Consider the following 54,259-nt stretch of genomic DNA (forward strand, 5'->3'; position numbering starts at 1 on the left):
CCCCCCCCCCCCCCCCCCCCCCCCCCCCCCCCCCCCCCCCCCCCCCCCCTTTTTTATAGGCAAAACGGGAAAGCCCCGCTTCGTTTATTTCCCGGCGGCGCGCAGGGAGATGAACCGCAGGGTGTCCCGCAGGACCGGCTCGCTCTTCACGTCGATATAGAGCCATTTGCCGCCCATCGAGACCTTCGTGTTCCGAAAGAGCTCCTGCGTGTAGGGGTCGCAGGCGGTGACCAGCAGCTCCGCCTCGGGCAGGACCCGTTCCCCGACCACCACCATACAGGAGAAATACCCCTCGTTCGGATAGAGGGTGCAGAGCGCCCGGCCGCCCTTTTTGTATTTGACGTTCCAGCCCGGCGCCATTGAGCAGCAGCTGTACTCGATCCTGGGGGCGGCGCCGTAGGTTTCCTCAACCGTGCGGCAGAGGGCCCCCCAGAGCGGGCTTCCCACGCAGGCGTCGATCTCCTCCGCCGAGGGGGCGCGGTCCTTGGGATAGGTGTCCTTCCATGCCATAGACGGTTCCTCCATTTTCATTGCGGCGCGGACGCGCCTGTTTCCTTTGTCCTCAAAACCGTGACCGCCGCATAGTGCAGGATTTCAAAGCGCGGCGGCGCGATCCGTTCGAGCAGCGCGAGGTGTTCCCGGTCAAAGCGCGCGATCTCCTCCGCGGGCAGGGAGGCCCCGATCCCCCGGCAGGCCTTCATCCGTCCGTTCCACCCCTCCCGGGTGAAGGGCACCCGCAGGTCGAAGACCTCCTGCCGCTCTATCTCGAAACCGGCTTCGTAGGCGTCCGGCACGGCGATCGGATGCCGGGTCTCGCCGCCGCCGGTCCAGCCGGGGTTGTACCTTTGCACGAGCTCCTCGCTCTTCGCGGCGATCGGGTCCTCGCCGGGCAGCCACGCCATATAGAGCGCCGCGAGCCGCCCCGGGCGCTTCAGGATCCGGCTGAGCCGCGGGGCGAGCAGGGCGTGGTCGAAGTAAAAGAAGCACTGGCAGGCCGTCACCACGTCGAAGCTGCCGTCCGGAAAGTCAGTCTCCTCCGCCGGGAGGCACCGGAAGGCGATCTCCAAGCCCGCCTCCTCCGCCAGCCGCCGGGCCTGCGCGATCTGTTCCTCCGAGATGTCGGTCCCCACGAAGGAGGCGCCGTAGCGGCAGAGGTTCCTGGGCAGCACCCCCGTTCCGGTCCCGAGGTCCAGGACGGCCTGCCCCTTGGTGCAGAGCCCCATGTCGAGCAGCCGCCGGTAAAATTCGGGCGGGTAGATGTCCCGGTATTTCGCATAGTCGGCGGAGGCGCGCCCCCAGTCGAACGCGCGGCCGTGATCGATGTTCCGGTTTGTGTTCATGACTGCTCCTTTCAGAAGGCGCGCCGCGCGCGGGTTTTCTCCCATTATAACCGATTGCCGCCCGCCGGGCAAGCTTGGACGCGGAGCGCGTAAATTAACGGTAAATTTTGGAAACACATACCGGGGAAGGTGGGTAGTTTGCCCAAGTTTGAGAAGAAAGATTTGTCTCAAGTGATGATTCGTAAAAAACGTCTTGACTTCCCAAACGAACGATTTTATAATACGGATTGGGAACGTTCCCTTATAACTTTGGAAATGAAGGGGTGGTTATGGAGTTTTCAATACTGGATATCGCCAAAAAGGCCGGGGTCTCCAAAAGCACCATTTCCAGAGTGATCAACGGAGGCTCGGTGAGCCCCAAAACCCGGAAGATCGTGGAGGACACCATGCGGGAGATGGGGTATTCCCCCAACTACATGGCCAGGGGCCTGCGGGGCGTACATAACACGGTGGTGGGCATCCTCTCGCTGGGCAGCAGCATGTTCAGCCACCCCTCCATATCCCGGCGTATCGCCGGCATCCTGGACACGCTGGGGGAAAACGACTGCGACCTGCTCATCGTCCACGACCTGCTCCAGCAGAGCCCGGCCCCCGGGTATGTGCCCAAGTATGTGCGCTATCTGCGGGACCAGCGAATCCAGGGACTGATCACCCTGGGCTGGGACGACCTGCCGGAGGTGCAGCAGGCCGCCAACCAGTTTCGCAACGTGGTGTACGGCGGTGAGCGGCTGCAGATGAACCGCGGCTTCCGGGTCTACCACGGCAATTACTACTACAGCTGCGACCTCTATCATCTCCTGGTGATGAACGGCCACCGGCGGATTCTGACGACCGTGGGCTTCGAGCCGCAGGACGAGCAGTTCCGCAGGGCCCGGATGCGTGCGTGGGAGAGCACCTGCCTTCAGGCGGGTATCCCCTACGACGAGGACTCCTTTTACCGGTCGCCGATGGAGCGGACGCTCACGGAGGAGTACCTGAGCGGCCTCTACCGGGCGTTCCGGAAGGGGAAGTACACCGCGCTCTTCGCCGACGAGATGAGCCACGCGACCGCAATCCTGCTCTATTTCCGGGAGAAGGGACTGCGGTGCCCGGAGGACTATTCGATTGTCACGATCAAGCGGGACGACGCCGAGGAACGGTTCATCACCTCCGTCTTCGTATCCGACTACGACTACGGCGTGCTCATCACCAGGCTGATGCTGGAGGTTATCCGGAATGAGGAGCTGGAGTACCGGGACGTGATGATGTCCTACTCGATGGAGATGCGCAAATCAGTGGGCAGGAACGCTGCCCACCCGTGAGTTTCTGACAGATTTGAAGTGTGTTGCGGCCGATTTTGAGGAATGGCCGCGCCGCAAAACGGGAACGTTCCCGCTTTGCAATCGGGAGGAGTAGAAGTGAGCACTACCTTTTTTGTTGCAGCCATGGCAATTTACATGGTGGCGATGGTCGTCATCGGCATCGTGCTGCGGGGGCAGGCCACAAAGTCGATCGCGGACTTCGGCCTCGCGGCAAACCGCTTTGGCTCCACGGTCATCGCGGCGGTCAGCATCGGGGCGTGGGTGGGGAGCGCCGGCCTTATCGGCCTGTGCGCCTCCAGCTACACGGGGGGCGTGGTCAGCTGGTGGAGCTACGCCAGCCTCTACCTCGTCACCCTGCCCTGGATCTATTTTTTTGCCAGCCGTCTGAAGGCGTTGAAGCTCTTCACCATCGCGGAGTTCTACCAAATGCGCTTTTCCGGCTACGACGGGGCCATCCAATACCCCGTGGGCATAGGATTCTCCCTGAAATACTGCATGATGATGGGGTTGCAGTTCAACGCCTTGGCGTTCCTGTTCACCACCTTCCTGGGGTGGTCCCATCTGCGCGGGGTGCTGGTATCGGCGGTCATCATCCTGTTCTACACGGCGATCTCCGGCTTCCTCAGCGTCATGGTCACCAACTTCATCCAGTCGATCTTCCAGACGCTCTGTCCCTTTTTGGCCCTCGGCTTCGTGCTCTTCAGCCTGGGGGGATGGCAGCCGGTGGCGCAGTACTACCAAGCGGCCGGGCAGCCGGAGGCGCTTTCCCTCTTCCAGGGCTTCGGCTGGGTGAAGGAGCTGATCTACTACTGCATTACGATGGGCCTGCTGGTCATCGTGGGCAACCAGGACGACCTGCAGCGGGTGGCCTCGGCCAAAAACGTGAAATCCGCGAAGCGCGGCCTCTATCTGGGGACCTTCCTCGTACTCCCCATCCTGGCGATCCCCTGCTATGTGGGCGCCGCGGCCAAGGTGCTGCTCGGGCCGGGTGTGGAGCCCAACATGGTGTTTTACACCCTCATGATGAAGGCGGGTCCCGTGGTGGGGCTCCTGCTGCTCTACGGCGTGCTCTCCACGATCATGTCCTGCGCCTCCTCCACCCTTTTCGCCGGGGGGATGATCATCTCAAAGGACCTGATCCAGCACGCCATGAAATCCAGGGGAAAACAGATCAGCGACAAGGACGACATCTTCCTGAGCCGCGTGGGGATCCTCCTCTGCACCGTCTTCAGCATCGGCCTCTCCCTCTGGTTCCAGGGGATCATGGAGCTGATGGACGTGGTGATGTCCATCTGCGCGGCCGCGCTGGTGATTCCCTACCTGTTCGCCTGGTTCAGCAAGAAGATGAACACCGAGGGCGCGATCACCGGGATGGTCGCGGGAGGACTGGCGGCCCTCGTCTGGACCATCCTCGGCAGACCCCACGGGCTGGACGCCATCTGGATCGGCCTGCCCTGCTGCCTGGCCGGGTGCCTGATCGGGCAGAGGTTCGGCAAGGCGCCCACGCAGGCGGAGATCGACGCCACCTACTATTTCCAGGAGAAATTCCGCAGCCTCCGCCGCGCGGAAAAGGCCGGGTCCTGACCCGCGTCCGGGGGCGGTGTGTGGAAGGAATTCGTTTCGCTTAAAATTGGGAACGTTCCCGATTGTTACAATGTTTTTAAGAAAAAAGGAGGGTATTTATGGAACAGACGTCCAATAAAAAGTTCCATTACGCGTTTTTAGTGATCCTGGTCTACGCCATCGCGCTGCCGGCAGTATTCCTGTTCAGCAACGCCTTCGGCCTGTACATGGTGCCGATCACCGAGGAGCTGGGGATTTCGCGCGGGGCCTATTCCCTGACGCAGTCCTTCAACGAGATCGTGTCGGCGGTGCTTTATTTCCTCTATGCAAGGATTGAAAAAAAGTTTAAAATTCGATATATCATCACCGCGGGCGCGCTGTCCGGGGCGATCGCGGCGCTCCTGTACGCGATCTCCGGTAACCTGCCGATGATCTTCCTGGCCTCCGCGGCCTCCGGCTTCATCTGGCCGCTGTTCAGCCAGGTCAGCGTGGGCAACATCGTCAACAACTGGTTCGCGCGCAAGGGCGCCACCATCATCAGCGCGATGTTCACCTTCAGCAACCTGTGCGCCTTCTTCACCTCGAAGCTGGTCGCCTCCTGGATCGAAAACGACGGCTGGCGCAGTTCGATGCTTTACACCATGTGGCTGATCCTCGCGGTGACGATCCTGGTCTTCCTCGTCATCCGCGATCGCCCATCCGACAAAAAGCTCCAGCCGTGGGGGATCAAGGGCAAGGCCGGGGAGGAAGCCCGGGAGCAGGAGGACGCGTCCGTGCTTCCCGGCGCGGAATTTAAGTCCGCCCTGCGCAGTCCCAAGCTCTACTGCGCCTATTTCTGGACCTTCATCACCGGACTCATCGTCTACCCGGTGGTCTACGCGGTGCCGGCGCACCTGAGCACGGTCGGGTTCGACACAGTGTTTTCGGGCGACGTGGTCGGCCTGTTCAGCATCGGCTCGGTGGTCTTCCTGCTGCCCCTCGGGTGGGCGATGGACCGCTGGGGCGTGCGGATCGGCACCACCCTCTGCGTGGGCGGCTACCTGCTCGCCATCGCCTCCCTGCTCGTCATCACGCCGTCGATGTCCTTCCTGGGGCCGGTCATCGGGCTTGCCATGGGGCTGGGGATCATCCTCTTCACCGTGCTGCCCGTCTTCATGCGCGAGGTGTTCGGCTTCAAGGAGTACTCCAAGTTCATGAGCTACTCGGTGGTCTTCCGGACGATCGGCAGCACCCTCGGCTTCCCGCTGCTCAACTTCACCTATGACATCGTGGGCTCCTACAACACCGTCTTCGCCATCTTCGGCGGATTTTCGGCGGTCCTGTTGGTCCTCGGCCTCGTCGCCACCAGCAGGAAGAACCCCCTGTGGGTGGAGACCCGCCCCGGTTTTCAGGGATATGTGGGAGAGGCCCAAACGGCGGAGCAGGCGTAAAGCGCCCGCACGCCTGTCACATTACAATATCAGGAGGTAAACAGCTATGAAAGAATACACCAGAATCCTTGCGGACTACGCCGCCGGACTGAAATACGAGGAACTGCCCGCGGACGTCGTGGAGCAGGCCAAGAAGATCATCCTGCACACCATCGCCGTCAGCATCGCCAGCAGCAACATGAGCCCCACCGTGAACGCGGCCGCCGTTGCGGCGGCCCGCCGCAGCGGCCCGGACGCCACCATCTGGGGCGCCAAGGGCGTGCGGGTCAGCCCCTCCGACGCGGTGTATGCCAACGGCACCGCCGCCGACGTGCTCGACTGGGAGGACTGCACCTGGACCGGCCACGCCTCGGCGGGGGCGATCCCGGCCTCCTTTGCCTACGGCGAGCAGAAGCACGCCGGAGGCAGGGAAGTGATCACCGCCATCGTGGCGGCCTACGAGGTCTACCAGCGGATCGCCATGGCGGTCCAGCCCGACTTCGACACCTACCTCGCCCAGGGACGGGGCTGGGGGCTGGTGAACTGGCAGATCTTCGCGTCCGCCGTCGCGGCGGGCAAGATGCTGGGCCTGGACGCCGCCCAGATGGCAGCCTGCATCTCGCTGGCCGCCTATCAGGCGCCCACCCTCATGGGCAAGGACGGCGACGGAGACATCTACCACTACGCCCACGGCATCGCGGGCAGGAGCGGCGCGGAGAGCGCGGAGATCACCCGGCAGGGCTTTGAATATTACGCCGACGGGCTGGAGGGGGACACCGGCTACTGGCTCTACGTCTCCAACAAGTGCGACTGGGACTGGATGGACAGGGAGCTGGGCAAGACCTTCTACATCAACGAGACGCTGCTGAAGCACTGGCCCGCCAACGTCTGGGTCCAGGCGCCGCTGGACGGGCTGGACAACATCTGCACCCGGGAAAAGCTGACGCTCGCGGACATCGCCAAGGTGCGGGTCTCCCCGATCATCGATATCTACAGCGCCGAGAACCCGCTGCCCATGGGTCTCATCCAGGCGGAGTACAGCCTGCCCTACTGCTTTGCCTGCTACCTCACCGGCAAAAAGCCGTCGGAGGACTGGTACAGCCTCGAGAGCCGCTCCAGTAAGGAACTCAACGAGCTCTCCGGAATTGTGGAATACTTCGGCCCGCAGGCCAACCGCCTGCACATGTTCGAGATCTTCTGGCAGGGCACCTTCCCCGAAACCACGGTGGAGGTGGTTTGCAAGGACGGACGGGTCTTCAGCGAGACGCTGCGCGGACCCAAGGGACATCCCCGCAACAACTTCACGATGGCGGAGGAGAAGGAATTCTTCATCGCCCGGACGGCGGAGTTTATCGGCGCGGAAAACGCGGCGAAATTCGCCGACGGCGTCGAGAAGCTCGAGGACTGCGCGGATCTCAACGACCTGACCGCCCTGCTGGCCGGCAAATAGACCATTTACATCCGGATGCCCCCTGCGCAGGGGGCATCCGTTCCGTCATGGGGGAATCACGATGAAGGAAACGGAACTGCTTCAAAAAGCCCGGGAATTCCTGCGGAAAAACCGGGAGGCCATCGTCGCGGACATCGGGGCGCTGGTGGACATCCCCAGCGTGCAGGGGAGCCCCGCACCGGGCGCACCCTTCGGGGAGGGGCCCCGCCGGGCGCTGGACCGCGCCCTGGAGATCGCCGCCCGGATGGGCTTTGAGCCTCACGAACACGAGGGCTGCATGGGCTGGTTCGACCTGCCCGGGGAGCGGGAGGCGCACATCGCCACCATCGCTCATCTGGACGTGGTGCCCGCCGGGGAGGGCTGGACGTTCGACCCCTTCCGGATGGAGCGGCGGGGGGACTGGCTGATCGGCAGGGGGACGGACGACGACAAGGGCCCGCTGGTCTACTGCATGTATCTGGCCAAATTCTTCCGGGAGAGCGGGATCAAACTTCGCTACACCCTGCGGACGCTGATGGGCTGCAACGAGGAGACCGGCATGGGGGACGTGGGCCCCTATCTGGCGGCCCAGTCCCAGCCCCTCTTCTGCCTCTCCTCCGACGCGCTGTTCCCGGTCTGCAACGGTGAAAAGGGGCTTTTCCAGGGGGAGTTCGTCTCCCCGAAACTCGAAGGGAACGTGGTGGATATCCGGGCGGGGGAGTCCAGCAACATGATCCCCGAGCGGGCGGTCTGCCTGGTGAGATCCCGGGGCCGCCTGCCTTCGGGCCGTGAGGGGATCGAGACGGCGGCGGAGGACGGCCTCCTGCGGATCACCGCCCACGGGGTGGGGGCCCACAGCGCCATGCCGGAGCGGGGGAAAAACGCGATCGGTCTGCTGGTGGACTTCCTGTTGGCCGAAGGGCTGACGGACGAAGGCGAACGCCCCTTCTTTGAACTGCTGCACCGGCTGCACCTGTCCCCCTATGGGCAGGGGCTGGGCGTCGACTGTAAGGACGATGCGCTGGGCGCTCTGACCTGCGTGTGCGGGGTGATCCGGATGCGGGACGGCGTCATCCGGCAGAACATCAACATCCGCTATCCCGCCGCCGTCACCGGCCCGGGGCTGGCGGAACGCCTGGAGGCTGCGGCGGGCGCGGCGGGGTCCGCGTTTTCCCTGATCGACTACTCGGAGCCCTTCTTCATCCCGGAGGAGGACCCGGTGATCCGGCTGCTGCTGGACGCGCACAGGGAGGTCACCGGCAGCGCCGCCCCCGCCTACGCCTGGGGCGGCGGCACCTACGCCCGGTGCTTTCGGCGGGCGGTGAGCTTCGGCCCGGGACTGGCGGGGGAGGAAATCAAGCCGGACTTTGTGGGCGACTGCCACGGCCCCGACGAGGGGACCAGCCTGCCCACCCTGGACGAGAGCTTCCTCGTCTACGCGCTGGCGATCCTGCGGATGCAGGGACTGGAGCCGGAAGAGCTGGGCGGCTGATGCGGTCCGCCCGAAGCGAATAGGAAAAGGCGGCCAGCCGAAGACTGGCCGCCTTTTTACATAAGGCCGCGTTGGGACAAAGAAAAAGGATCTTGTAAAGATCCTCGTGTACGGGCAATAGACCGTAACGGGACGATGAAATTTCACCTATGAGGAAGGGACGATCCCATCCGCCTGGCCGGTAACAAAGGGAAGGGGCCGCTCATAGGATGAAACCAGCAAAGGGGGCGTATAGTTGTGCAATTTGGCGCTGACTCTCACAATCCATACGAGGCGGGAAAAATCATTGTTGCCATCCATCGCGATCCCGATTCACCAAACGCGTCCGGGGATGCGGCCGGCCGGGTTTTAAACGAACTTGCGTATGAAAAAGCGGAGTACATATTTCGTTCAAACGGGACGGACGGCGAGGACGGCGGGTTGGATTTGATCCTGGTCCATCTGAAAAGCAGGGATGGAGCCGCGGTGGACGACGCGGTCGAACGGCTGTCGGCCAATCCTCATGTCGCGTATGCGGAGCCGGACTATCTGGAAGACCTTCACTTGATTCCCGACGACCCGCTGAACAGCCGGCTGTGGGGGCTGCAAAGCATTCACGCGCCCGCGGCATGGAACTATACGACGGGAAGCGATCAAGTCGCGGTCGGCGTGATAGACACCGGCATAGACCATACGCATCCGGACATCCGGGCAAACATGTGGGCCTCACCGGACGGGCAGCTGGAGAACGGGTGGAATTTCGCTGGAAACGATCGCTATTCCATGGACTTGAACGGACACGGCACCCATGTCGCGGGTACCGTAGGCGCCGTGGGGAACAACGGGATCGGCATTGCCGGGGTATGCTGGAAAGTAAAGACAGTCTCCATGAAATTCGGCCTTGACGTCGCGTCAGCCATTGCGGCGATCTATTTTGCGAATCAATTTGAGATCCCCATCCTCAACGCCAGCTGGGGCGGCCGGTCCTATTCGCGCGCATTGAAAGATGCGATCGACCGGTACGGCGGATTGTTTATTGCATCGGCGGGGAATTCCGGCACAAATAACGACGCCGTACCCATCTATCCCGCCTCCTACACGAGCGGCAACATCCTATCCGTCGCGTCCATAGACCCGTATCACACCCTGGCGCGGTTTTCAAATTATGGATTTGAAAGCGTGGATATCGCCGCGCCCGGAACCGGTATTCTCAGCCTGGACCTGCAGGGCGGGTATACGCCCAAGAACGGCACTTCGATGTCCGCGCCGCATGTCGCCGGCGCGGCGGCCTTGCTGAAGGCGTATATGCCCGCCTTATCCGCTTCGACGATCAAAAACATCATCCTATCCAGCGCGGTGAAAATCCCCGGCTTGGCCGGGAAGGTCCTGACCGGCGGCGCGCTGGATGTGAACGCCATGTTCGAACTGGCTAACCGCCTGTAAAACAGAACCGGTGAAAGGACAGGACGGCCTCCTTTCAAAGGCTGAAACGCGGCTTCTAGCCAGTGGCAATGCAATAAAACCGCTTTTTAAGGAGTTCGCCTCCGGCGGCAGGCCGAACGGCATCTGCCGCTTTCCCCTTTGGAGGCGACAGGAGGTTTTTAGAGCCGAAGGCGGAATAAAGGACGTCAGTATGAAAAAAACCGAAGGCAAAGCCTTCGGTTTTTTGGCGCGCCCGAGGGGATTCGAACCTCCGACCTACCGCTTAGGAGTAGACCCGATACGACATCGGGAAGTGGCATCTAATGCTTAAAAATGCTTGGAAATACAAGGTTTTTCAGCATTTCAAATCCCATCTGATACTACGCTGTGATAGCTAATTCAGAGGGATTTTACACCGTCCGATTGGCTCGAAATTAGCAAGTCTTTCGATTTTTGGTGGACGTTGCAAGTGCAAGTAAATGTCACTATGTAACTTCTCGTGATGCGAAATGATAGGAAATCCTATTCATTCTCGTGTGAGGGTGCGGGTGTCCTTAGACACAGATTTCAGTCTGTTTTATATATCATTTCAAAATGAATTTTTCAACCAGAATTATTAAGAATTTCAAAGGTTTTTCAGACTCAATGATTCTATGTAATTTAGACCCGCCGAAGCAGGTCTTTTTTTATTTCAGCATAATCTCTCTATCCTCAGCGCCGAGCATATAAGCACCCTTGGCAAAAGCATCCCTTGCAAGAAGCTCTGCTACATCAACCCTATCGAACAGCATCCATATTTCTTTCTCTTTCGGAGTCAGTTCATGGCTATGGTCAAACAAATGCTCAAGTCCCAATCCTTCAAGCAATGCCGACTTTGCTGCTTTGTATTCCTCAGCTCTGCCAACATATTCGTCGTTCCTTTCCTTGGAAAATGCCTCGATATTGTCAGCTCTCAGATGCTCGTAATACTCGTCCATAAAGATTCTATCCATACTCGTTGACCTCCATAACAAAAAAATAAGGGCAGACCCTTTTACAGCTATTGTAGCTATGTAAAAGGATCTGCCCTTGCAGTTACTATAATGTTTTTGCCAGCGACTTCAGGAGTGCTGCCATTTCCGGATTTTGCAGAAGCTTCAGAAGAAGTTCTTTATCATCAGCGGAGCTTTCCGTTGCGGCTGGTTGAACCGGCTCAGGCGTTGCCTGTCTGCCTGAGTAGAACGCAGCTTCCATTCTTTCAGCGTTCAGTCTGCGGTCATCGTCGATGATATGGGAGTAAACATCCGCTACCATCTTGACCTGTGCATGACCGGAATCGCCTTGAACGGATTTCATATCGCCGCCGTTCAGCTTCAGCTTGTAAGTGATACTGGAATGTCGGAGACTATGGAAAACCACTTTCGGCAGTCCCTTCTCCTCAATCAGCTTATTGAAAGCACGGTTGATAACCTGCCCCTCAATCGGCTTGCCATTGGAAGAACAGAAAACCAGATTGAAGTCTACGAACTCGTCACCGAAAAGGTCTTTCAGTTCTTCGATGTCAGCCTTTCGCTGTACCAACATTTCCGCTACGGTTTTCGGTAAGAACACCTTGCGGACACTTGTTTTGGTCTTAGGAGTTTTGAGAACCAATGCGGTATGCGTACTGGCGAAGGTCGGTGGGAACTTGAACATGATGTCCTTACCGTCCAGATCTGCCATCGCTTCACGATTTACTCTCTGCAACTCCTTTTCAACGAAGATGCTTGCCTGACCAAGTTCAATACTGGTGGGGGAAATGTCAATACAGTCCCAGGTAAGCCCCAGAAGCTCGCCCATTCGCAGGGAACAGGAGAAGGCAAGGTTAATAGCCAGACGAAGAATATCATCGTCACAGGCTTCCAGAGCCTTCTGGAGCACTTCTGCTGTCCAGATATCCCTGGTCTTGTGTTCTTCTTTCGGCAGCGTAGCGTGCTCCACAGGGTTTCTGGTCATCAATTCCCACTTGACCGCTTGATTGAAAGCATTTCGCAATGTCTTGTGAACCTCTCGGACAGTATGCGGAGTCAGATATTCTGTACGGGCTTTTACATACTTAGAAGAAACCGCTTTGACAGAAAGCAAATCTCGGTAATACTTGTCCATGATTCTCGGCGTGACATCCTCCAGCTTCATATCACCGATGAGGGGACGAATATAGTTTGCAATCAGGCTCTTTCTGCTTTCATAGGTAGACATCGCCCAGGTGTTCACACCATAGATTGACATATACTCATCCAAAAGATCATTGACGGTTTTAGCAGAAGGGGGAATAAAGGTTCCGGACTCCTGCTCATATTCAACCTGCAACTTCCTTTTCTTTGCTTCGGCATTCGTTTCAAAGGTTTCCCACTTCTGACGCTTGTTGCCGTTCTCATCGGTGTATGTATAAACCACAGAATACTTCTTTTTTCTCTTAACGATAGATGCCATGTAATCAGCTCCTTTCCTGTCTATCTTCCGCTAACTGGTAGCGGGTCTGATTGTGATACCATTTTTCAAAGCTCTCTTTGGTAGCTCGCTTATACCTGCCAACCTTGATAAGCTCAAAATCTTCATTGGCAACGATATAGTAAATGGTCTGACGATGTACCCCAAGCATTCTTGCCATTTCCGGCAGACCGTAGGTGGATGCCATAATATCTGCATCCAGTTCCTGATCCTCTACCGTGCGGTAATCGGTTTGAGAAGCATACCATCTTTCAAAGCTCTCCTTTGTCACTCTGCGCTTGCCCAGGACATCGACCACATCAAAATGCCCTTTGGCAACCAGTTCGTAAGCAGTCGCTTCTTTCAGCCCAAGGCGCTGTCCAAGCTCCTCCATTGAATATGTAGTTTTCTTCAATTCCTCGCCGGGAGGGGTTCCATCGACCTTCTGGTATTTGAACTGATTGGCATACCATTCTTCAAAGCTGTCGATCATCACCCTCATGGTGTTGCCGACAAGAATGGTTTTGAAGTAATTCTTCTTAATGAGCCAGTATGACTCCGTTTTACCAAGACCGAGCATCCTGCCCATTTCCAGAACAGACATACTCGTGCGTTTTCTCATTTCCGCCATCGTACAACCTCCTATGTAAAAAATGTAGCCATGTGTTTCTTGTCATGGCTACATTTTATCGAACTCTCAATATGTTTTGAAGTTTGTCGCCGGGTTGTACGACGCCCTTGACAAATCTTACATTTGATGATCCAACCACTCATCAAAACTCTTTTTGGAGATTCTGATACTGCCACCGATGCGGACGCTATGGAAAACTTTCTTTTTCACAAGGTTGTATGCGCTGGTTCTGCTGATGCCCAGAATATCCTGAATCTCATCAACCGTATAGGTTCTCTTATCAAACTGAACTGCGTTAGCAGCCATCGCTTCTTCGGTGCGCTGATTCATGGCAGCGATTCTTTCTTCAAACATTTATGTTCACTCCTTCGCTCTCTTTGCTTTATGTTTTGGGGAACGCTTTTTCAGCTGTTCCATTGCCAGGCTGACAGATAAGGCTTTCTCAATCGCTACCATTTCACGGGGCGTTACCTTACCTAAGTAATTATCAATCCTGCTTTTATCAATGGTACGAATCTGTTCCAGCTGAACAACGGACGCTTCTTTGAATGCAGGATTGTCGTAAATAACAAAGTGCGTCGGCATATTCGCTTTCTTATGGATTCTGGTGGTGACCGTTGCCACAATCAATGTGGGAGCGTGTTTATTACCGGTATCGTTCTGAATGACGATAACCGGACGGATGCCGCCTTGTTCCGACCCAACTACCGGGTCCAGCTTGGCGCAATAAATATCACCACGGCAATATACCCAATTTTCTTTCATCATGTGCCATGACCTCCTTTCGTTGGCTATGTAATAACTGACTGCCAGAAAGGAATCAGGCAGTCAGTCCAAAAGTCTATGTGTCCCATATTTGCCACGCACCCCTGGGAAAGAGGGCTTACGCCCTCAGGGAATCACCGAACGACTGATTGCGAATCAGTTCCATAGGAATCTAACCTCTGCCGGGTTCTCCGCCAGCTCCGTAGAGAAGTATCTTTAATCCTGTTGCTTTCATGGCCGTATTGGGAGCAACCCAATATTTACAAGCCAGTATTGATCGCTGGCATCGGGAGAGAGACAAGCGCTTAATTTATAGAAGAAAGTCGTTCTGTTTCTCTATCCGATACGTCTCGGCGTACCGCTGATGTGGCTGATGCTCTCGCACCGGCAACAGGAACGTATTCGATGACTGTGTATTCAGTTTTCAAGGATCAAGCAGCCGATTTTCTTTGGCTGTATCTAAATTGTACCTGTTCCTCATGCAAGTTTTTATTGCCTCGTAGGTATAGTTTTGAGGTTATTCACGACCTAAAAATATGTAATCAAGGGTTGTCTCAAAGCGCACAACCAGTTCGATTGCCAAATCAATAGAGATACCTCTGTTGCCGGTTTCAATTCGTGCAATGGTGTTTGCGGCAACACCTAACTGCTCCGCAAGCTGTTCCTGTGTAAGCCCATGTTCCTTTCTCAAGGCTTTAATTCTTTTTCCGCTTTCAACCAAGTCGTAATACATTTTCGTTCCTCCGTGTTTTTGAATTTGTGAAGTTGCAAAATCAAAAACAGCGGGAGGAGATCGTGCCCGATTCTCAATACCCTTTGCCATCTGCCTGTCCTCCTTGCAGGCATAAAAAAAGAGCCGGAGTAAATTACTCCAAGCTCTCGTTCATGCCTTTGTGTTAATTATGGGGGAAAATAGGCAGGTATAAAAAAAGCCCCGTACCCATTACAGGCACGAGGCGTAACTCTCTCTATTCAATTTTATGCCGCTATCTCCCAGCATAGCCATTTTAACACTGGACAAGTCGGACTTTCAGTAGGGGAACCGTCGTATTTTCATCGGATTTTAGTCGGACTAAAATCCTGTCTTAGCATTCACAATAACACAATGCTTCTTCCTCCCGGGCACTTTCCAGGAAATCTTTCAATTTAGGAATGGCTGTTCCCCAAAGTGACAGACCAAATAACAGTATCGCTTCTTTCTTTCGGTCATAGTAGGTGCTGCGTTCCATATTCAAAACCTCCAGCATTTCTGATTCCCTGTACTTGAAGCGGTTGAGATATGCCTTTGAGATAATCTCACAGTACAGAGCGCCTTTATCTGGATATTCTCTGATTTTCAACATAGCCATATCTACCAGTTCAATGATCCACTTTGTCTCAAATAAGCTGCGAATGCGTTCTTCAAATCGTTCTCTCGCTTCATCCGGAGCAAAGTTCTCCAGATAAATCAATGCACCATCTAAGCTGTCACCGTAAGTACAAATAAGGGTATCACATACATCATTCGCACGATCAATGGTAGACCAGCACACCTCTCGATATATGGATAAAATCAGCTTTGCTCTTTCATACAGAACCTTCTCGTCAATGTTCTGCATCCGGCAAAGCATTCGAATACTGCTTAATACCTGTGTATTATATCTGCTCATTCAGAATCTCCTTTCAGCCTAATCCATAAAATAAGAATTCCTTTCTAACTCCTGTCACTTGGCTAAAGGGAAACAAATACCATGGGACAAGAATGACTATAACTTCCGATATTTGATTAAAATAACAGAAGTGAAATCGGAAGTTCTTGACTTTATAAAAGTTCCGATATATAATTAAGTGGAATTAAAACTTCTGTTATGATTCTTATTATAGCATTTTCCAGAAGTTTGTCAACAAATAATCGGAAGTTACGAATAAATATTTTTTGAAAGGAAGGATACTACCATGACATTTGGAGAAAAAATTAAAGAAGCTCGTTTGGCTATGAACCTATCTCAAACGGAGCTTGCCCAGATGACCGGCATTTCCGAAAGATCCCTTTACACCTATGAGCAGCTCGGAACACTCCCCAGAAAAAGCAACATCAGAAAACTTGCTGAAGCACTGCATATCTCTGTGTCCTATCTTTTGGACGAATCTGAAACGGATAGCCAGAGCCATATAGATCAGGATATGTTTATTTTAGAGGCAAAGGAAAACTTCGGTTCAAAAGGAGCAAAAGAAGCTCAGGAAGTGTTGGGTCGTGTAAATTCTCTGTTTGCCGGTGGAGAATTGGACGAGGACGCAAAAGATGTATTCTTCCAGGCGATTATGTCAGTTTATATGGACTCTAAGAAAACAGCACGGGAAAAGTACACTCCGAAGAAATACAGAAAGCATAAAGATAAAGAGTAAAATCCTCAAGCACAGAATATGTTTTCTGTGTGCGATTCGGAGGTGAAGCAAATGAAAACGGCAGAGCATATCATTGAAACTGTCGATAAGCTTGTGCGAAAATATCACACCAGAGACCCTTACGAGCTATGTCAGCTGTTAGGTATCAAAATCCACTATTACGATTTACAGAAGAAATTGAAGGGCTTCTTCTATTACCAGTCCAGACAAAAGAATATCGTGATAGATCACAATGTGAACGGTATCCTGGAGCGTATATTAGTCGCACATGAATTAGGACACGCTGTCCTGCATACAAAAATCGCTATGATGCACGGCTTTCAAGAAATGGAAGTTTTTGATGATAGATCAATCGAAGAAAATGAAGCAAACTTCTTTGCGGCGGAGCTTCTGTTAGAAGATGGGAAAGTCCTGGAATGCCTTTCGGAACACACATTTTTTGAAACGGCTAAAATGCTCTATGTACCGGCAGCATTATTAGACTACAAATTCAGCCTGCTCCACGAAAAAGGAGAGCTGGTAAATTCGATGTATATTCGTAAAGCAGATTTCCTGAAAGAAGATCTTCATGCCTACGATAACGACATTGGTTATGGCGATATATGAATATCTATTTTTATATCTTTACAGAAAAAGTCCACCAGTACGATGCGTAGTGCATCATGACTGGTGGACTTTTTGCTTCTTAAAGAATCAGTATATTGTGCTGCAAAAAAGAACCCCATAGCAGTTCACTCTGTACCGTCAATGGGCTTCTTTTTCATTATATCAATCAAGCTCCGCTTTTTTTATCATCTCTTGCTGGTCAATCAAGACATCAATCAACTTTCCTACGGTTATCAATGTTGTTACATTACACTTTTTCAGTTTTGCAGCAATCTCATTATCAATGATGCTGTCGCATTTTGCATATGGGGTATCCAGTAAAAAATAGTCAAAGTTCTTTTCCAAGACGAATGCCAGTTTTAGAAGCATTGCCAAAGAAACTTTCGTCTGTCCAACTTCAACATGGCTCATATGATTGTTCGAGCAACCAACCAACGCACCCAAATCAGCCTGACTATAACCCTTTTCCAGTCGGGCAGCTCTAATGCGCTGACCAATCTTAACGTAATCAATTTCCGGTTGCGTTTCAATCACCTCCATGCTGTGTATGATTCTGCTATACATTATAAAATGTACCAAAAATCTCAACAACCAACATCGGGTGCAAGTTGCATTTATAAATGCAATATGATAAAATTTTATAGGCAGATTGCATTAAATGATAGAATGAAAAGAACCCCAAGACGACAATATGAGCTATCTTGAGGTTCTTTAAAATAAAAAATTCGTAGAGTACATTACTCCACGAATCGCATTCTTCTCTGTTTTTTTTAGTTTATATCTTTATTTTACAAATTGTCGCACTGTTTGTCAATATGTTAGGGACATAAAACACGAGGTTTTGCACAAAAATCCATCTTAGAAAGTTCCAAAGTCACAATTTGCCGTCAGAATTATAGTCATATTGAAGGAGGTGTACCTTATGGCACGAAAAGGAGAAAATATTTACAAAAGGAAAGACGGCAGATGGGAAGGAAGATACATTAAGTCCCGATCTTCTACAGGCAAAGCCAATTACGGTTATGTTTATGCAAAGTCATATCGAGAAGTCAAGGCAAAACTTATCAGTCAAAGTTCGTGCACGAGTAATTCTGTCACTGTCGATCCAGAAATTAGCTCAGATCAATTTGAACAGGTTGCTATGGAATGGTTTCAAGCTATATGTCCTAAAGTGAAGGAATCTACAAGCAACAAATATAGGAATCTTCTCAGCTCGTATATACTTCCTGTGTTCGGAAGCAAACAATTGCGTGATATAACACACGAGTTTATTGAAACGCAGTGTAATTTTTTCCTTGTTTCTGGTGGATTAAAGGAGAATGGACTTTCCTCTAAAACTGTTTCAGATATTTTATCTCTAATTCGAAATGTCTTACAATTTGCCACCCGAAACGGGAAAGCCATTTCTTGTGACGCACGATCTATACAGATAAAACGTCAAACGAAGGAAATGAGAGTTTTGAGTCGTGCTGAACAGGAAAAATTATGCCAATACTTGTATTCTAATCTTGATTCCTGCAATATTGGTATATTAGTATGTTTATTCACTGGTCTCAGAGTAGGTGAAATTTGTGCGTTACGATGGGAAGATGTTTCATTCTCAGATTACACAATCCACGTGCATCAAACGCTCCAGAGAATCCAAGATAGAACCAACAGTGAATACAAGACAAGGATTGTTGTTACCACACCAAAAAGTGCTTGCTCCATCCGTACTATTCCAGTACCCCATGGCTTAATGACTATTCTTACAGCACACAAAGCTTCTTCTACTGGCTACATCCTAACCAATAGCGATCAGAATCCATTAGAACCAAGAACCATGCAAAATCATTTTAAGAAGGTATTGAAAAACAGCGGAATCACCTCCGCAAATTATCACTCGTTACGTCATACATTTGCTACAAGGTGCATAGAGCTTGGATTCGATGTAAAAAGTCTCAGCGAAATATTGGGTCATGCCAGCGTGAATATTACAATGAATCGCTATGTACACCCATCCATGGATTTAAAAAGAGAAAATATGCAACGGCTTTCTGATTTATTAGCCGTCAAATAAATTGTCAACACCGTCAAATAATGCTGAGTTTTCAGTGTTTGGCGGTGTTTTTTCGTGGAGTAATGTACTCTACGAAAGAGTATACCCAGGAGGAGATTTATTGATTCAATTTGTAGGGCGAGATGCTTATAAGCAGTTTTGGAATTTTAGTAAAGATGAGAAAGAGAACTTGGCCACTCAATTGGCGATTGAGTTACCCGCACTCAGAGGAAAAGTTGGTGCATCACAAGAAGAAATTGCTTCGGCTGTTGGTATTTCACGACAAACTTATAGTGCCTACGAAAATCGGACACGCCCAATTCCATGGAGTTTATATCTAGCACTATTGTTTTATTTTGATTACATTCCAAGTACACATTATATGATTCGCCAGCTTGAATTATTCCCAAATGAAAGAAGTTATGGAAATAAGACTTAGAAGCAAACTTAAGAGTGTGTTGATAGTGCAGTATCTTAAAATTTTGTATAATAGGAATTGAAGTTAAATTAGATGCTAAAAATTTGTAATTAAGAAGGAGTGATTACATGAACAAAAATATAAAATATTCTCAAAACTTTTTAACGAGTGAAAAAGTACTCAACCAAATAATAAAACAATTGAATTTAAAAGAAACCGATACCGTTTACGAAATTGGAACAGGTAAAGGGCATTTAACGACGAAACTGGCTAAAATAAGTAAACAGGTAACGTCTATTGAATTAGACAGTCATCTATTCAACTTATCGTCAGAAAAATTAAAACTGAATACTCGTGTCACTTTAATTCACCAAGATATTCTACAGTTTCAATTCCCTAACAAACAGAGGTATAAAATTGTTGGGAGTATTCCTTACCATTTAAGCACACAAATTATTAAAAAAGTGGTTTTTGAAAGCCATGCGTCTGACATCTATCTGATTGTTGAAGAAGGATTCTACAAGCGTACCTTGGATATTCACCGAACACTAGGGTTGCTCTTGCACACTCAAGTCTCGATTCAGCAATTGCTTAAGCTGCCAGCGGAATGCTTTCATCCTAAACCAAAAGTAAACAGTGTCTTAATAAAACTTACCCGCCATACCACAGATGTTCCAGATAAATATTGGAAGCTATATACGTACTTTGTTTCAAAATGGGTCAATCGAGAATATCGTCAACTGTTTACTAAAAATCAGTTTCATCAAGCAATGAAACACGCCAAAGTAAACAATTTAAGTACCGTTACTTATGAGCAAGTATTGTCTATTTTTAATAGTTATCTATTATTTAACGGGAGGAAATAATTCTATGAGTCGCTTTTGTAAATTTGGAAAGTTACACGTTACTAAAGGGAATGTAGATAAATTATTAGGTATACTACTGACAGCTTCCAAGGAGCTAAAGAGGTCCCTAGCGCCTACGGGGAATTTGTATCGATAAGGGGTACAAATTCCCACTAAGCGCTCGGGACCCCTTGTAGGAAAATGTCCTAAGTGTGGCAACAATATTGTATTAAAAAAATCGTTTTATGGTTGTTCAAATTATCCTGAATGTACCTTCGCTTTAGCTGAACATTTTAGAAAGAAAAAACTCACCAAAACAAATGTAAAAGAATTACTAGAGGGAAAAGAAACCCTGGTAAAAGGAATCAAAACGAAAGATAGAAAGTCCTACAATGCCGTTGTAAAAATCGGAGAAAAGGGATATATTGATTTTATCTCTTTTTCAAAATAAGCATAAAAGCCCTTTAAAGAGGGCTTTTATATATTAATCACAAATCACTTATCACAAATCACTTGTGATTTGTGATTCCTAATGATACAATATTACTATACAAAAAAAGAATGGGGCGTAGTTATGGAGAAGGAAGAACTCAAAATACTTGAAGAATTAAGACGTATTTTAAACAGTAAAAATGAAGCGATTGTTATCTTAAACAATTATTTTAAAGGTGGTGTTGGAAAGTCAAAATTATCGACTATGTTTGCTTACTTGACAGACAAATTTAATTTAAAAGTTTTAATGATCGATAAGGACTTACAAGCAACATTGACAAAAGACTTAGCAAAAACATTTAAGGTAGAATTGCCACGTGTTAATTTTTATGAAGGACTGAAAAATGGAAACTTGGCTTCTTCTATTGTTCATTTGACTGATAATTTAGACTTGATCCCTGGCACGTTTGATTTGATGTTACTGCCAAAATTAACTCGCTCATGGACTTTTGAAAATGAAAGTAGATTGCTTGCTACTCTTTTAGCACCTTTAAAAAGTGACTATGATCTCATTATTATTGATACTGTACCAACGCCAAGCGTTTATACAAATAATGCAATCGTGGCAAGTGATTACGTTATGATCCCTTTACAAGCAGAAGAAGAAAGTACAAACAACATTCAAAACTATATTTCCTATTTGATTGATTTACAAGAACAGTTTAACCCTGGACTAGATATGATCGGTTTTGTTCCTTATTTAGTTGATACGGACAGCGCAACGATAAAATCAAACCTGGAAGAACTGTACAAGCAACATAAAGAAGATAACTTGGTTTTCCAAAATATTATCAAGCGAAGTAATAAAGTAAGTACCTGGTCTAAAAACGGAATTACAGAACACAAAGGCTATGACAAAAAAGTTTTATCCATGTATGAGAACGTATTTTTTGAAATGCTTGAGCGAATCATTCAATTAGAAAACGAAAAAGAATAGAATCACAAATCACAAGTGATTAATCACAAATCACTTGTGATTTGTGATTGTTGATGATAAAATAAGAATAAGAAGAAATAGAAAGAAGTGAGTGATTGTGGGAAATTTAGGCGCACAAAAAGCAAAACGAAATGATACACCAATCAGTGCAAAAAAAGATATAATGGGAGATAAGACGGTTCGTGTTCGTGCTGACTTGCACCATATCATAAAAATCGAAACAGCAAAGAATGGCGGAAACGTAAAAGAAGTTATGGATCAAGCCTTAGAAGAATATATACGGAAATATTTACCTGACAAACTTTAAAAGGAGTGAAAATGAAATGGCAGTTACGTATGAAAAAACATTTGAAATAGAGATCATTAACGAATTATCGGCAAGCGTTTATAATCGAGTATTAAACTATGTTTTGAACCATGAATTAAATAAAAATGACTCTCAATTATTGGAAGTCAATTTATTAAACCAATTAAAGCTTGCAAAACGTGTAAATCTTTTTGATTATTCTTTAGAAGAATTACAAGCCGTTCATGAGTATTGGCGGTCAATGAATCGTTACTCAAAACAAGTTTTGAATAAAGAGAAAGTGGCTTAATATGGCAAATATAGTCAATTTTACTGACAAACAGTTTGAGAATCGCTTAAATGATAATTTAGAAGAATTGGTTCAAGTAAAAAAGCGGTTGAATCGCCAACCGCTTTTTTACTTGGTGGGCAATCAGGGTCAGGGAAAACCAGTTTGCGAAGAAGATGATTGAGCAGGCAGGAACAAAGTGATAAATTCAAATTGTGAGGGAAAATACAGATGAATCAAGGAAGAATTATTGTGATTACAGGCTCACCGGGGACAGGAAAAACAACAACTGCGTCAATTGTCGCAAAGGAATCAGATATGGATAAATCAGTGCATATGCACACCGATGACTTTTTTCATTACTTAAGCAAAGGCGCAATACCACCACATTTGCCAGAATCCAACAAGCAAAATCTGGTTGTCATTGAAGCCTTTTTAGAAGCTGCAAAGCGATATGCTCGTGGCGGATATGATGTAATTGTAGATGGGATTGTCGGGCCATGGTTTTTGGAGCCATGGAAAGCTCTTGCCCAAGAAGATTACGAGGTACACTATATTGTATTAAGAGCGAGTAAAAAAGAAACTATGAAGCGAGCTGTGGAACGCTCAAAATTAGATAGAAAAACAAATATTGAATTAGTGGAAACAATGTGGGAGCAATTTTCCGGTTTGGGGATATATGAATCAAATGTCATAGACACAACTACATTCACAATTAAAGATACGGTTTCCGCAATAAAAGAAAGAGTTGCATGTGGGACGTCTTTACTATCTTAGACATTCCCATTTGTCAGGAAGATAGCAAAGCCAGCCGAGCCAGTCAACGGTCAAGATGAACGGCGCATTTCATGCGCCGCCGTTGACAGTCACGCCCGTCTTTGCTAAAAAGTAATCAAGGCGGGAAAGCCCTAAAATGGCTTCCCGCCCATTTCAATTTTTAGAAAAGAAACGCTCCAAAATCAGAAAGAGAGCGTCCAAGCACTTTGAGGGATTGGCCGCCTTGTCCACCCATTCAGCGGGACAGCGGGCGGAGGTCAAGGCCGGGTGTAAACCCGTTCATTTCAGCTTAGAAACCCTTCATAAAACGGGCTTATTTAGCGATATAAGGCTTTATAATAGAGAAGGAGTGAAACTTCTATTCAAGTTTAGAAACGCCTTCCATTAGTCCGAAAGAGACCTTAGAAAGAGAATTAAATCGTAAAGTATCAGGGAAAGAAATTCAACCGACTTTGGAGAGAATAGAGCAAAAAATGGTTCAAAATCAACACCAAGAAACCCCTGAATTTAAAGCAATTCAACAAAAATTGGAAAGCTTGCAGCTACCTACACCACCAATACCCAAAACACCTAAACTTCCAGGACTTTAAACCTTAAAAAAGGAAAAGAGTAGTTACCAAAAAACGGTAACTACTCTTTTTTTATAAAAACCTTTCCTCATGTTTGAAAAGCTGATCGAGAAATAAAGCACACAACGGTATTCTTTCTTTTTTCAGTTGGTACATTTTGCAGTCTGTAACGTGTCATTTACTGTTTGTTACCTTAACATATCCAGTCGAAAACACAAGGGTATATAAACGAGCAAGCTCGCCCTTGTGTTTTCTTTGTGTCTATGTTGCGTTCTCGTCACAGCAAACGACACGAACACACTGGCGAAAATGAACCAACAAAACGAAAAAAGAAAGGAGCGTATACTTCACAGACGGTGTTAAGGATACTTACCAGATGAAACCGTACATTGCACCGACCGCTGCTGAGTTGGAACAATTTCTTTCCTCTCTAAATTAAATCTTGCCGAAGCAGTGATGTGTCAGACTTTCCTGACACATCGCCGCTTTGCACTTCACAAAATCCGCTGCCAGGAGGTGATGAAATGAGTATGGTAAATGCTGACTCCGTTCAGCTATTCGCAATGCTGAAAAAAATGCAGGATTCCATTTCCTCCATCGAAACTACCAAAAAATCTGTAAAGATGAAATATGAACAGTTAGGTGCTGGATGGCAAGATAAAAAATACAACGAGTTGGGCGTGGTTGTAAGAGACTGCAACAAGGCTCTCAATGACATATTGGTAATTATGCTTCAAGCAGAAAAATATGTGGCTTTACTCGCCAAGAGCCTTAGTGAATACGAAAGTGTTCAACTAGGATCTACAAATGGAATATCTGCAAGCACACCTCAGACCAGTAGTTTTGCTGTTACACCATCAAGTGCAGATACAACCACCTTTGAGTCAAATACCTTTGGTTCTAATCTTGCATTTGTTCAAGACAGACTATCAGCTGAACGATATTTTTCCCGTGGAAATCACTATGAAGAATATCGAGATTATTGGGAGAACGGGAACTATACCTTTTCTCGAAATGAAAATCCAGAACTCGTATACGTTAGAGCAAGGGATATTGAAGGAGTTTATCTCAGTGACCGAGAACTTGGGAACCCGGAAGGATTTTGGACACGGAATGGTCGAGAGGGATGGTCGAGAGAAAACATTCTAAGGCGAGCTTCGCACATCCAAGATGTTCGTCAAAATACTGAGTCAGGAATGTCTTTGGATGAGCTTTCACAAAACCCAGTGTTAGATGATACCATTCGTAGCTATTACAATAATCCTGTCCAGGTTGCGCAGGTAGGTTCTTATTATGTATTTCAGAGTGATGGGCGACATCGAACACTTGCAGCTCAATCGCTTGATACATATATCCCGGTTTTAGTAACAGGTAGCTACACTCGAAATGATTAACAAATGAGGAGGTGAGTGTTTGAGCAACGTAAATGCTGATGCAACTCAATTACTGACAATACTGAAAAATATGCGGACCTCCATTTCTTCTATCGAAACTACAAGAAGTTCTGTGAAGATGAAATATCAGCAATTGGGAATTGGATGGAATGACAAGAAGTACGATGAGCTGGGAACTATCGTAAAAGATTGCAACAAAGCCCTGAATGATATTTTACAGATTATGCTTCAGGCCGAAAAATACGTTGCTTCACTTGCCAAAAGTGTACAAGAATATGATAATGTTAATTTGGACACTCCTTCTGCACGAAATTCTTTCCTCCAGGGTCTGCAAACACCTAATGTTGGTAATTCGTCTTATCAGTATTGCCTTGGCGTGCTAACCCAAGGTAGCACACCAGACGGATATATCGCTGTTATATCACAACGCCATGAAAATGCAGAGCAGAATGTCAGAGAAGTGTTTGACCATTTCGCTGGTAAACTGATGATACAAGATTCTGAATATCCACCGGATCAGACAGCACATTACTCACCGGGAAATTATATAGGGCATTCACGAGGAGTCTACTACAATGCAGCTTCTGATATGACAAATCCAAGAGGTGCAGGAACAACTTATTTCCACGAGCTTGCTCACATGATCGACCATGCTTCGTGCAACTATCGGAGCAATCTATCCAATACTCCAGAATTTGCTGAGGCACTGGTTGAGGACGGACAAAGAATCCTGAGCTTATATAACAATCTTCCAGTGGAAAAGCAAACTGCTTTTCTGACCCGTATTAGGCAGGATTCAGCTCACTCCTTCTCGGACTTAATTGATGCGACAACAAATGGTCAATTGCACGGAAATTATGGTCACTCAAGGAACTATTGGACGAGACCGGGCAATCTACAAGCAGAAGCCTTTGCCCACTTTTTTGAAGCGTCTATGGGAGACCAAGGCAAATTAGAGCTATTAGCAAATTTCTTTCCTACAGCGTTTGGTATTTTTTCTTCAATGATTGATTCTATTAGACCAGATAATCATGTTAGGGTCTTGAGCAGAGAAAGGTAGGTGCATACAATGGACAAAAACAAGAGCGTTGCAGATTTTATGAATAGCTTCCTTAATACACCTGAACCGAAAATTGATAATGAGTATTATGAAATCGAAGAACAGTATTTTCGGCAATTCGGTCATGGTGTCCCAAGGGAAATGTTGCCTGATAGCATTTCAACGGAACAAATTAAACAAGCCATGAAAAAATGCATTCTTTCCAAAAAGGATAATCTCTTTGAACTATTAGGCATCATTATCAACGATAATTATTTATATTAAGAAAAGGAACGACGACATGGATGAAGACAACATTATAACTTTGAATGATGAGAATGGGAACGAAGTTGAATTTGAATTTCTTGACTTAATACCGTATCGCCAGAACGAATATGTTGTCCTGCTTCCTATTGGAGATTCGGATGGGCAAGTTGTTATTTTGCAGCTGAAAGAAATTGACGATGAAACAGAAGAATATGTTGGTGTTGAAAACGAATTTGTGTTAGAGACTGTCTTTGCTCTGTTCAAAGAGCGAAACAAAGATTTCTTTACATTTGAGTAATTAAACAATGCAAGCTCAAACCAACAACACGATAAAAGGGGGGTGCATTATGGATATTTGGCATCGTGTAGGCAGAATTGTTCGCTTCTCAAACTTAGGAACTCTTCTGTTCTTTACTCTTAATATTCTGCTGATTGTTGCTGTGTTCGGTTCGTCAGGAAGCATTGTTGAACTGATTTGTATTTACTTTTTCACAGTAGCTATCAGCTTATCCCCATTAGGCGAAATGTGCCTGGCTGCCTTCGCAGGAGCAAGCGATATAAAAAGAGTAGATATAAAACTTCGAGTTGTCCCGCTGGTTCAATATGTTTTAGATAAAGCAAAAGAGAACACATCATACTGTCCTAAAAAAGTGAAAGTGAAGATTATCCATGATCCTGCTCCAAATGCATTTGCTCTAGGTAGGCAAACACTATGCATAACTGACGGATTGCTTTTACTCTCCGATGATATGATACTTGGAATTCTCGCCCATGAGATCGGACATCTCTCATACGGACATACTGTTATCCAATTATTGATTGGCGGGGGCAATATATTTATATCCGGGTGCCTCCTGTTAATCAAAATATCCTACTGGATTTTTTCTGCAATCATGGGGCTGTTCGCAATATGCTCTCGTAGTGGTGTAATGGGTATAATTACCGCAGTTTTCGCAGGAATATCAACAGCACTTTCTTGGTTATGGGTAAAGTTCTGTATGCTTTTTCTGATGTGGTCTATGAGACAAAATGAGTATCTGGCTGATGAATTTGCTTATAAAATTGGTTTTGGTCTTGAATTAGCGACGGTATTAGACCAACATATCTCAGATGTTCCGCATGATGGTTTTCTCAGTGCAATATACTCAACTCATCCATGCAACGATGATAGGGTTGCAGCATTGCAAAATTTAGGTGTACCCTATTCTCGATACTAAATTCATAATCTCACAAATTGGCAAGCAGTGTAAACCTGTACAGGTTCACTCATTTTCTCGATTTTCCCTTCGGTGCAATCTTCGCAAATTTGCTTGTTGGGGAAGCATCCCCAATCCCCTTTGAACATCATCTGCCGATGATGGCTACACGATTTTCAATCGTTTCTCAAAGAACAGTAGAATAAAAATTTGCCCATGGTTGAAAGCACCGAAATCGAAAAGCAAAAAAGCAGCCACGATCCGCACCCTTTGGGGAGTGCAGACCGTGGCTTTTTGCTTTAACGGAAGTTCTTCTTTTCCTCTTTCTCTTTCTCTTTTTCCTGCTCTTTCTGCCTGTCGATATTCAAAATCGTTTCAACCGTCCGTTTGGCAATCAGCAGTTCTTCTTTCTCTTTTCTGATCTGACGGTACTCAGCGTAGTCCTGCTTTTTCTGGACTGCCAGCTGATGAAACTCCTCATACAATGATTGCATGGACGGGAGCTTTGTAATCTGCAATTCATCAAAGGCTTGCTTCGCCGCTTTATGAATTGTGATTTCCTGACGGTGTTCTTCAAAGAATTTTTTGCTATATCCAGACTTGCGGTACTCGATATAAATTTGCCTTGTGTTGCGATAATTTTTGATGTGCTGCTGCAACGCCTGAACCTCAACCATACGTTTCTCTGCGACCTTGATAGAATCAGAAAGCGCATCGAACCGGGCAGACAGATTTTCAATATGAGCAGTCAGATCGTCGTAGTTGCCCAAGCCTTTTTCTTTCAGTAGGATTACCGTTCGGGCAGCTTCTTTTCGGTTGAACTTCTTCGCCCACTTTTCATAACCGACCGTCTTGCCCTCGGCCATCTTTGCCTGAATATCAATCAGCATCTGGAACTGCTTCGGGGCAGGAGCCTTGGCAGAGCCGCCTTTTGATTTGTGCAGGTTCTTGCCGGAGATAACCGCTTGAATTTCCTCTTTGCTATATCCTTCGCCCAGGGAACGCAGCCGAATGAAACGCTTCTGATTCTCGCCCTTGAACGCAGGCTGCTTTCCATCCTTGAACTCAAATCCCATGTCAGCCAGAGCCTGAACAAAGCCATCAAAGCTCTTTGGTTTCTGCTTCAGCACCGCATCAATCGCATCACATAATTCGTCACGCTGGGTACGCTTCTTGGGATAAACAGTTCTTTTCTGGCGCTCCCGATACGGCTTCGGTGTAATAATGGACAGCCCGTGTTCCAGGCAAACCATATCACTGAGTCTTTGCACCGCCAGACCGGAAAGAAAGAAGTTTTTGAATTTCCGTGTGGCATCCAGCGAGGTCGAATTATAAATGATATGATTGTGAATGTGGGATTTGTCGATGTGGGTCGCAACGATGAAAGCGTGTTTTCCCTTTGTCCATCGCATCGCTGTTTCATAGCCGACTTGGTTCGCTTCTTCCGGGGTGATTTCTCCCGGCTTAAAGGACTGGCGTATCTGGTATGCGATGATATTGTTCTTCTGCTGTCTGCCGGTAATATGCTGATACTGCCGTTTGGAAAGCAGAAATTCCTCATCTGCTGTCTTTGGATCACACTCATAGGAACTGATAAATTCGCCATCATTGGTTTTTGCGGCATTTTGTGAGTAGTCGGTTCTGTCTGCCAAACATTGAGCGACCGTCTTTCCCTTATTCACATGGAGTGCAATCAATCTTGTCGCTGCCATTCCCATCACTTCCTTCCCAAAAAGAAAAAGCCACCGGTCGGTGACTTTTCTCTGATATTATCTTATGACCTGATAAATGCTCCCAGACTTTCTCCAATATTCTCGACTTTCATAACAGCCCAGACGAGCAAGAACACCGCTGCTATTGTCGCAATTCCAAGAACCACAAGAATAAGCAGGGACTGCCACAAAGCCTTTACAATGCAGTAAATCGCAGATCCGCCAATGACCAAGAGCAATAAACCAATTACATAGGACACAACATTTGTAAGCAGATTTCCAAGAATGCAAATCACTTTTACAACGAACAGCACCGGCAGTGCCAATATCTTCAATACCAGCTTCATAGGCTCAACCCCTTTCTTTTAATTATATTGTACAAGGGTATCTGCCATAACGCAATGATGTCAACCCTTATGTAAAAGCCGCAGCCGAAACTGCGACTTCCCAACAAGTTGTCGGATTACTGGATTGAGGACAGGCGAACAAGAACTTCTCTCATGTCCGTCCAGATCTCCTCCAGCCGTTTTTGCAAATCCTCAATGTCAGCACGATAGATGCTGCCTGTTTCGTTCGCTCGCTTTGCGTACTGGTTCAGGTTGTTGGAGCAGATTCGCAGGAGCGAAACCAGGGCTTTCACATCCTGCAAATCCAGTCTGATACAGTAACCATCCAGAGCCATTTTCCGCAGATAGGCTCCCATGCTGCGGATGCCAAGCTCGTCCATCTTCTCATGGATTCGCTCGACCTCCTCCTTGGATGCAAGGAAATGAACATCCTGATCTCGCTTTGCCATTACAACACCTCCTCACGGGTTTCAGAGTATTTTGCAGGCGGGATATGCTCCGCTTTGGATTTCAGATCAGCCAACACAGAAGGACGCTCTGACTCGCTTCTTTCGTCACGATTTTCCACAGAGTCCTCCATATTCAGGGCTGCATCCAGTTCTGCCAGTCGCTGACTTTTGGCTGTCAGCTCTGCTTCCTGCGGGAACGGTTTTCCAACCTCCGCCTTGGCTGCTTCCTGCTGATTGTAGAGATTATTCAACTGCTCATTGGCTCGTTCTAAGCGCTCAAGGATGCCTGCAAGGGCATTGTCCAGTCGGGTGATATTTCCTCGTGCGTCCGTTCCAAGGGCTACTCTGTGGCTCACAGCGCCCTTCAGGGTCACATCGAACTCGTTCCGGAAACTGTCAAACGAAAGCTCCATCTGAAAGCCACGGTAACTGCCAAGAGGAACCGGATCGGCACTTTTCGTGTCCTTACAAGCCGCAAGGAGGATTTCACCGGCATCTGCCTTTTCGGTGTAGGCTTTGCCCATGATTTCCATGCCGCAAAAGCCATCGGCAATCTGCGGGTGTGCTTCCACGGTTTTAATATCAGCTTCAAAGCCATGAATATAGCCTGTCTGCTTTTCAATCTCAGCCGGGAAGTATTTCAGAAGCTTATCTTCCATACGGTACTGCTGGCTCTGGTGGTCAGCTTTCAGCACCTTCAGCCTTGCCACATCAATGTCCAAGTCCATCTTTTCCTTGATAAGCGGATTGCCGGCACACAGCGCCTTGATCTCCGCATAGGACAGCGCCTGCTCATCCACATCGTCACAGGAGCGAACCGGTGATTTGGAGGTCATAATCTGAGAAATAAACTTCTGCTTGTTTTCCAAGGTCTGATACAGGTAGGCATCGAAGGTTCCCTCGGTCACATACTGATACACCTGAACCTCTTTGTTCCGGTTGCCCTGACGGATGATACGACCGTTTCTCTGGGTCATATCAGACGGACGCCAACCCACATCCAAGTGGTGAACTGCCACCAATTTGTCCTGGACGTTGGTTCCTGCACCCATCTTTTGCGTACTGCCAAGAAGCACTCGCACCTGCCCGGTACGAACCTTGGCAAAGAGGTCTTTTTTCTTTGCCTCGGTATCTGCATCATGGATAAAGGCAACTTCTTCCGCAGGCACACCGTTTGCAATCAGCTTGGTTTTGACATCATCATAGACATTGAAGGTTCCATCATTTTTCGGTGTGCTAAGGTCGCAGAACACCAACTGGGTCAATTTGTCAGCCTGACCGTCCTGCCAGATACGCAGGATATTTCCCACGCAGGCATTGAGCTTGCTGTCAGGGTCATCGGGTAACAGGGTGTTCATTAGCCGCTGATCCAGTCCCAATTTTCGTCCGTCGCTGGTAATCTTGAGCATATTATCGACGGACGGGTCTACAATACCGGCATGAACATCTGCTGCTCTCTCTGAAAGGGAAGCCACCATATCCTTCTGGTACTCAGAGGGCTGAACCACAACCGTTTCAAACTTTGCTTCGGGAACAGGGAGATGCAACTGGTCAGAGGTCTTGATGTCGGCAACCTCCTTGAACATATTCATCAGTTCAGGCAGGTTGAAGAACTTCGCAAATCGGGTTCTGGCACGATAGCCGGTTCCCTCCGGTGCAAGCTCAATCGCAGTTGTTGTTTCTCCGAAGGTCGATGCCCAGGAATCAAAATGGGTCAGGTTCTTTTGCTGGAGCGTACTGTACTGGAGATAGCGCATGACCGTATAAAGCTCGGTCATCGAGTTACTTACTGGAGTACCGGTTGCAAAGATCACACCACGCCCGCCGGTCAGCTCATCCATATAGCGGCACTTCATAAACATATCCGAAGATTTCTGGGCTTCGGAGGTGGACAGACCTGCCACATTTCGCATTTTTGTGTAGAGGAACAAATTCTTGAACGCATGGCTTTCGTCCACAAACAGCCGGTCTACACCCAACTGCTCAAAGGTAATGACATCATCTTTCTTGTCAGCGGCAAGGAGCTTGTCCAGTCTGGCTTCCAATGATTTTCGTGTTTTCTCCATCTGCTTGATCGTGAAGTTTTCGCCACGCTGCCATTTCAGCTCCGCAATCGCACCCTCGATCTCATCAATCTGCTCCCGCAGCTGCCGTTCCTGTCGTTCGGCAGAAAGCGGGATTTTTTCAAACTGGCTGTGACCGATGATGACTGCATCATAGTCACCCGTTGCGATACGAGCGCAGAACTTCTTACGGTTTGCTGTTTCAAAATCCTTCTTGGTGGCAACAAGGAGCTTGGCACTCGGATAGAGGTGCAGGAACTCGTTTGCCCACTGTAAGGTCAAGTGATTCGGCACAACGAACAGGGATTTCTGGCTCAATCCAAGCCGTTTACTCTCCATAGCCGATGCAGCCATCTCGAAGGTCTTGCCCGCACCAACTTCGTGTGCAAGCAGCGTATTTCCACCATATAGCACATGAGCGATAGCATTTCTCTGGTGTTCACGGAGGGTAATATCCGGGTTCATGCCGCCGAAACGGATATGAGAGCCATCATACTCACGAGGTCTGGTGGAGTTAAAAAGTTCGTTGTACTTGGTGGAAAGGGTTTCTCGTCTGTGCGGATCTCTCCAAATCCAATCTCGGAACGCATCCTTGATTGCCTGCTGTTTCTGCTGTGCCAGGGTAGTTTCTTTTTTATTGAGGACACGCTTCTGCTTACCATCTGCATCTTCAATCGTATCATAGATACGAATATCCTTCAGATTCAGCGTTTCCTCCAGAATCCGATATGCGTTGGCTCGCTCTGTACCGTAGGTGACATACGCCGCCACATCGTTGTAGTTGGGAGAACTCTTACCGTTGATGCGCCACTCTGCGGTCAGCTCGGAGAACTTGACCTCAATGGAACGGCGCAAGTAATACGGCGTTTCAAAGGTTTCCTCCATGAACTGCTGAATATAATCGGCATCAATCCATGTTGCACCCAAACGCACATCAATCTCGGACGCATCCAAGTCCTTCGGCTGTGCTTTCTGCAAGGCTTCCACATTGATGTGGAAGGAAGAATCCCTGTCTGCCGCCATCTGTGCGACACGCAGCTTGCTTCTTACATCACCGGAAAGGTAATCATCGGCAGTCTGCCATCCAACTTCCACAGCATCGGGAGCCATCGGGTCTTTGAAGATCACCCCTCGAAGCTCTGCCTGAATCGCATCGTATTCTCCAGGTGTTCCAAGCAGCTGTGCCATAAACGGCAAATCCACCTTGCCACGCTCACCGATAGAGATTGCCAGAGCTTCGGACGGCGTATCCACGCTCGTCACTCTGCGTTCCGGCTTGATGGTTCGCTTGGTGAACATATCCGCCTTGCTTTTCAGATTGCCGTCCTCATCCACATTTTCCAGAGAACACAGGAGATAGTAGGAGGAATCGTCAGCAAATGCCTGACCATTGGCTCGATTATTGATAAGCCCGTTCTTTGCGGCAAACGCATCGTAGGCATCATTCAGTTCTGCCTGTTTCTGAGTAATCATTTCATCCGGGTAATCCTCAAGCTGATATTCGATCAGCTCGTTGACGATACCACGAAGTTCCACCATGCCCATCACACGGTCTTTTGCTTTCTCATTCAGGTCTACACGGCGCATCAGGGAGTTTTCACGGAAGTACACATTGCCATCCACCACGGTATAAGAGAAATTCTTTACATCCGGGGTTGCAGGAATGGTTTCGATTTCCTTACCCTTGTCAGCTTCGGGAAGCTCCACAGCCTGATAGGTTCCTTGGATGTGGGAAACTGCTTCTTTCAGAAGTTCGGACAGTTCCATGCCCTCAATGGGACGCACTGTAATGTCCATGCCGTAGGCGGTACTTTCTTCCACCGTATCGCCCAGAACCATTTCAGGATGAGCGACAAAGTAGCTGTTCATGGTGTGTCCTTCTTCGGTGCGGTCAAGGTTTACCCATTCCGGTACAATGTCAATCGGATGGTCACGCTTTTGCAGGAACAGGATGTCGGACACGACTTCCGTGCCTGCGTTTTTCTTAAAGGCATCGTTTGGCAGACGGATTGCACCAAGCAGTTCCGCCCTCTGCGCCATATATCGCCTTGCGTCAGAGTTCTTGGAATCCATGGTGTAACGGCTTGTCACAAAAGCGACCACACCACCGGGACGAACCTGATCCAAAGCCTTGGCAAAGAAATAGTTGTGAATGGAGAATCCCAGCTTGTCATACGGCTTGTCGGACACTTTGTAGTTGCCGAAAGGGACATTACCCACAGCCAGATCGTAAAAGTCTCGGCGGTCTGTCGTTTCAAAACCGGCTACTTTGATTTCTGCGTTGGGATAGAGCTTCTGAGCAATTCTGCCGGTGATGGAATCCAGTTCCACACCATACAAACGGCTGCTCTGCATTTCAGGAGGGAGCATACCAAAGAAGTTGCCGATACCCATAGCAGGCTCCAGAATATTTCCTGTTTCAAAGCCCATCTGTCCGACCGCATCGTAGATGGAGCGAATGACCGTAGGGCTGGTGTAATGTGCGTTCAGGGTGGAAGCTCTTGCCGCAGCATATTCATCTTCGGAAAGCAGGTTTTTCAGTGTCTGATACTCCTTCGCCCAATTTCCCTTGTCCGGGTCAAAGGCATCTGCCAGACCGCCCCAACCGACATAATTCGACAAAATCTCCTGTTCTTCGGTAGTGGCGTTCCTGTTCTCGCTTTCCAGTTTGAACAGAGTTTCAATGGCTGCGATGTTTCTTGCGAATTTCTGCTTCGGTCCACCTTCACCGATGTTGTCATCCGTGATGTGGAAGTTCACCGCAGGAACAGGTGGGATTTCTCTGGTGGTGATGGACTGCTCAAGCTGAGCGATAATGTCCATGACTTCGGCATTCTGCCATCCGTCCACCTGGGCATAATCCTGAATGATGGTGTCCTTTCCATCTACGCACTGTACGAAGTCCAGACTACCCGGCAGATCTCTGGTATTCATTGCACCCAGGGCTTTTCTCTGCGTGTCAGGAAGTGCATAGTAGGCTCGCAGGGCATCATCAAAGGAACTGTATTCCTTGATGTCCAGCGCACCCCGCTTCTGAATGTCCTCGGCAACATAAAAATGATCGATGAAGTGTTCCGGTTCCTGCTGTTCGGGTTCCGCACTGGCTCTGACCTGTGCGTGTGCCTTTTCGTCAGGGTAGTCCCCATAGATACGGATGCACTTATGCTCCTGCTGATCGTAAACGGCAGCACCATCGTACTTGAATCCGTCATCCTCCATGGTTCCGTCCACATAGCCCTGGGCAGCTTTTTCCGCTTCTTCCAGAGTGTAGTAGTCCAGTTTATCATCGAAGCCGTTTTCAAAGTGATGGTAGGCGGCAACCAGATAGCGGGGAGCCATGCGCTCCTCGTAGCTGTTAATCATCTCAGGTGTCAGCCATTCTGGTTTGTCGGGAATCATTTCATACAGCTCACGCATCTTGGCAATCTGTGCATGGCGGTTGCCTGCCCACAGATGCTTTTCGCTGTGCTGTCCTGCACCAAGGAAGTATTCGCAGTCCATACGCAGACGGTCTAACAGCTGATACTCAGGGGTGTAGTCCCTCGGTTCGGTTTTGCCCAGAAAATCCTCTGTAACGGGCTTTTCTTCGGTTTGGGCATCAACCCTTACCGCATGGTTTCTTTCGTCCTGAGAGAGCATACGCTCGAAATTCTCACGATTCTCGGCACGGAAGATGGGATAAGCAAGCGTAGGGTCACGCAGCTGAACTTCTCTGTCCGTGATCTGCTCCACACGGAAAGCTGTATCGTCCAGATATACCGTGTCACCGACCTGATAATTCCATTTCGGTTCCTCGGAAGCAGATGCTTCCACAACTTCGGCAGGCTCTGCCACAGGCGCTTCTGGCTGAACCGACTCCATCGCAGCTACGGACTGACGAACTTCCTCCAAATAGTCATTGGCAAGCCATTCGTCCGTGAAGTATTCCGTAACGCCTTCCGGGTCTACATAGTAGTCATCGGTCTGATTATCCCAGATCGCATACTCGCCATCCTCGGTATCAATCACTGCGAAACGGTCATAAACATCTTCCAACGGATCAGTTTTAGCTTCTTCGATAGCCTGTCGTTCCGCTTCTTCCTCCGGGCTGAGGTAGCGTCCCTTTCGTATCAGACCGTCGATTCTCTGCACCACCTGCGCCCAGGACATCTGCAATTTATCGCAACCGCTCTTGGTGTAAGCAACACCCTTGGCATCGTGATCCTGACCGCTGTGCGTTGCACCAGAGCAGGCATGGGAATGACCACCGGTTCCGTATTCATGCTTCAGGAAGTCCATCTTTTCCTTGGCAGAATGATTCTCCTGCCAGTAGTTATAAATACGGGCTTTACCACCGGAAAAGCCGCTTCCACGGGTCAAGTCTGCATTGACTTCATCATCCGTAATGAACTGGCGGACAAGGGGCATCTGCATCATATCGGTCTGATACTCACGCAAAGGCATATTCAACTCATACAGCTGTTTCTGAATGAGATTCAGCTTGTGATAGTGAAAACGAAGCAGATCGGGATTTTCCGCAAGGGTTTTTCTAAATTCCGAATACTGCTGTACCAAGGTTGCGTGGAAACGAGGGTCATCCAACTTTTCAGCCAAGTCTGCGGTTTCGTCAGGGAAACCACGAAACGGTTCCTGATGAAGAATTGCCAGATAGTTGCTGGAACGGGCTTCTTCACTCAAATCGTGATAAAGATGCCACAGGGATTCTGCCAACTTCTGACGCTCATATCCGGATGCTTCTACCAGTTCCACATTAGTTGCGAACCGACCATTTTCAAGCAGTTCTCCAATGCGCTCGGCAACCGTTTCCCAAGAAACGATCTGCGCTCTGGGGCTGTCAATGGCAGAGGAACCTTTGGCAAGGTGGATACCGTCCTCGGCATACCACGCACAGATATTCCCGCTATCTTCTTTCAGACCATAGCCGCCGTGATAGACCTGCTTTAAGGTCTGAACGATTTCTTCCAACGGCTTCTGCTTCATATATTCCAGCGCTACGACTTTTCGGGCTTCATCGGTATTGCTACCAAGCAGAAGGAAGTGGTCGATTTCTTCCTGGGCAAAAGAAAAAGCAGAGGGCGTAAAGCTCTCTGCTCGGTCGATAAAACTGATTTGTTCATTTTCGGAGAGGAAAAGGTTCAGACTCAGCTGTTGATAAGCTCCGTCATCACGACTTCCTCCGCCTGTGCTTTCAGGCTGTTCATGTGCTGCACCCACGCCATCTGCTGCGTTTCCTTGTCCGGTGCGGGGCTGTCCTTCAGGTACTGCTCCATCAGAAACTCCACTCTGGCTTTCGCTGTTTCCTCGATCTCCCACAGGTGCGGGAACAGGCTCTCCGTCAGAATCATGTCGTTCAGGAGCATCGGATTGTTCTGTTCCAAAAATGCTCGACGCATCCTGCCGTACTTGCCCAGAGGTTTCTCTCCCTCGTTCTCCAACTGAAGGTTCGGAATCTGATAATCTCCGGCCTGTCTGTAAGTCATCTCGCTCATAATCTGTACTCCTTTCGGTAGCTTTAATCTGCTCATGTTCTCCAATCGCTTTTTCGATTTCCTGAAACATCCTTGTGCTGATGGCATTCACCGCAGTACCAAGGGCATTTACCGTCTGTCTGGTGTTAAAATCAAACACCTTCTGGAAATCCTCATGCTCGAAGTAGTTGTCGGGACTTTCCACGAACCGGCAATACATCGTATAGGATACGCTGTTTGCCACCGCATTTTTGAAAGCTACTTCGATGTTGAGTTCATCATACTCCTCAAGGAAGCTGTTGGCAACGATGTCGAGGAACTGCTTTTTGTAATCGTCCCAATACTCAGCCGCCAGTGCGGATGCAATATCTTCAAGCTGTGCTTCCAGTACCCCGTCAGCGGCAACACCGAAGGTACGCTCCATCGCTTCCATGACATAGGAGCGGTTTTCAGGCGTCACCTCCCACGGTTTCAGTTCCGGGGAAGAACGGCGAACGCCGGTATCCGCCACATCAAACACATAGCGCAGATACGGTTTATCCCTGTTCATCACAAACAGAGCAATGCCGGTAGAGCCACGCTTTACATATCTGCGGTAATTTTCAGCGTTCCAGTCCTCATAGGGCTTGCAAAAGGTCGCATTGGGGCGCTGAGCATAAATCATCACCTGTTCCGGATAGGTGAACTCATAGTTGCGGGACATCGTTCTCAAAAACGAAGTCCAGTTATCTGTGTTCGAGGTGATTTTCCCAATCGTTTCTTTTGCTAATCCGGAATAAAATCGCTCTTTTGCGTTCATTGTATCCCTCCAATCCTATCAATCCGGATAAAGGTTCAGCTTCTCAAAGGCGGCATCGTCCATGGCTGAAACTTTACGGAGAACCGAGTCTGCCAAAGCAAAAAGCTCTGACTCGTCCTCCGAAAGCTGTTCCTTCATCAGTGTCAGTGCTTCACACAGCCCTGACCTTGTGCCAGGGCTGTAAAGCATCATCATGTTCCGCTCATCCTGTGTGAAATCCATCATTCAATCTCCCTTTCCGGGTGGCTCTTGGGCGGCTTATGGGAAACATCCGGCACGGGCTTTTCCTTTAACTGCTCCAACACCGAAGGACGTTCCTCTAATCCGGACGCTTTTCCGTTATTGATGATACCGTCAATCATCCCATAATCATCTTCCATTGCCATCTCTGCGTTTTTCAGGTAGTTTTCGGACTTCATAAAGTTTTCCAGCTTCTGAAACCCAACAGAATCTACATAGTGAAAGGATACCTCACCGACTACCTTTAAGGCTACGATGTCGCTGACCGACATACTGTGACCACGGAAATCATCCGGGTGGTCAATATTGAACTTTACATACAAATCTTCCAGCTGCCGATTCACATCCTCGGACATAGAAATGGAGCCATGATAGACCACCTCGTAACGGTCAATCTCAGGCTCCATTTCTTTCTTCTGAAGGTAGCTGTAATTTGCAAACATGAGCGGGATATTATCGTCTACATCTTCCCGCAGCTGAAGAATCGCATAGGAATCCGTGGGGCTTTCCAGAAAAGCAACCATTCTGTCATCCGGGGTGGTATTTCCGTGAACATCATCCCATTTTTCGTTTTTCATATCCGTGTCCTCCTTATCGTTCAGGCTCTTTGCGTTTGGGAGAGGGACTGGCAGGCGCAGCTTTTTCTGCGGCCTGTGCCAGTTTTTCCATGACCGACTCACGCTTCGGAGAGTCGAGCTTATCCAGCTGACTTTTCAGCACTTTGGCAACCTCAACCGCAGTTTCCTCACGGGCTTCTTCAATGGCTGTATTCAGGAACTCACGATACGGAGCCGTATTACCAGCGGCAAGATCTGCCTTGATTTCTTGGATATGCGCCTGCACATCATCGACCTGATCCATATATTCATAGGGGTCGAAGTTCTCTGCAAAACGGTCGAGCTTAAAAGCAAGCTCAGCGATAGGGTCATTGACCACCACCGCCTGTCTGCCGACTTCAAAAGCCTGCTCCATGACATCCTCATAGAACATTGCCCGCAGTTCCCGGCGCTCCAGCCCGAAGGATTCCAGAATATCCCGGCGGACTTCGAGCATGGACAGTTCAGGGTTATCAACCTGACCGCCATCAATCTCGTTGTAGTTTTCATCCAACAGGGTGTAGTCGTAACCATCTTCGCAGGTCTGCACCGCAAGGATTCTATCCTTTCCGACCTTCCATGCGGCTTCATCGCCCATAATCTCAGGCTCCGGCATATAGCTTGCGCCGTTGCGCTCCATAATTTCTGCAAACTGGCAGATATGAAACACATTGTATCCGATCTGCGTATGATACTCGTCAATGAAGGTGCAGGGCTTCACAACCATTTCATCCGGGTAGTGAATCTGCACACAGCTGCCATCGGGGATATGAAACAAATCCTTATAATGGCTGTCGATAAATCGGATTTCCTTACCATCCGGGTTGTACTCATTTGTCATTTGCGCTTTCCTCCATTTTCAAATTCCATACTGAACTTCGTTTTGCCATCATCTGATACCTCCATAAAGACGGTGGCATCAAAGGTGTTGCCCGTTCTTTCGGACTTGCAATTCTTGAGCTTTACCTTGCCGGAACCAAGCAATTTCTGCGCCGTGGCAGAAGTCATGCTCTTGCCGATGCTCGCAAAGTAGCGATTGTTTTTCCAGAGGGCAAATTTGCAAGCTCTGTTGGAACAGAAAAATGCCTTGGCTTTGTCCTCTACAGCACTGCCGCAGAGCGGGCATTTGCCGATAGAATTGGCTTCTTTCGACATCATAACCTCGGAATCACGGATTACTTCATAGTTCTGAATCAGACCGGCAATCACATCTTTGATCTCGTCCATAAAGTCCTCGCTGGCATATTCGCCTTTCTCAATGAGCAACAATTTTTCTTCCCAATCCGCCGTCATGGATGGGGACTGAATCTGTTCCGGCATGACTGTTACCAGAGCCGTACCCTTGTGGGTCGGAATCAGGTGTTTGGTTTTCTTATCACCCTTACGCTCCAGAAAACCGATGCGAACCAGCTTCTCAATGATACCGGCACGGGTCGCAGGCGTTCCCAAACCTTTGCGCTCCACCTCATCAGGCATTTCGTCCGCACCGGCAGTTTCCATAGCAGAAAGCAGAGTATCCTCGGTAAAGTGTTTAGGGGGAGATGTTTTCCCTTCCTTGATTTCCGTGCCGCTGACGGTCATTTCGTCACCAACGGAAACAGAAGGGAGTGTCTGCACGTTTTCGTCGGATTTTGTCGAATCATTTTTCTGAACCAGAGCTTTCCATCCATCCTGCACAACAGTTTTGCCTTTGGTGGAAAACACGGTACCGCCACAGTCCAGCTCAATAACTGTCTCTGCGTATCGGTGCGGATCGCCAACAGCTACGCACAACCGATTCGAGATCAGTTGCAAAATTGCAAGTTCACCCTTGGGAAGTTCGCTCAGATTGCATTTCTGCAATTCTCTGGTCGGAATGATGGCATGGTGATCTGTGACCTTTTTGTTATTCACAACCTGCTCTGCATGAACTGGTATGTTATCCACATCCTCCACGGGGAATGTGTGGAAAGCCAGCTTTACGAGGTCGGTCAGGCTATGTGCCATATCTTCCGTCAGAAACCTGCTGTCGGTACGGGGATAAGTGACCAGTTTCTTTTCATAGAGGTTCTGCGTGTAGTCCAAGGTCTGCTGTGCCGTGTAGCCAAGCACACGGTTGGCTTCTCTCTGTAAACTGGTCAGGTCATAGAGCGCAGGCGGCTTTTCTGTTTTCTCCTTACATTCAGCTTTCTGAACGATTGCCACCGAACAGCTTTGTTTGACAGCTTCGGCTGCTGCCTTGGTTTTGAAGCGTTCGCTTGCAGCCGTAAAACCATCCAATCCAATCTGAACTGTGTAGAACAGTTCAGGCTTGAATGCGGAAATGGCAGCTTCTCGCATAACAGCCATAGCAAGGGTAGGGGTCATAACACGACCAACATTCAGGGTCTGCCCGTAAAGGGTCGAAAAAAGTCGAGTAGCGTTAATACCAACAATCCAGTCGGCTCGTTCTCGACACAGTGCTGCTTCATACAAAGCATCATATTCCGTTCCAGACCTGAGATTTTCAAAGCCCTCCTTGATTGCTACATCTTCCATCGAGGAAATCCAAAGCCGCTCAAACGGCTTTCTGCACCCGGCTTTGTGGTACACCAACCGAAAGATCAGCTCGCCCTCACGACCGGCATCTGTTGCACACACAAGACTCGCAACATCTTCTCTGGCCATGAGCTTTTTCAGAATCCCAAACTGTTTTTTCGTACCGGCAGAAACCTCATACTGCCAGTCCATCGGGAAGATAGGAAGGTCTGCATAAGCCCATTTGCTGTACTTCGCATCATAGACTTCCGGCTGTGCCAGCTCCACCAAATGCCCTACACACCAGCTGACCACATATCCGTTTCCCTCTAAGTAGCCATCCTCACGCTTGGCAGCACCTAACACTTTGGCAATACTCTGTGCAACCGAAGGCTTTTCAGCCAAAACTAATTTCATTTGCATCTGCTCCTTTCACAAAAAAATAAGCAGCCACACACCGTAGTGCATGACTGCTATGTAAAAAGTTCGGAAAGGATTTTTGCAACCTGATACAATTTTCTGTTCTACAATCTCCGTCATAATAAAAATATCTCCATCATTTCAAAAGAGAATGACGGAGATATTTCACCTTGCTTATTCTTGTAGCAACCAATCGGCTATATCGTGAATTTCGATTCCTTCATAGCTATATTGGGGATGTTTGGTTCTGGCAATAATCATTTTCGGATAAGCGTCTCGAATCTGAAGCAGAGGAGAGCATTCTCTCTCAAATGTTTCCTGCCCGGAAATGTTGTCGCTGACCTGAATATAAATCTTTTCGCTACCTCTCTGAGCAACAAAGTCGATTTCCTTTTGATAGAGCTTGCCGACATAGACATCATATCCACGGCGAAGAAGCTCGATACAAACAACGTTTTCATATACTCTGCCATAGTCTATATTTCTGCTTCCCAGTATTGCATATCGAATACCGCTGTCACACAAATAGAACTTTTCAGAGCTTTCAAGGTATTTCTTACCTCGGATGTCATATCTCTTAATATCATAAAATACAAAAGCATTGCACAAATACTTAATGTACTTGCCGACGGTTACATGATTGGTTGGAGTCTCATTTGCTGTCAGTAGCTGACTGACCTTATTCGGAGAAGTCAGGTTGCTGATATTATCCATAAGGAACTCGCTCAGACGTTGTAAAACCAAAGTGTCCGGGAGAGTATATTTCTGTACCAAATCCCTTGTAACAATCGTTTCGTAGACCTCTTTGATATAGTTTGTTCTGTCTTTTTCGGTTCTATAAGCATAGGAACCTGCTAAACCGCCCTTGATAGCGTACTCATCAAAGAGCTTATCTTTGTCACTAATATCATCATAATACTGGCAATATTCCTGGAAGCTGAAAGGAAACACATGAATTTCAATATAGCGTCCGGTAAACAGAGTTGCCAGATCTGCACTCAACAGGAAAGCATTAGAGCCTGTTACATAGATGTCGTATTTTCCCTTAGAGTACAGGCTATTGATTGCCAACTCAAACTTGGGACACATCTGAACCTCGTCTACAAACAGGTAGTTCGTTTTTCCTTCCTGATAATGTTCTTCCACATAGGCGTGTAAGGCATGGTATTCCTTGATTTCTTCATACGCCAAATCCATGAAGTCGATGAAGATAATATTGATGTTTTCAAAATTGCTTTTCAGATACGCAATATACGCCTGCATCAATTTGGACTTACCAGATCGACGAATGCCCGTGATGATCTTGATGTCAGGAGTACCATTCAGTTCAATGATTCTATCGAGATATTTTGCTCTCGTGATTGTTTTCATATAGTCACCCGCTTTCAAAAATTGAAGTTTTTTCATTTCTCGAAACCGCTTCGCTGTACTTATTATACTGTCTGCTAATAGTATATGCAAGATGTCACTTTCAAAAACGCAAATTTTTTATTTTTTGAAAGCGGAAACTATGTAAAGGCAACCCGAAGGCTGCCCCAGGCATCAAGCCTATCCTGTTTACACAGGTTCATTATCATCTTCATCGACGGAGCTATCTTCATCGTCGTCCTCAAACTCCGGATCGTACCCATAGTCCTCGTCATCGTCCACATAATCAGCATCTGGGTCAGGCTTTGCCGCTTCCTGTGCCTTCTTCTTTTCCTGGACTTTCTTAAATACGAAGAATCCACCACCACAGGCAAGCACAATCAGAGTAAGAATCGCCGGGAGCATATTTGTGGATTTCGGCTTTTCCTCCGGTGTCGGTTCTGTAATTTCAGGAACTGTTTCAACTACTTCCGGCTTTGTTTCCTCAACCGGCTTGGTGAACTCTGCAACTTCTTCCTCGTCCATCAGCTTGAGCAGGTCGGCTTCATCCACCTGATTCAGAAAATGCACGGTTTCCTCGCCCTTATCATCACGGTCAATGATGATATAGAAGTAGTTTCCGTTTTTGGTTACAGCGGTAATGAACTGCTTTCCGCTTTTCGTAGGCGAGCCAGCGTCATCAACCAAAGTCAGATTGCCGTCGGGAGTAAGCGGTAGCATCGGCTCCTCCGGCTCTGTTTCGGGAACTTTTTCTTCGACCGCAGGTTCTTCAGTCGCTACGCTTTCATCTACATAGGCAAATGCCGTTGTAGAAAACACGCCAAAACACATTGCACACGCCAGCAATGCGGCTCCAATTTTCTTAAATCTCATTCTGCGTTTCCTCCTCATTCATAGTATTGATCGTATCAGGCTTCGGAGCCATATCCGCAGCAAACATACGGAGCAGCTCGGAAAGCTGTTCGGGATTCAGGTTCGCAGCATGAACCATCTCATGGATTTCGGAATTTTCCTCCTCACGGTATCTGCGTTCCAGGTCTTTCACCTTAGCATCCCATTCTGCCCGTTTCTTACGGGCTTTTTCAAGGTCTGCACCTATTCTGTCTAACTTGGCACTCAATCGCCATCCCTCCTTTAGTTTCTGATTCTGCCGAAGCAGTAAAAATGCTGTTGCCAGTAATTCGATTCGATAGAAGCGTAGGAAATGGGGTTTCCGCAGTGGATCATCATACCATTGCCAACATAGATACCAACGTGTGATGCACCGGAGGTATCATAAGTGCCTTGGAAGAAAATCAAATCTCCCGGTTTGGCAGAGCTTTTCGGGATAATGTCGCATACGCCCATCAAACCGTTTGCGGTCAAACGACCAACACTCCAACCGTTTCCGCAGTGATTGATTACATAGGAAACAAATCCGGAGCAGTCAAAGGAGGTAGACGGGCTGCTGCCGCCCCACACATACGGGTATCCCAGATATTTTTCAGCTTCCCGAATCATATTGGCAAATCTTGTGTCTGTCAGCGCTTCGCCCGGAATATCATAATCGGTGTACTCGCCGCCAGGGGTGGCGTAAATGTCATTTCCGAAAATATCCGGTCTGTTGCCCCTTGTCTGAAGCAAAATTCTATATCGCTCCATATCATCTTCCGACAAGCCGGAATTTGAAATCACACTGTTCAAGCCCTTATTTCTGAGCTTCACATTCAGAATATAATATTCGTAATCTTCTTCCTCTGTTGTTGTCTCTCCCGTTTCGGGATCAGTAGAAGATGTTGTTCGTGTACGAATCTCTACTACTTCCGTCAGGGTCAGCTCATATTGTTGCTCAAATAGCCATTGCAGGGTAGCCTGCACCTCATCTCTGGTGTAATCCTCAAACTTCACCGTCAAATACGCCGCCAGCTCATAAGGATTGTGGTTGATTTCATCAAGGTCATACCGGTACTCGTCATATCCGCTATGAGTACGCTCGATATTATTGATTTTATTGCGGAGCGCAGCTTCCAAAGCCTTGTAATCATTGTCCGCACCAATAATATCTTCCTCTTTTGCAGTAAAAGAAGTTCCCAGAATGATCTGTGTGCCGCCTTGGAACATAGCCGAACAAGACGAGAACATCCCTGAGAGTATCATAAAAAGCAGTCCGGCAATCAAAACAAACAGAATCGTTTTAGAGTGTGTGGTGCAGAACTCCGTTACTCTTTCTGTGATGTTCTTGGCTCCCTGAGCTGCTTTGCCCGTTGCCTTGCCTGCACCCTTAGATGCAGAAGCCGTTGTCGAAGCGGTATTCTTACCGGCTTTGGCGGCAGCATATTCTTTCTTGATTGCCCTTTTCTGTTGCCAACGGGAAAAGGGATTGGAACCGGCATCGGGGTTGTCCTTTTTGAACTTCTCATACAGGGCATTTACATTTGCTTTATCTGACTTCTCAACCAGCTTTTCCGCCTTGTCGTAGGCTTTCAGCTTGTGACTGTAAACGGCATGATCGACGGTATAGACAGTGGATTCAACAGCCTTGGTCGTTTCCTGCACAGCCTGAACGCCGATATTATCATCCTCATATTCTGACACCGCCCGATGTGCTTTGGATGTGAGCGTGACTGCGGCACCACGGCTTGCCATGTGCTTTGCCACAGATGGGCGCTCGATTTCCGTAAACTCCGCTTTTTCAAAACGGAGCTTTGCTTTACGGGAACCGGCTGCATCTGTTTCCAGCTTTAGCTTCGGCTTTGCCTTTTTAGAAGCCAATTTGTCTGCCGCTTTTTCAGCCCTATCAACCGCCTTATCTGCACGGTCGGCAGCTTTCTTCACATGAGAATCTGCAAGGTCATCTTCGGTAAAACGGAGTCGTGTAGGTCTTTTCGCCATACATTACGCCTCCTTTTCCTGTGCCACCTCGTTTAACTTCGTGGTCATAATGCGATACAGTTCCAGATCTGTCGGGAATCGGTCAATGAACGGCAGAATCACATTGCCATAGAACAGAAGTCCTTCGCCCTCACCGGAGTTGGTTACATAGGACAGCTGATGCGGCGAAATGTTCAACCGCTGTGCCAGAATACTTCGGTCATCGCTTGCCTGATTCAGCATATAGATGAAATCAGAGTTTTCGAGGATGTTGGCAATCTCCGGGGAACGAAGCAGGTCTTTGACATTCTGAGTAATACCGGTCGGCAAGCCGCCCCATTTACGGAATCGCTTCCAGATTTCTACGGAATAGGTTGCCGTCTGTTCTTCCTTCAGAAGCAGATGGAACTCGTCAATATAATATCTGGTCGATTTACCGGCAGAACGGTTGGCAGTTACACGCCCCCAGACCTGATCCTGAACGATCAGCATACCGATTTTTTTCAGCTGATTGCCCAGCTCCTTAATGTCGAAGCACACCAGACGATTCTGAATATCCACATTGGTTCTGTTGTTAAACAGTTTCAGAGAACCCTTAACATAGATTTCCAAGGCGGTCGCTACATGGTGGGCTTCCTTTTCGTCCTGTTTCAGAAGGGCATCATACAAATCCTCAAGGATCGGCATATTCTCAGGGGCAGGATTGTCGAAATATCTCTGGTAAATCTGATGCACACAACGGTCGATAACCGTCTTTTCGATAGGCTGCAAGCCATCCTTACTGCCCATAATCAACTCACAGAGGGACAGGATAAAATCAGCTTTCAGTGCTACCGGGTTGTCATCCTCAGAGTAGTTCAGGTTGATGTCCATAGGGTTGATATAGTTGGTACTGGAGGAGCTGATTTTTACCACCTGACCATTGAACTTGTGAACCAGAGCCGCATATTCCGCTTCGGGGTCGCAGATGATAATATCGTCATCCGTAACCAGGAACGCATTGGTGATTTCACGCTTTGCGGAAAAGGATTTACCGGAACCGGGAGTACCCAGAATCAGTCCGTTGGGGTTCTTGAGCTTCTTTCTGTCCACCATGATAAGGTTGTTCGACAGAGCATTCAGCCCGTAATAGAGCGTTTCTCCACCATTCTGGAACAGCTCCTGCGTGGTGAAAGGCACAAAAATAGCCGTGGAACTGGTAGTCAGGCCACGACGAATCTCAATCAGGTTTTGTGCCAAAGGCAGGCTGCTCATCAGTCCGGATTCCTGCTGAAAATCCAAACGACGCAGATTGCAGTTATGCTTCTGGGCGATGCTCTGTGCCTGGAACACATTGTTCTCCAGTTCCTGCTCGGTGCGCCCGGTGTTCAGCACCAGAAATGTCACCATGAACATTCGCTCATTCTGGCTCTGCAATTCTTTCAGAAGTGACTTCGCATCTTTACCATAGGTAGCAAGGTCAGATGGGATAATGTCCATGTCATAGCCAGAACGCACAGCCTTTTTCTGTTCCTCGATTTTGGAACGGTCAAGCTCGGTGATGATTCTCTTGATGGTCTTAATCGCCGCAGTCTGGTCAACCGACTGGATGTGCATGGTCACGATCTGCGTGGATTCCATATCCAGAAAATCCGCCAGCATACGATCAGACAGGTCTGATGCCGTAATTGCCAGATAAGACATCGAACCGAAGATACTGCCCATCTGGAAGGTGCGGTTGGTCTTAAAGGCAAACGCCGTCGGAGCAATGAAGTCCTTTACGGACAGCCCGGATTCCACAAGATACTTCCAATCGAAGAAGAACTTATCATTATCACCCATGTGGAACATAGAGTGCATCAGATGCAGCCGCTCTTTGCCGTTCATGGTAGTGGCAATGACACCCAAACGCCGAAAGTTATTGAGCAGATCGTTTTCGATATGGTTGAGTCTCGGCTTTGCCTGCCGCATGGATTCGGCTTCAATGCCGAATGTCAGGTACTTGGTTTTGGTCAAGCCGTTGTTGCCCTGCGCCAACTGCTTTTTCAGCATCTGGCTATACTCGGCACGGACGGGATTGAAGCTGTCCTTCTTGAACGGGATACGGATACTCTTTTCAAAGCTTTCAGCATCGGTACTCAGGTTCATAAAGGAAAGCTCAAAGTGAATGGAGCTGTCAAAGAAATTCAGGAAACTGCACCACTCATCGAAGATGGCAGTCTTATCTTCCTGCTGTGCCAGCTGATAGTTGATGTCCTGAAACTGAATGGTCTTGGTGTAATAACTGTCAGTGACACGGCAGATGCCATCCGGGAACATTCTCTGAAAGGGAATGGACTGCTGTGCAGTCTGCGGAATACCGTTGTCCTTCTTTGCCCGTTCCACAACAGCTTTAATTTCTCGCTGCTGCTTCCGATTCAGATTTGCAGGCATTTTGATGTTTCTTGCCTGTGGCTTCTTTTTGAAAAACAATTCGTTCAACCTCCTTTTCCAGTTTGTACTGACGCATCAAAGCGTCATAATAGTTGTCCGTCTGATAAGGGCGAACCTTGGGACGAACGAATTTGGTCTGAATGAAGTGTTCTACAACCACTTCCAACGGCTGACTATCCTTTTCATACATTGCCAGAAAGAACAACGGTAACATGACGATCATCATGGACAGTGCTGCAAGGCTCACATTTCCGGTTGCTTTGACCAGAAAGAAAATCGGCACTCCGATGAGCGCCGCCGCACCAAAGCAAAGTAACTGCCGTTTCGTCAGATTGAAGAACACTTTTGTTTTTACCCTCGTCAGGTCACGAGGTACGGGAATATACGCTGCCAAACAATTTCCTCCTTCCCTTAGTGAGCGCTGAATACACCCTTCGCAAGCGAACCAGTCTTAAACAGGGTGAAGCACAAAAGGACGGTGTAGCCCATAACACCCCAGATAGAACCGATGATGTCATCACTGAATGCGATAGACTGAATCAGCACCGCATAAATGCCCACGCAGATCATAATCAGGAATCCCTGGAATCCGATTGCAAACAGCGAACGCAGATAATTCTGTCCGATATTGCTCTGTTCTCTGTTTCCAAAAGTGGAAAGCGGAATCGGGGCAAGGCTGACCATCAGATAAATTTCAATCATTCGACCGTAGACGATCACAAAGATGATGATTGCCAAAGCGGACATCGTGACCTGCACGATAAAGGATTGCAGGAACAAGCCGAGCAAAGGACCCAAATCCATTGCCATCAGCGTTTCTTCCATTGTTTCCAATGCCGAAGCATCTATGGCAGTATTTCCGGATATGATACCGGCGCTTGCGTTTATAACGTGCTGTGTCACATCAAACACAGCCATCGTGATATTGAATGTGTTTGTGATTAACATGACCGCAACAAAAGTCTTGAACACCCATTTGAAGAAGATCCAGGTTTCAAAATTTGCCAGATTGTTGTGGTCAATAATCATCTGAATTAGCTCATAACAGGCAATGAAGGTCAGAATCAAGCCTGCGATTGGGATAATCACTGACTCGGAGATGTTTCGTACCATGGCAAAGACACCCGGCGAAAAATTCGCCGGGGTCATGCCAACGGAGGTTGCTATCTCGCCAACCTGGTTGTTGACGGACTCAAACATCCCCGACAGATTTCCCATAATAGCTGAAACGAGCATTTCTTTCAGCCAGTCTGTGATCTGTTGGAGTATGCTGTCCAAAGGCGATTACCTCCTTGTTTTGTGATTAACCGAACAGTCCGGAGAGCAGAGGTACAAGGGTGGTGCCGATGAGGGCAACACCGCCGCCAGCCATGAGCTGCTTCATGCCCTGGGACTTTGCTTATGTGTGATAAAGAAGTAATAGAAGTGTAAAAAATTTTGCCGTTCCTATCCGGCACATGAGGTATGTCGGATAGGTCGGGCGGTTAGGTGTCGGGCAGTTCTACCTTGCCGACAAAAGAATAATAGATTTCGATTTCCTGTCTGCGTAACTTGCCCCGGCGTTTCCCGTCAAGGGCAACGCTTTCATGGACAACGATTTTCTCCACAAACTCCCGCAGCAGAGTAGGGGTAAGTTCTTCAATGGTAGTGTGCCTGCGTACCACATTCATAAACTTTTCAGCGTTTGCGGTGGCTTCCTGCGCTTTGGAAAGTTCTTCCCGCAGTCTGGCGGCACGTTCTTTCAGTTCTTTCTGCTCGGCTTCATAGTCTGCCGACAGCTCTGTGAAACGCTCGTCCGATATGCGCCCGGTTACGCTGTCCTCATACAGCCGCTTGAAGATAGCAGATAACTCGGCTATGCGTTTCTCGGCGGCTTCCAGCTCCTTTTTCTTGGCGGCGTTCCTGCGTCTGTCCCCGTCCTCATTCTGCTCGATTAAAAGCTTCATAAACCGGGCTTCATGCTTTGCCGCATAGCTGGTAACTTTCCGCAGATTGGAGAGTACGCCAGCGGTCAAAAGGTCGGTGCGGATAAAGTGCGCCGTACAGTCGGCGGTGCGTTTCTTGTAGCTTCCACAGATATAACAGTCCTGCTTGCGCTTGTCCGTCTGGTATCGCTGCTGGTACATCACGCTGCCGCAGTCGGCACAAAAGAGTATGCCGGAGAACAAGCCCACTTCATCATAACGGTTGGGGCGCTTGCGCTGCTTGCGTAACTCCTGCACCCGTTCCCACGTTTCCCGGTCAATGATAGGCTCATGGTGGTTCTCAAAAACCGCCTGCTTTTCCGGGGGATTTTCTATGCTGTGTTTCAGCTTGTAGGACGGCTTCTCGGTCTTAAAGTTTACCAGACAGCCCGTATATTCCCGGTTTTCCAGCAGATGAACCACGGTATTGGTCGCCCACTTGCACTCATAGCCGGGGTGGTAGCGGCGGGTGCTTCCCGTCCTGCGGTATTCCAGTGTCCCCGGCGTGGGGATTTGCTGCTCGGTCAGCATACGGGCTATCTTGGTCGGACCGTTCCCGGCAAGGCAAAGGCTGTAAATCTGCCGTACCACCGGGGCGGCTTCCTCGTCAATGATGAAATTTTCGTCCTCGTCCATGAGGTAGCCATAGACGGGCTTGCTTGTGACAGGCTTTCCACTCATGCCCTTAGAGCGTTTTACTGCCTTGATTTTCTTGCTCGTATCTCTCACCAGCCATTCGTTAAAAATGTTCCGCAGCGGGGCAAAATCATTTTCCCCCTGTGCGCTGTCAACGCCGTCATTGATAGCAATAAAACGGACGTTTTTCTGTGGGAAAATCATTTCTGTGTACATTCCCACCTGTAAGTAGTTTCGCCCTAACCTCGACATATCCTTTACGATAACTGTCCCGACTTTTCCGGCTTCAATGTCCGCAAGCATGGCTTGAAATCCGGGTCTTTGAAAGTTCGCACCAGAATAACCGTCGTCCGTGTACCAGCGCAGGTTGGAAAAGCCGTTCTGCTTTGCATAGGTTTCAAGGATACGCTTCTGGTTGGAAATGGAATTGCTCTCGCCTTGCAGCTCGTCCTCATGGGATAGTCTTGGGTAAAGGGCGGTAATTGGTTGTTGGTTGGTCTGTCTTAACATAAAATCCTCCGTTTCCGACAGCCAGCCCCACTATTCCGTACCTTGATTGTACCACATGGGGCGGCTGTCTGTATAGCGGCAAAAGCGTCAAATCTGCTTCTTTATGGTCAGTAAAAATGATGGTTTTTCAATCAGGCTTCTCACAGGTCAGATATCCGGCGGCGGCTTCTGCTTCCAGCACTTTCATCATCTTGTCAGCGGCGGTGTCGGTCGCCCCCTCCTTGAAAAAGCCGGACACCACAAGGATTGTGTTGCCTATCCTCGTTTCGGTCACGCAGTCCGGGCGGCGGGCAGGGCGTTTGTTTCTCTGGGTGTCGGTCATAGGCAAATCTCCTTTCCGGCAAGCAGCTGTTTCAGCTGTTCCATTTTCCCCTGTGCGGCGGCTTTCCTCAAATTCTCCCCGGTAAAGCAGAGAGGGGAACACATTTCAAGCAGGCGGTCATAAATGCGGGCGTGGGCGGTGTCCTCCGGGTGCTGCAATTCCTCCAGCGTGAGGTTGGTCGTCACAATCAGCGGCTTCCTGCTCCGGTAGCGGCTGTCAATCACATTGTAGACCTGTTCCAGACCGTATTCTGTGCCACGCTCCATTCCAAAATCGTCAATGATGAGCAGGGGGAAGCTGCAAAGGCGGGAAATATATTCGTTCCTGCCCGCAAAGCTGGCGGCAAGGTCATTGAGTATCGTTGCAAAGTTTGTCATGCACACCGGGACTTCCTGCTCCATGAGGGCGTTTGCAATACACCCGGCAAAATAGCTTTTTCCAGTGCCTACCCTGCCCCACAAGAGCAGCCCGTAGTTCCCGTCCTTTATCTGTTCCCAGCGTTCCACATATCCGGCGGCGTTCTTCATCTGCGGGCAGCTTCCGTTATCGTTGGCAAATGTCCAGTCCTGCATGGTCTTGTCTGTAAAGCCCTGCCGTTTCAGCCGTTCCACCGTTTCAAGGTGGCTGCGCTGCTTCTCGGCGGCTTCCCGTTCCTTACGGGCTGCCCGCTGGCAGTCGCACTCTGACGGGTGGCGGTCACGCCCGAAAAAGGTCTTGCCCTCCGGGAAATAGGCTTCTTTGGGTTTCCGGCATTTGCCGCAGTATAAAAGCCCGTCCTCCCCGGTGTAATCCTCCGGCTCGGCTGTGGTGTCGGTCATAGGCAGTATGGTGTTGTGGATTGTATCGGTCATAGGCTTTCTCCCTCCTTGAATGAATAGTCCGGTATGCCTTTCTTTGGCTTCTCTTTGGCAGCGTCCTCCTGCGCCCACTTGTAAATGGTGGCTGCATGGCTCTGGTACTGCTTCCCAGTGGAAGCGATATGGCAGGAAAGGCGGTCAAGGTAATACTCCCACTTGCCGGGGAAGTCCTGTTCCAGCTCCATAAGTTCTGCGTCAGAAAGGAATACGTTTTTATATCTGCCATAAGCGGCGGGGGGCTGCCCCTCACTCGCTCCTTTTGTTTGGCTCTCTATTAGGTTGTTTATATTAGTTTGGTTAGGGGACGGTTTTCCGACCGTCATAGGGTCAGTTTTCCGGCTGTCAGTTGGTCGGTTTCCCGCCCTTATGAGGGTCGGTTTTTTGTCCGTCAGTTGGTCGGAAAACTGTACTACTGGGATAGGCGGCACTTTCACATACAGACGGTTGGCGGCAGAAAAGCCCGTCCGTCTGCGTTCCAGCAGCCCGGCAGCGTCCAGTTCGTTCAGTGCGCCCTTTATGGTGGTGCAGCCTTTATCCAGCATTTCCGCTATCTCTGCTATGGGGTAGACAATGTATGTCCGTCCCTCGCTGTCCTGCCAGCCGTTCTTCTGCGAAAGGGTGGAACGGTCTAACAGCAGCGCATACAGCAGCTTGGCGGTGTGGGATATGTCCATTTTCAGCAGGAAACGGGGGTAAGGCAGGTAAGCGGGCAGCTCCGTTTCTGCGGTCATATAATCAGCGATAGGGTTCACCTCCTTGTGGTGTCTGTCTGTGGGTTCTGTTACGCTTTTAGAGGGCGTTTTTAAGGGAAAAGGATAAATGTATCACGCACCCTTTGACACCCTCCCAAAAAGCCTTGATTTATGCGGGTTTGAAATGCCCTAAAGCGTGACATTTCTCCCTTTGTTTCCGCTTCCGTTTGGCGGCGTTTATCCGCTTCATGCGTCCGGCGCAGTCCGGGCAGTATTTCCCCCGGTTGGATTTGGGGGAAAAGAACGCCCTGCAGACAGCGCAGCGTTTCCGGCTTCCCCGGCGCAAGAGGGCGGCTTCCAGTGCTTCATCAAGGGGCAGGACAGCGGCAGTAAACCAGCGGCAGAGCAGCGAATAGCTGATACTCTGCACACACACGCAAGGCTCGCCGTCCTCCAGCAGCAGGCAGTTCCCGCTGTCATAGTTGCAGCACTCATGCACAAGGCGGCGGGCTGCCCGGTACTGGCGGTAGTCCATGCGGGGGATATTACCGTTCATGGCTCTGCTCCTTTCTGCGCTGCGGCTCGCTCCGGCGTAAAATCTGGTCGATATTGCCCTTGACCGTCTGTAAGCGGTGGTATTCCTCCCGTTTTGCCCGGTAATCGTTGTAGCCGCTGTTTTTCTCTTTGATAAGGGTTTCAATCTCTGCTTGCAGGGCTTTATAGCTCGGCAGCTTGGAAATG

General features: G+C 48.7%; 52 protein-coding genes and 6 pseudogenes. 25 read left to right on the forward strand and 33 right to left on the reverse strand.

Going from position 1 to position 54,259, the window contains the following annotated elements:
- Positions 1-84: 84 nt before the first annotated feature.
- Positions 85-510: a DUF3788 domain-containing protein gene (locus NE609_RS08255; protein ID WP_256152268.1), complete on the reverse strand. Its 426-nt coding sequence runs from the start codon at positions 508-510 to the stop codon at positions 85-87.
- Between the two features lie 17 nt (positions 511-527).
- The gene (locus NE609_RS08260) at positions 528-1,340 is read right to left on the reverse strand and encodes a class I SAM-dependent methyltransferase (protein WP_256152269.1); all 813 of its coding nucleotides are present in this window, start codon (positions 1,338-1,340) and stop codon (positions 528-530) included.
- Between the two features lie 269 nt (positions 1,341-1,609).
- Between NE609_RS08260 and NE609_RS08265 the strand changes: the two genes are divergently transcribed.
- The 6 genes from NE609_RS08265 (at position 1,610) to NE609_RS08290 (ending at position 9,956) form a co-directional block, all read left to right on the forward strand.
- On the forward strand, positions 1,610-2,641 hold the full coding sequence (locus NE609_RS08265; RefSeq protein ID WP_121587160.1) for a LacI family DNA-binding transcriptional regulator: 1,032 nt from the start codon (positions 1,610-1,612) through the stop codon (positions 2,639-2,641).
- Positions 2,642-2,737: 96 nt separating this feature from the next.
- The gene (locus NE609_RS08270; RefSeq protein WP_256152270.1) at positions 2,738-4,225 is read left to right on the forward strand and encodes a sodium:solute symporter family protein; all 1,488 of its coding nucleotides are present in this window, start codon (positions 2,738-2,740) and stop codon (positions 4,223-4,225) included.
- A gap of 98 nt (positions 4,226-4,323) precedes the next feature.
- Positions 4,324-5,634 carry an MFS transporter gene (locus NE609_RS08275; protein WP_121587158.1) on the forward strand — a complete coding sequence of 437 codons (1,311 nt, stop codon included), beginning with the start codon at positions 4,324-4,326 and terminating at the stop codon, positions 5,632-5,634.
- A gap of 46 nt (positions 5,635-5,680) precedes the next feature.
- Entirely contained in the window at positions 5,681-7,063 is a 1,383-nt protein-coding gene (locus NE609_RS08280) for an MmgE/PrpD family protein (RefSeq protein ID WP_121587157.1), read from the forward strand.
- Positions 7,064-7,124: 61 nt separating this feature from the next.
- Positions 7,125-8,534 (forward strand): Sapep family Mn(2+)-dependent dipeptidase, encoded by a 1,410-nt coding sequence (locus NE609_RS08285; RefSeq protein ID WP_256152271.1) that lies wholly within the window; start codon positions 7,125-7,127, stop codon positions 8,532-8,534.
- Between the two features lie 237 nt (positions 8,535-8,771).
- Positions 8,772-9,956 (forward strand): S8 family peptidase, encoded by a 1,185-nt coding sequence (locus NE609_RS08290; protein ID WP_256152272.1) that lies wholly within the window; start codon positions 8,772-8,774, stop codon positions 9,954-9,956.
- Positions 9,957-10,621: 665 nt separating this feature from the next.
- On the opposite strand, the gene NE609_RS08295 is transcribed toward NE609_RS08290, so the two are convergent.
- The 7 genes from NE609_RS08295 to NE609_RS08325 all read right to left on the reverse strand — a co-directional run bounded on the left by NE609_RS08295 (position 10,622) and on the right by NE609_RS08325 (position 15,428).
- A complete protein-coding gene (locus NE609_RS08295) occupies positions 10,622-10,927 on the reverse strand; it encodes a hypothetical protein (protein WP_002304425.1) in 306 nt (101 codons plus the stop codon).
- Positions 10,928-11,012: 85 nt separating this feature from the next.
- Positions 11,013-12,386, reverse strand: a complete 1,374-nt coding sequence (xerC, locus tag NE609_RS08300; protein ID WP_002304423.1) for a tyrosine recombinase XerC — start codon at positions 12,384-12,386, stop codon at positions 11,013-11,015.
- A 4-nt stretch (positions 12,387-12,390) separates the two neighbouring features.
- Complete coding sequence (locus NE609_RS08305; RefSeq protein WP_002304420.1) at positions 12,391-13,014, reverse strand: helix-turn-helix domain-containing protein; 624 nt, start codon at positions 13,012-13,014, stop codon at positions 12,391-12,393.
- Positions 13,015-13,131: 117 nt separating this feature from the next.
- Positions 13,132-13,368, reverse strand: coding sequence for a helix-turn-helix domain-containing protein (locus tag NE609_RS08310; RefSeq protein WP_002304418.1), 237 nt, complete (start codon positions 13,366-13,368; stop codon positions 13,132-13,134).
- Between the two features lie 6 nt (positions 13,369-13,374).
- A complete protein-coding gene (locus NE609_RS08315; protein WP_002578938.1) occupies positions 13,375-13,782 on the reverse strand; it encodes a type II toxin-antitoxin system PemK/MazF family toxin in 408 nt (135 codons plus the stop codon).
- A 514-nt stretch (positions 13,783-14,296) separates the two neighbouring features.
- A complete protein-coding gene (locus NE609_RS08320) occupies positions 14,297-14,602 on the reverse strand; it encodes a helix-turn-helix transcriptional regulator (protein WP_002304413.1) in 306 nt (101 codons plus the stop codon).
- A 262-nt stretch (positions 14,603-14,864) separates the two neighbouring features.
- Positions 14,865-15,428, reverse strand: coding sequence for a hypothetical protein (locus NE609_RS08325; RefSeq protein WP_002304412.1), 564 nt, complete (start codon positions 15,426-15,428; stop codon positions 14,865-14,867).
- 286 nt (positions 15,429-15,714) lie between these two features.
- On the opposite strand from NE609_RS08325, the gene NE609_RS08330 reads away from it, so the two are divergent.
- Together NE609_RS08330 and NE609_RS08335 are read left to right on the forward strand one after the other, a co-directional pair.
- Positions 15,715-16,164 carry a helix-turn-helix domain-containing protein gene (locus NE609_RS08330; protein ID WP_002304411.1) on the forward strand — a complete coding sequence of 150 codons (450 nt, stop codon included), beginning with the start codon at positions 15,715-15,717 and terminating at the stop codon, positions 16,162-16,164.
- Positions 16,165-16,215: 51 nt separating this feature from the next.
- Positions 16,216-16,770 carry an ImmA/IrrE family metallo-endopeptidase gene (locus NE609_RS08335; RefSeq protein WP_002304410.1) on the forward strand — a complete coding sequence of 185 codons (555 nt, stop codon included), beginning with the start codon at positions 16,216-16,218 and terminating at the stop codon, positions 16,768-16,770.
- Positions 16,771-16,932: 162 nt separating this feature from the next.
- Here NE609_RS08335 and NE609_RS08340 read toward each other — a convergent pair whose 3' ends face one another.
- Positions 16,933-17,310, reverse strand: coding sequence for a helix-turn-helix domain-containing protein (locus NE609_RS08340; protein ID WP_002578940.1), 378 nt, complete (start codon positions 17,308-17,310; stop codon positions 16,933-16,935).
- Between the two features lie 382 nt (positions 17,311-17,692).
- Between NE609_RS08340 and NE609_RS08345 the strand changes: the two genes are divergently transcribed.
- The 16 genes and pseudogenes from NE609_RS08345 (at position 17,693) to NE609_RS08410 (ending at position 27,338) form a co-directional block, all read left to right on the forward strand.
- Positions 17,693-18,829 carry a site-specific integrase gene (locus NE609_RS08345; protein WP_002304408.1) on the forward strand — a complete coding sequence of 379 codons (1,137 nt, stop codon included), beginning with the start codon at positions 17,693-17,695 and terminating at the stop codon, positions 18,827-18,829.
- Positions 18,830-18,863: 34 nt separating this feature from the next.
- The gene (locus tag NE609_RS17805) at positions 18,864-19,247 is read left to right on the forward strand and encodes a helix-turn-helix transcriptional regulator (RefSeq protein WP_099323097.1); all 384 of its coding nucleotides are present in this window, start codon (positions 18,864-18,866) and stop codon (positions 19,245-19,247) included.
- Positions 19,207-19,308 (forward strand): annotated as a pseudogene (locus NE609_RS17635) (peptide-binding protein); the annotation flags it as partial. The gene NE609_RS17805 and the pseudogene NE609_RS17635, both read left to right, overlap by 41 nt.
- Positions 19,309-19,354: 46 nt before the next feature.
- A complete protein-coding gene (gene erm(B), locus NE609_RS08355) occupies positions 19,355-20,092 on the forward strand; it encodes a 23S rRNA (adenine(2058)-N(6))-methyltransferase Erm(B) (RefSeq protein ID WP_002292226.1) in 738 nt (245 codons plus the stop codon).
- 169 nt (positions 20,093-20,261) lie between these two features.
- Positions 20,262-20,522: pseudogene (locus tag NE609_RS08360) on the forward strand (topoisomerase DNA-binding C4 zinc finger domain-containing protein); the annotation flags it as partial.
- Between the two features lie 81 nt (positions 20,523-20,603).
- Positions 20,604-21,500 (forward strand): ParA family protein, encoded by an 897-nt coding sequence (locus NE609_RS08365; protein ID WP_002304405.1) that lies wholly within the window; start codon positions 20,604-20,606, stop codon positions 21,498-21,500.
- A 91-nt stretch (positions 21,501-21,591) separates the two neighbouring features.
- Positions 21,592-21,807, forward strand: a complete 216-nt coding sequence (locus NE609_RS08370; RefSeq protein WP_001835296.1) for a peptide-binding protein — start codon at positions 21,592-21,594, stop codon at positions 21,805-21,807.
- Positions 21,808-21,823: 16 nt separating this feature from the next.
- On the forward strand, positions 21,824-22,096 hold the full coding sequence (locus tag NE609_RS08375; RefSeq protein ID WP_000301765.1) for an antitoxin: 273 nt from the start codon (positions 21,824-21,826) through the stop codon (positions 22,094-22,096).
- Between the two features lies 1 nt (position 22,097).
- Positions 22,098-22,246: pseudogene (locus NE609_RS08380) on the forward strand (zeta toxin family protein); the annotation flags it as partial.
- A gap of 60 nt (positions 22,247-22,306) precedes the next feature.
- The gene (locus NE609_RS08385) at positions 22,307-22,852 is read left to right on the forward strand and encodes an AAA family ATPase (RefSeq protein ID WP_002304402.1); all 546 of its coding nucleotides are present in this window, start codon (positions 22,307-22,309) and stop codon (positions 22,850-22,852) included.
- Positions 22,853-23,138: 286 nt separating this feature from the next.
- A pseudogene (locus NE609_RS17810) lies at positions 23,139-23,442 on the forward strand (toxin zeta); the annotation flags it as partial.
- A gap of 503 nt (positions 23,443-23,945) precedes the next feature.
- Positions 23,946-24,815, forward strand: coding sequence for a hypothetical protein (locus NE609_RS08390; RefSeq protein ID WP_002578944.1), 870 nt, complete (start codon positions 23,946-23,948; stop codon positions 24,813-24,815).
- Between the two features lie 19 nt (positions 24,816-24,834).
- A complete protein-coding gene (locus NE609_RS08395; RefSeq protein ID WP_002304399.1) occupies positions 24,835-25,875 on the forward strand; it encodes a hypothetical protein in 1,041 nt (346 codons plus the stop codon).
- A gap of 9 nt (positions 25,876-25,884) precedes the next feature.
- Entirely contained in the window at positions 25,885-26,139 is a 255-nt protein-coding gene (locus NE609_RS08400; RefSeq protein WP_002588965.1) for a hypothetical protein, read from the forward strand.
- A 16-nt stretch (positions 26,140-26,155) separates the two neighbouring features.
- A complete protein-coding gene (locus tag NE609_RS08405) occupies positions 26,156-26,419 on the forward strand; it encodes a DUF1292 domain-containing protein (RefSeq protein WP_002304397.1) in 264 nt (87 codons plus the stop codon).
- A gap of 49 nt (positions 26,420-26,468) precedes the next feature.
- On the forward strand, positions 26,469-27,338 hold the full coding sequence (locus tag NE609_RS08410; protein WP_002588966.1) for a zinc metalloprotease HtpX: 870 nt from the start codon (positions 26,469-26,471) through the stop codon (positions 27,336-27,338).
- Between the two features lie 278 nt (positions 27,339-27,616).
- Here NE609_RS08410 and NE609_RS08415 read toward each other — a convergent pair whose 3' ends face one another.
- The 5 genes from NE609_RS08415 to NE609_RS08435 form a co-directional block, all read right to left on the reverse strand.
- Entirely contained in the window at positions 27,617-29,029 is a 1,413-nt protein-coding gene (locus tag NE609_RS08415) for a relaxase/mobilization nuclease domain-containing protein (RefSeq protein WP_002578945.1), read from the reverse strand.
- A 62-nt stretch (positions 29,030-29,091) separates the two neighbouring features.
- Complete coding sequence (locus NE609_RS08420) at positions 29,092-29,376, reverse strand: hypothetical protein (RefSeq protein WP_002578946.1); 285 nt, start codon at positions 29,374-29,376, stop codon at positions 29,092-29,094.
- Between the two features lie 116 nt (positions 29,377-29,492).
- A complete protein-coding gene (mobC, locus tag NE609_RS08425; RefSeq protein WP_002578947.1) occupies positions 29,493-29,825 on the reverse strand; it encodes a plasmid mobilization relaxosome protein MobC in 333 nt (110 codons plus the stop codon).
- The gene (locus tag NE609_RS08430) at positions 29,825-36,868 is read right to left on the reverse strand and encodes an LPD11 domain-containing protein (protein WP_227612560.1); all 7,044 of its coding nucleotides are present in this window, start codon (positions 36,866-36,868) and stop codon (positions 29,825-29,827) included. Before NE609_RS08430 ends, mobC begins: the two co-directional genes overlap by 1 nt.
- Positions 36,869-37,029: 161 nt before the next feature.
- Positions 37,030-37,368, reverse strand: coding sequence for a TnpV protein (locus NE609_RS08435; protein WP_118199520.1), 339 nt, complete (start codon positions 37,366-37,368; stop codon positions 37,030-37,032).
- Between the two features lie 163 nt (positions 37,369-37,531).
- Here NE609_RS08435 and NE609_RS08440 point away from each other — a divergent pair, with 163 nt between their 5' ends.
- The gene (locus NE609_RS08440; protein WP_021386789.1) at positions 37,532-38,125 is read left to right on the forward strand and encodes a hypothetical protein; all 594 of its coding nucleotides are present in this window, start codon (positions 37,532-37,534) and stop codon (positions 38,123-38,125) included.
- 48 nt (positions 38,126-38,173) lie between these two features.
- Here NE609_RS08440 and NE609_RS08445 read toward each other — a convergent pair whose 3' ends face one another.
- From NE609_RS08445 to NE609_RS08535, 18 genes and pseudogenes are all read right to left on the reverse strand, one after another.
- A complete protein-coding gene (locus NE609_RS08445; RefSeq protein WP_002578948.1) occupies positions 38,174-38,380 on the reverse strand; it encodes a transposon-transfer assisting family protein in 207 nt (68 codons plus the stop codon).
- Positions 38,377-38,973: a YodL domain-containing protein gene (locus NE609_RS08450; RefSeq protein ID WP_002304389.1), complete on the reverse strand. Its 597-nt coding sequence runs from the start codon at positions 38,971-38,973 to the stop codon at positions 38,377-38,379. Before NE609_RS08450 ends, NE609_RS08445 begins: the two co-directional genes overlap by 4 nt.
- A 13-nt stretch (positions 38,974-38,986) precedes the next feature.
- Positions 38,987-39,832: an LPD16 domain-containing protein gene (locus tag NE609_RS08455; RefSeq protein WP_002304387.1), complete on the reverse strand. Its 846-nt coding sequence runs from the start codon at positions 39,830-39,832 to the stop codon at positions 38,987-38,989.
- The gene (locus NE609_RS08460) at positions 39,829-41,904 is read right to left on the reverse strand and encodes a DNA topoisomerase 3 (protein ID WP_002578949.1); all 2,076 of its coding nucleotides are present in this window, start codon (positions 41,902-41,904) and stop codon (positions 39,829-39,831) included. The genes NE609_RS08455 and NE609_RS08460 overlap by 4 nt, the downstream gene beginning before the upstream one ends.
- A gap of 177 nt (positions 41,905-42,081) precedes the next feature.
- Positions 42,082-43,314 carry an ATP-binding protein gene (locus NE609_RS08465; RefSeq protein ID WP_002304383.1) on the reverse strand — a complete coding sequence of 411 codons (1,233 nt, stop codon included), beginning with the start codon at positions 43,312-43,314 and terminating at the stop codon, positions 42,082-42,084.
- Positions 43,315-43,464: 150 nt separating this feature from the next.
- Positions 43,465-44,148 carry a DUF4366 domain-containing protein gene (locus NE609_RS08470; protein ID WP_002578950.1) on the reverse strand — a complete coding sequence of 228 codons (684 nt, stop codon included), beginning with the start codon at positions 44,146-44,148 and terminating at the stop codon, positions 43,465-43,467.
- The gene (locus NE609_RS08475) at positions 44,138-44,395 is read right to left on the reverse strand and encodes a DUF4315 family protein (protein ID WP_002304378.1); all 258 of its coding nucleotides are present in this window, start codon (positions 44,393-44,395) and stop codon (positions 44,138-44,140) included. The genes NE609_RS08470 and NE609_RS08475 overlap by 11 nt, the downstream gene beginning before the upstream one ends.
- 14 nt (positions 44,396-44,409) lie before the next feature.
- Positions 44,410-46,146 (reverse strand): C40 family peptidase, encoded by a 1,737-nt coding sequence (locus NE609_RS08480; RefSeq protein ID WP_002304377.1) that lies wholly within the window; start codon positions 46,144-46,146, stop codon positions 44,410-44,412.
- 3 nt (positions 46,147-46,149) lie between these two features.
- Positions 46,150-48,537 carry a VirB4-like conjugal transfer ATPase, CD1110 family gene (locus NE609_RS08485; RefSeq protein WP_002588967.1) on the reverse strand — a complete coding sequence of 796 codons (2,388 nt, stop codon included), beginning with the start codon at positions 48,535-48,537 and terminating at the stop codon, positions 46,150-46,152.
- Positions 48,497-48,931 (reverse strand): PrgI family protein, encoded by a 435-nt coding sequence (locus NE609_RS08490; RefSeq protein WP_002304375.1) that lies wholly within the window; start codon positions 48,929-48,931, stop codon positions 48,497-48,499. The genes NE609_RS08485 and NE609_RS08490 overlap by 41 nt, the downstream gene beginning before the upstream one ends.
- A gap of 17 nt (positions 48,932-48,948) precedes the next feature.
- The gene (locus NE609_RS08495; protein WP_002304374.1) at positions 48,949-49,815 is read right to left on the reverse strand and encodes a VirB6/TrbL-like conjugal transfer protein, CD1112 family; all 867 of its coding nucleotides are present in this window, start codon (positions 49,813-49,815) and stop codon (positions 48,949-48,951) included.
- A gap of 25 nt (positions 49,816-49,840) precedes the next feature.
- A pseudogene (locus NE609_RS17640) lies at positions 49,841-49,936 on the reverse strand (Maff2 family mobile element protein); the annotation flags it as partial.
- A gap of 85 nt (positions 49,937-50,021) precedes the next feature.
- Complete coding sequence (locus NE609_RS08510) at positions 50,022-51,647, reverse strand: recombinase family protein (RefSeq protein WP_227083176.1); 1,626 nt, start codon at positions 51,645-51,647, stop codon at positions 50,022-50,024.
- A gap of 127 nt (positions 51,648-51,774) precedes the next feature.
- Entirely contained in the window at positions 51,775-51,969 is a 195-nt protein-coding gene (locus NE609_RS08515) for a transposon-encoded TnpW family protein (protein ID WP_227083174.1), read from the reverse strand.
- Positions 51,966-52,820 (reverse strand): ATP-binding protein, encoded by an 855-nt coding sequence (locus NE609_RS08520; protein WP_227100177.1) that lies wholly within the window; start codon positions 52,818-52,820, stop codon positions 51,966-51,968. Before NE609_RS08520 ends, NE609_RS08515 begins: the two co-directional genes overlap by 4 nt.
- Complete coding sequence (locus NE609_RS08525; RefSeq protein ID WP_227100213.1) at positions 52,817-53,557, reverse strand: replication initiator protein A; 741 nt, start codon at positions 53,555-53,557, stop codon at positions 52,817-52,819. The genes NE609_RS08520 and NE609_RS08525 overlap by 4 nt, the downstream gene beginning before the upstream one ends.
- 130 nt (positions 53,558-53,687) lie before the next feature.
- Positions 53,688-54,074, reverse strand: coding sequence for a cysteine-rich VLP domain-containing protein (locus NE609_RS08530; RefSeq protein ID WP_227100178.1), 387 nt, complete (start codon positions 54,072-54,074; stop codon positions 53,688-53,690).
- A pseudogene (locus tag NE609_RS08535) lies at positions 54,064-54,259 on the reverse strand (relaxase); the annotation flags it as partial. The gene NE609_RS08530 and the pseudogene NE609_RS08535, both read right to left, overlap by 11 nt.

The sequence above is a fragment of the Anaerotruncus sp. DFI.9.16 genome (assembly GCF_024461615.1).
Lineage (GTDB): Bacteria > Bacillota > Clostridia > Oscillospirales > Ruminococcaceae > Anaerotruncus > Anaerotruncus massiliensis.

Coding starts and splice junctions, on each gene's coding strand:
- NE609_RS08375 (WP_000301765.1), top strand. CDS start 21,824: ATGGCAGTTACGTATGAAAAAACATTTGAAATAGAGATCATTAACGAA.
- NE609_RS08405 (WP_002304397.1), top strand. CDS start 26,156: ATGGATGAAGACAACATTATAACTTTGAATGATGAGAATGGGAACGAA.
- NE609_RS08465 (WP_002304383.1), bottom strand. CDS start 43,314: ATGAAAAAACTTCAATTTTTGAAAGCGGGTGACTATATGAAAACAATC.
- NE609_RS08280 (WP_121587157.1), top strand. CDS start 5,681: ATGAAAGAATACACCAGAATCCTTGCGGACTACGCCGCCGGACTGAAA.
- NE609_RS08330 (WP_002304411.1), top strand. CDS start 15,715: ATGACATTTGGAGAAAAAATTAAAGAAGCTCGTTTGGCTATGAACCTA.
- mobC (WP_002578947.1), bottom strand. CDS start 29,825: ATGGCAAAGCGAGATCAGGATGTTCATTTCCTTGCATCCAAGGAGGAG.
- NE609_RS08530 (WP_227100178.1), bottom strand. CDS start 54,074: ATGAACGGTAATATCCCCCGCATGGACTACCGCCAGTACCGGGCAGCC.
- NE609_RS08520 (WP_227100177.1), bottom strand. CDS start 52,820: ATGACCGATACAATCCACAACACCATACTGCCTATGACCGACACCACA.
- NE609_RS08440 (WP_021386789.1), top strand. CDS start 37,532: ATGCTCGAAGTAGTTGTCGGGACTTTCCACGAACCGGCAATACATCGT.
- NE609_RS08470 (WP_002578950.1), bottom strand. CDS start 44,148: ATGAGATTTAAGAAAATTGGAGCCGCATTGCTGGCGTGTGCAATGTGT.
- NE609_RS08460 (WP_002578949.1), bottom strand. CDS start 41,904: ATGAAATTAGTTTTGGCTGAAAAGCCTTCGGTTGCACAGAGTATTGCC.
- NE609_RS08255 (WP_256152268.1), bottom strand. CDS start 510: ATGGCATGGAAGGACACCTATCCCAAGGACCGCGCCCCCTCGGCGGAG.
- NE609_RS08435 (WP_118199520.1), bottom strand. CDS start 37,368: ATGACTTACAGACAGGCCGGAGATTATCAGATTCCGAACCTTCAGTTG.
- NE609_RS08340 (WP_002578940.1), bottom strand. CDS start 17,310: ATGGAGGTGATTGAAACGCAACCGGAAATTGATTACGTTAAGATTGGT.
- NE609_RS08335 (WP_002304410.1), top strand. CDS start 16,216: ATGAAAACGGCAGAGCATATCATTGAAACTGTCGATAAGCTTGTGCGA.
- NE609_RS08320 (WP_002304413.1), bottom strand. CDS start 14,602: ATGGCAAAGGGTATTGAGAATCGGGCACGATCTCCTCCCGCTGTTTTT.
- NE609_RS08485 (WP_002588967.1), bottom strand. CDS start 48,537: ATGCCTGCAAATCTGAATCGGAAGCAGCAGCGAGAAATTAAAGCTGTT.
- NE609_RS08390 (WP_002578944.1), top strand. CDS start 23,946: ATGAGTATGGTAAATGCTGACTCCGTTCAGCTATTCGCAATGCTGAAA.
- NE609_RS08510 (WP_227083176.1), bottom strand. CDS start 51,647: ATGTTAAGACAGACCAACCAACAACCAATTACCGCCCTTTACCCAAGA.
- NE609_RS08345 (WP_002304408.1), top strand. CDS start 17,693: ATGGCACGAAAAGGAGAAAATATTTACAAAAGGAAAGACGGCAGATGG.
- NE609_RS08400 (WP_002588965.1), top strand. CDS start 25,885: ATGGACAAAAACAAGAGCGTTGCAGATTTTATGAATAGCTTCCTTAAT.
- NE609_RS08305 (WP_002304420.1), bottom strand. CDS start 13,014: ATGGCGGAAATGAGAAAACGCACGAGTATGTCTGTTCTGGAAATGGGC.
- NE609_RS08445 (WP_002578948.1), bottom strand. CDS start 38,380: ATGATGGATTTCACACAGGATGAGCGGAACATGATGATGCTTTACAGC.
- NE609_RS08260 (WP_256152269.1), bottom strand. CDS start 1,340: ATGAACACAAACCGGAACATCGATCACGGCCGCGCGTTCGACTGGGGG.
- NE609_RS08310 (WP_002304418.1), bottom strand. CDS start 13,368: ATGTTTGAAGAAAGAATCGCTGCCATGAATCAGCGCACCGAAGAAGCG.
- NE609_RS08410 (WP_002588966.1), top strand. CDS start 26,469: ATGGATATTTGGCATCGTGTAGGCAGAATTGTTCGCTTCTCAAACTTA.
- NE609_RS08325 (WP_002304412.1), bottom strand. CDS start 15,428: ATGAGCAGATATAATACACAGGTATTAAGCAGTATTCGAATGCTTTGC.
- NE609_RS08455 (WP_002304387.1), bottom strand. CDS start 39,832: ATGACAAATGAGTACAACCCGGATGGTAAGGAAATCCGATTTATCGAC.
- xerC (WP_002304423.1), bottom strand. CDS start 12,386: ATGGCATCTATCGTTAAGAGAAAAAAGAAGTATTCTGTGGTTTATACA.
- NE609_RS08430 (WP_227612560.1), bottom strand. CDS start 36,868: ATGAAGCAGAAGCCGTTGGAAGAAATCGTTCAGACCTTAAAGCAGGTC.
- NE609_RS08385 (WP_002304402.1), top strand. CDS start 22,307: ATGAATCAAGGAAGAATTATTGTGATTACAGGCTCACCGGGGACAGGA.
- NE609_RS08365 (WP_002304405.1), top strand. CDS start 20,604: ATGATACAATATTACTATACAAAAAAAGAATGGGGCGTAGTTATGGAG.
- NE609_RS08525 (WP_227100213.1), bottom strand. CDS start 53,557: ATGACCGCAGAAACGGAGCTGCCCGCTTACCTGCCTTACCCCCGTTTC.
- NE609_RS08295 (WP_002304425.1), bottom strand. CDS start 10,927: ATGGATAGAATCTTTATGGACGAGTATTACGAGCATCTGAGAGCTGAC.
- NE609_RS08480 (WP_002304377.1), bottom strand. CDS start 46,146: ATGGCGAAAAGACCTACACGACTCCGTTTTACCGAAGATGACCTTGCA.
- NE609_RS08450 (WP_002304389.1), bottom strand. CDS start 38,973: ATGAAAAACGAAAAATGGGATGATGTTCACGGAAATACCACCCCGGAT.
- NE609_RS08515 (WP_227083174.1), bottom strand. CDS start 51,969: ATGACCGACACCCAGAGAAACAAACGCCCTGCCCGCCGCCCGGACTGC.
- NE609_RS08285 (WP_256152271.1), top strand. CDS start 7,125: ATGAAGGAAACGGAACTGCTTCAAAAAGCCCGGGAATTCCTGCGGAAA.
- NE609_RS08275 (WP_121587158.1), top strand. CDS start 4,324: ATGGAACAGACGTCCAATAAAAAGTTCCATTACGCGTTTTTAGTGATC.
- NE609_RS08420 (WP_002578946.1), bottom strand. CDS start 29,376: ATGAAGCTGGTATTGAAGATATTGGCACTGCCGGTGCTGTTCGTTGTA.
- NE609_RS08315 (WP_002578938.1), bottom strand. CDS start 13,782: ATGATGAAAGAAAATTGGGTATATTGCCGTGGTGATATTTATTGCGCC.
- NE609_RS08265 (WP_121587160.1), top strand. CDS start 1,610: ATGGAGTTTTCAATACTGGATATCGCCAAAAAGGCCGGGGTCTCCAAA.
- NE609_RS08415 (WP_002578945.1), bottom strand. CDS start 29,029: ATGGCAGCGACAAGATTGATTGCACTCCATGTGAATAAGGGAAAGACG.